We start from the raw sequence: 57,671 nt of genomic DNA on the forward strand, positions 1-57,671 counted from the left end.
GCCACCTCGGCGGGCGCCCACAACATCATCGCCCGCAGCGACAGCCTCAGGGAGACCGGATCGGTCTCGTACACGCCATCCGCGGCCCGCCCCATCGGCGGCGGCACGACGGCCGTGGTCGCGGACGCACGGCTCTCCAAGGCCTTCTACGGCGATCTGAGCACGGCCGGTACCTCCACGCTCGCGATCCAGCAGTTCCTGTCCCAGTCGCTGGCGCTCACCCAGCAGGCGCCTGACGCCCAGCGGAGCATCGTGGTCGCACCCCAGCGGATGCCGACGGCAAGCCAGGCACAGACGATGGCCAAGGCACTGCAGGGGCTGGCGGGCCAGCGCTGGACCCAGCCACTGGACCTGATCGGGGCCGCGGAGGCCAAGCCCGACCCGGACGCCACGACCCGGGTGCCGGCTGTCTCCCAGTACCCCAAGAACCTCAGGGTCCGCGAGCTTCCCGTTCAGACCTTCCAGGACATCAAGGGCACGCAGGAGACCCTGGACAGCTTCAAGGTCATCCTCACGTCCCCCGACCGGGTCGTGACGCCGTTCGGCAACGCGATCAACCGCGAGATGTCGACGTCCTGGCGCGGCAAGGCAGGTGTGGCGGCCCAGTACCGCAATGGCGTGCAGACCTATCTGGAGGACCTCACCACCGAGGTGCGGCTGATCCAGAAGTCTGCCCTGACCCTGTCGGGACGCAGCGCCACCATTCCCGTGACGGTGCAGAACAAGCTGGTCCAGGGGGTCGACCACCTCGTCCTCCGGCTGAAGTCCTCCAATCCGACCCGGCTCAAGCTCGACGACGGCAGCGTCGTCGCCGAGCAGCCCATCAAGATCAACGGTGGCCACAGCCAGTCGGTGAAGTTCGCCGCGGCCGCCAATGCCAACGGTCCGGTTCAGGTCACGGCTCAGCTGTACACCGAGGACGGCAAGCTGTACGGCGGGCCGATGACCTTCACGGTCAAGGCTTCCGAGATCACTCCGACCGTGATGCTTGTCATTGCCGGCGGAGTGCTGCTGCTTGTCCTCGCAGGCGTCAGGATGTACACCCAGCGCAAGCGGGCGGCGGCCCGGGAGGCTGCCACCGCGGGCGAAGCGGCTGATGGGACCCGCGAGAGTGCGGTCGCCGACACCCCGGAGCAGCCGAGTGACCCGACACCGGACACCGCACCGGAAAGCACCGACCCGTCGGGTGCGGGTGAGAAGGTGGACCGTTGAGCGATGTCGTGGCCGGCGGGCCGGACGATGAGGTGGGGTAACCATGAACGCGCCGTACGACGGTGACCGCGGGCAGGGCGCGGACGGCACCGCGCCCTCCTCGGGCACTCCGTACCCCTCGCACGGCCCTCAGCAGGCGGAGCGGCCGTCGACGGGCCAGGTGCCGCCGCAGGCCGGCGAGGCAGCCGACGACCCGTACATCCAGGATGCCTACGACCACGATCCGTACCGGTCCCGGGACCTCACGGCCCAGGACCCCGTGTCGGAGGCCCTCTACGACCGCGCCGCGCATCCCCCGCCGCCGCCGGGCAGCTTTCAGCAGCCCCAGTCGCTGTACCAGCAGCCTCCCGCCCAGCAGCATGCTCCGGATCCCCGGATCTGGGCCCAGACGCCACCGCCCGAGCCGGACGGACCGTCGCGTCATCTGCCCTACGGGGACGATGCCCGGACCGTGCAGTTCACCGGCGTCGACGACCTGGTGACCAGGGCGGGCGAGGACACGTCGGAGCCTGACGCGTTCGCCCACCTCTACCGGGACCAGCAGGCCACCGGCCGTCCGGCAGTACCGGCCGAGCCGGAGCCGGAGCCGGCGCCTGCTCCCGCCCCCAAGAAGGGCGGCGGGGGTCGCGCCTCGAGCCTGCTGAAGTCCAGCGCCGTCATGGCCGCCGGAACCCTGGTGTCCCGTCTCACCGGATTCGTCCGCAGCCTGGTGATCACCGCCGCGCTCGGTGCCGCACTGCTCGGTGACGCCTACACGATCGCCCTGACCCTGCCGACGATGATCTACATCCTCACGGTGGGTGGCGGACTGAACTCGGTGTTCGTGCCGCAGCTGGTCCGCGCCATGAAGAACGACGAGGACGGCGGCGAGGCGTACGCCAACCGGCTGCTGACCCTCGTCATGGTCGCGCTCGGCGTGATCGTCCTCGTCGCCGTGTTCGCGGCCCCACTGCTGATCAAGGCCCTGTCACCGACGATCGCGGCTGAACCCCCTGCGAACAGCGTCGCCGTGACGTTCGCCCGCTTCTGTCTGCCCACGATCTTCTTCATGGGCGTGCACGTGGTCATGGGTCAGATCCTCAATGCCCGCGGCAGGTTCGGCGCGATGATGTGGACGCCGGTCCTCAACAACATCGTCATCATCTTCACCTTCGGACTCTTCATCTGGGTCTACGGCAGCTTCGCCGAGTCCCAGATGAGCGTGCGGACGATCCCGCCGGAGGGCGTGCGGCTGCTGGCCATCGGCACGCTGCTGGGTCTGGTCGTCCAGGCGCTCGCGATGATCCCGTATCTCCGCGAGACGGGCTTTCGTTTCCGCCCCCGCTTCGACTGGAAGGGGCAGGGCCTCGGGAAGACCATCAAGCTCGCCAAGTGGACCGTGCTCTTCGTCCTCGCCAACCAGGCCGGCGTGCTCGTGGTCACCCAGCTCTCCACGGCCGCCGGCGCGGCCTCCGGCAAGGACGGAGCGGGTTTCCTCGCCTACTCGAACGCCCAGCTGATCTGGGGCATGCCCCAGGCGATCATCACCGTGTCGGTGATGGCCGCTCTGCTGCCGAGGATCTCCCGGGCCGCCCACGACGACGACCCGGGCGCGGTCCGGGACGACATCTCCCAGGGCCTGCGGAACTCGGCCGTCGCGATCGTGCCGGTCGCGTTCTCCTTCCTGGCGCTGGGTGTCCCGATGTGCACGCTGCTGTACGCGTCCGCGGGCAACGAGGCGGCCCGGTCCATGGGCTTCATCCTGATGGCGTTCGGCCTCGGCCTGATCCCCTACTCGGTGCAGTACGTCGTCCTCCGCGGTTTCTACGCCTACGAGGACACCCGCACACCCTTCTACAACACCGTCATCGTCGCCGCGGTGAATGCGGCCGCCTCCGCCGCCTGCTACTTCCTCCTGCCGGCCCGATGGGCCGTGGTCGGGATGGCCGGCTCCTACGGCCTCGCGTACGCGGTCGGTGTAGGGGTCGCGTGGCGCCGGCTCCGGAACAGGCTGGGCGGCGACCTCGACGGCACCCAGGTGGTGCGCACCTACGCCCGGCTGTGCCTGGCTTCGCTGCCTGCTGCCGCGGCGGGCGGTGCCGTGGCCTACTTCGTGCTGAAGGCTCTCGGCGAGGGTGCGCTGGGGTCGCTCGTCGCACTCGTCGCGGGTGGTGCGATCCTGCTCGGGGTCTTCTTCGTCGCCGCGAGAAGGATGAGGATCCAGGAACTCAACACCCTGGTCGGCATGGTGCGCGGCCGACTCGGTCGCTAGGGACCGCCGTCCCCGCACAACCATCGTCCGCCACCGTGTGTCGTGCATAGCAGCGGACTGTGGGCACAATTGGCATGGCTGTTGGATATGGCGCAACGGATGGGGAGGCAGGGAACGACGGTGGCGGAACGTAGCACGGCTGCCGTCGACGTGGCCGACAACAGCGGTGACGAACCGCTGGCCGCCCAGGCGGACAAGGCCGCGACCGACGGGGAGGCGCACGCCGACGAGGCGGCGGAGCAGGGCGCTCAGGACACGGGCGGCGAACGGAAGACCCGTGAGCAGAGCGCCATCGACACGCCCGAACTGCACAGTGGCCACAAACTCGCCAGACGCTATCGCCTCGAGGAGTGCGTCACCCGTCTGGACGGATTCAGCAGTTGGCGTGCTGTCGACGAGAAACTGCGCCGCGCCGTCGGCGTGCACATCCTGCCCGCGGAGCATCCCCGTGCGCGGTCCGTACTGGCCGCGGCCCGCTCGGCGGCGCTGCTGGGCGACCCCAGATTCGTGCAGGTGCTGGACGCAGTCGAGGAGAACGACCTCGTCTACGTCGTCCACGAGTGGCTGCCGGACGCCACCGAGCTCACCGCGCTGCTCGCTGCGGGGCCGATGGAAGCGCATGACGCCTACCAGCTGGTGAGCCAGCTGTCCCAGGCCATGGCAGCGGCACACCGGGAGGGCCTCGCTCATCTCAGGCTCACTCCGGGCGCCGTGCTGCGCAGCTCCACGGGGCAGTACCGGATCCGCGGCCTCGCCGTGAACGCCGCGCTGCGGGGCATCAGCGCCGAACGTCCCCAGCGCACGGACACCGAGGCCATCGGCGCCCTGCTGTACGCCGCGCTGACCCAGCGCTGGCCCTACGAGAGCGACGCGTACGGCCTCTCGGGGCTCCCCAAGGGCGTCGGGCTGATCGCCCCGGACCAGGTGCGCGCAGGCGTCCACCGTGGGCTGTCCGAGCTGGCCATGCGTGCCCTGGTCAATGACGGTGCCACCGCATCCCGCCAGGAGCCGCCCTGCACGACTCCGGACGAGTTGGCCAAGGCCGTCGCGGCGATGCCGCGTATCCGCCCGCCGGAGCCGCTCTTCACCGCGCCCCCCGAGTACCAGCGCACCACGTACCAGCAGGGCACGTACGGACGTAAGGCGAACCAGGCCGGGCATCCGGCCCCCCAACCCGTCGTGCTCCCGCCCGCCCCTTTGGAGAGCCGCACCGGAAAGGCTCTCAAGTGGGCCGTGGCCGCGTTGCTGATCGCCGCCCTGGGCCTCGGTAGCTGGCAGGTCGCCGACAAGCTCCTGGACAATCGGAACCCCTCGGGGGGCGACCCCAAGAGCCCGACCCAGACCGAGGGCGGCAACGGCAAGGACGACAAGGGGCCCATCTCTCCGGGGAAGCCGCTGAAGATCAGCGCGGCGGCGGAGTTCAAGCCCGGCGGCTCCGGGATCCAGGAGGATCAGGTACCGCTGGCAGTGGACGGCAAGACGGACACCGCCTGGATCACACCCGAGTACCTGGGCTATCCGAATTTCGGAAACCTGCCTCAGCGCAAGGACGGCAGCGGCATAGTCGTTGACCTGGGATCCGTGCAAACCGTCACGGGGTTCGACATTGCCATGACCACCGGCGGACAGACGATAGAGGTGCTCGCTGCGGACGAGAACGCATCGAGTCCTACGTCCCTCGGCGACTTCCCGCAGCGGCTCAGCCAGTCCGAGAAGGTCGGTGAGCAGGTGAAGAAGACGCTGGAGCGCCCGGTGCACACCCGGTACGTGCTGATCCATCTGACCGAGCTGCCCGCGGCAGGCTCGGACAGTTACAGGGGCGGCATCTCGGAGATCAACGTCCTGAGCTGACGCCTGCAGGGGGCCAGCGCACGTCGCCGGTCGTGTCCGCGGTGGCTGGAGAGGGAAGGCGGCGATGGAGGACCACACGCTCGGCAACGTCAGTGACCGGGATTTGCTGGCTCGGCACGTTGCTGGTGATCCGGACGCCTTCGGCGAGCTCGTACGGCGCCACCGCGATCGCCTCTGGGCGGTGGCTCTGCGCACGCTGGGGGACCGGGAGGAAGCCGCGGACGCCGTGCAGGACGCCTTCGTCTCCGCCTTCCGGGCCGCGCACACGTTCCGGGGACAGTCCGCTGTGACGACCTGGCTCCACCGCATCACCGTCAACGCGTGTCTCGACCGGGCCCGCAAGGCTGCGTCCCGCAAGACATCGCCGGTGGACGACACCGAACGGCTGGAGCAGCTTCTCGAGCCGCATGAGTCGGCCGAGGTCCCCGCGGAGCGCCAGGACCTGCACCGCGAGCTCCTGGCCGCCCTCGCCACACTACCCGTCGACCAGAGGGCCGCGCTGGTGCTGGTCGATATGCAGGGCTACCCGGTCGCGGAGGCGGCCCGGGTGCTCGACGTCCCGACGGGCACCGTGAAGAGCAGGTGCTCACGCGGCCGTGCCCGCCTGGTTCCTCTGCTGACACATCTACGCGGTGATGCGAGGGATAACGGTGACTCCGGAGGGGGAAGGAACCGGACGCCTGGGACATCCGTCCCACCGGCGACCGAAGAAAGGGATGCAGGGCCTCATGGTCCTGCTGCTGTGAAGGGCGGAGGTGGACGCACGTGACCTCCTCGACCGGCACGGCTCAGCACCCGGATGTGTCCGAGATCGCCGATCTCGCTGAGGGGCTTCTCCCACCGACCCGCCAGGCGGCCGTGAGGAGGCATCTCGAGGGCTGCGAGCTGTGTGCCGATGTTCGTGCCTCGCTGGAGGAGATCCGCGGCCTGCTCGGTACCCTGCCCGGCCCGCAGCGCATGCCCGCCGACATCGCCGGCCGTATCGACGCGGCCTTGGCGGCCGAAGCGCTGCTGAACGCCACCGCTCCGGACGGGGAGCCGACCGACGTTTCACGTGAAACAGCGCTGACACCGCAGAAGCCCGAGACCTTGGTCTCCGATCGGCCCGCAGGGCACGCCCAGGCGGCCACCGGACCAGGCCGGAGGCCCTCGGGTCGCCGACGGAGGCGCGTCGCCGCTCTCACTGCCGCGTTCAGCGCTGCCGCTGTCGGCCTGAGTGCTTTGCTCCTTCAGTCTCTTGGGGGCACGAGCAGCGACACGTCCGAGAAGAAGGCGGACACCGCGGCGAGCGCTGCGTCAGGCGGTCGCGACTTCACGGCAGCCACTCTGCAGACGCGGGTGAACTCGCTTCTGTCCTCCGAGGGGACGCCGAAGGATGCGGAGCGCTGGACGGCGACCAGCCCGCGCGTGGAGAAGGACGCCTCCGTCGGCGCTGAAGCCACGCCCCTGCGCTCGCCGGCCGTGACGGTGCCCCCCTGCGTCCAGAAGGGCACGGGCCGCACCGACACCGCGATCGCGGTCGACCAGGGCGTGTTCGAGGGAACGCCTGCCTTTCTGGTCGTCCTGCCGCACCCCGAGGACACCTCCCGGGTTCAGGCATACGTGGTGGCAGCGACATGCGTGGAAACAGCTCCCGCAGGCAAGGGAGAGCTGCTCGTCACGCATGCCTATCCTCGCCCCTGAAACAGCCTCCGTGCCGCTCGGTCACCGCGGGAATGCACGCCCCGTAGGATCCGTTGGGTGGGGTGAGAGTCGTTGACCGGCCCCAGTAGGCAGTAGGCAGTCTGCAGAGACGAGGAAGAAACCCGTGAGCGACGTCCGTAACGTGATCATCATCGGCTCCGGGCCGGCCGGCTACACGGCCGCGCTGTACACCGCGCGTGCGTCGCTGAACCCGCTGGTGTTCGAGGGCGCCGTCACTGCCGGTGGCGCGCTGATGAACACCACCGATGTGGAGAACTTCCCCGGCTTCCGCGACGGGATCATGGGCCCGGACCTGATGGACAACATGCGGGCGCAGGCGGAGCGCTTCGGCGCCGAGCTCGTCCCGGACGATGTCGTCGCCGTCGATCTGACCAGTGAGATCAAGACGGTCACGGACACCGCCGGTACGGTGCACCGCGCCAAGGCCGTCATCGTCACCACCGGCTCGCAGCACCGCAAGCTCGGTCTGCCGAACGAGGACGCCCTGTCGGGGCGCGGTGTCTCGTGGTGCGCCACCTGCGACGGGTTCTTCTTCAAGGACCAGGACATCGCCGTCATCGGCGGCGGCGACACTGCCATGGAGGAAGCGACCTTCCTCTCCCGCTTCGCCAAGTCCGTCACCATCGTCCACCGCCGTGACAGCCTCCGTGCCTCCAAGGCCATGCAGGAGCGCGCCTTCGCGGACCCCAAGATCAAGTTCGCCTGGGACAGCGAGGTCGCCGAGATCCACGGCGATCAGAAGCTCACGGGCCTGACCCTGCGCAACACGAAGACCTGCGAGACCAGCGAGCTGCCCGTCACGGGATTGTTCATCGCCGTGGGGCACGACCCGCGCACCGAGCTCTTCAAGGGTCAGCTGGATCTGGACGAAGAGGGCTACCTGAAGGTGGACGCCCCGTCGACGCGCACGAACCTCACCGGTGTCTTCGGCGCCGGCGACGTGGTGGACCACACCTACCGGCAGGCCATCACCGCTGCAGGCACCGGCTGCTCCGCAGCCCTGGACGCCGAGCGCTTCCTCGCCGCCCTCGCGGACGAGGAGAAGTCCGCAGCGGCAGCCGTCTGACCTCATCTCGACCCACACCCCACACCCGCAAGTGAAGGAGTCCACAGTGGCCCTCAAGACCGTGACCGATGCGACCTTCGAAGAGGAAGTCCTCAAGAGCGACAAGCCTGTGCTCGTCGACTTCTGGGCCGAGTGGTGCGGGCCGTGCCGCCAGATCGCCCCTTCCCTGGAGGCCATCGCTGCCGAGCACGGCGAGAAGCTTGAGGTCGTCAAGCTCAACATCGATGAGAACCCGGCCACGGCCGCCAAGTACGGCGTCATGTCCATCCCGACGCTGAACGTCTACCAGAACGGCGAGGTGGCCCAGACCATCGTCGGCGCCAAGCCGAAGGCCATGCTCGTCCGTGAGCTCGACGCCTTCATCGGCGATGAGGCCAAGGCCTGACGCTCTTCGTTTCACGTGAAACACGAATGGGCCAACCCCGCGGGTTGGCCCATTCGGCGTCTCTGTGCGTCTCGCTCGTCGGAACCCCTACAGCGGTCGGAGAGCGGGCTCCTTCTGTACCGCGCCCAGTAGCCGGTCGAGAGCCAGCTCCACATCTTCCTTCCAGGAAAGCGTTGTGCGCAGCTCCAGCCGCAGCCTGGGATGGGTCGGATGCGGGCGGACCGTCTTGAACCCCACCGCCAGGAGGTGATCGGCCGGCAGCACGCAGGCCGGCTCGGTCCAGCGGGCGTCCCCGAAAGCCTCGATCGCCTTGAAGCCTCGGCGGAGCAGGTCCTTGGCCACGGTCTGCACCATCACTCGCCCCAGTCCCTGCCCCTGGTAGCCGGGGGTGATCCAGGCAGTCATCAGCTGCACGGCATCGGGGGAGACCGGGCTCGTGGGGAAGGCGGTGGAACGAGGAACATACGCGGGCGGCGCGTAGAGCACGAAACCGACGGGAACGTCGTCTACGTAGACGACCCGGCCGCACGATCCCCACTCGAGCAGGACGGCGGAGATCCAGGCCTCCTTCTCGAGCTCCGGTCTGCCTGCCTTTACTGCTGCTTCTCCGCTGACTGGATCAAGCTCCCAGAAGACACAGGCTCGGCAGCGCTTGGGGAGGTCTGAAAGGTTGTCCAGCGTGAGCGGTACGAGCCGACGGCCCATGAAGGCTGTTCCTCACTTCCTTCGACTGCCGCGCCCAGAGCAGCGGACAGCGCGCTCCGCTCCCGGAGCAGGCTGCCGATGAATCCGCCGACCGCGCCAATGCCCAGTCCGGCTGTCAGTAGGTGGCCGCGGCTCACCGATCGCATGGCTCGCCTTCCTCTGAGATAGGTCAAGGTGGATGCGCCATACCAGAACGCATCGTATCCACCCAGCGAGGACACGCCTACTGTGAGACGGCAAAGGGCGGATCGTGTCCTCTGACATCGGACACGATCCGCCCTGAACGACTGGAGCGGGTTCTCAGGCCTGCTCGTCCTCGGCCTCCTCGGAGAGCCCCTTCTCCATGACCCGCCCCTCGCCCGGGGCGAGCGTGCCGAGGATACGGTCGAGATCCTCTATCGAGGCGAACTCAACGACGATCTTGCCCTTCTTCTGACCGAGGTCGACCTTCACCCGGGTCTCGAAACGGTCCGAGAGGCGAGAGGCAAGATCGGTGAGCGCGGGGGACAGCCGCGCGCCGGCCCGAGGACCCTTGGACTTCGGGGCGCTCTTCGGGCGCGAGCCCATCAGGGTCACGATCTCTTCCACAGCCCGGACCGAGAGGCCCTCGGCCACGATCCGGTGAGCCAGCCTGTCCTGCTCCTCCGAGTCCTCCACCGAGAGCAGGGCCCTGGCGTGACCGGCGGACAACACTCCGGCAGCCACGCGGCGCTGCACCGGCGGGGACAGACGCAGCAGACGCAGGGTGTTGGAGACCTGAGGCCGTGAACGTCCGATGCGATCGGCCAGCTGGTCGTGCGTGCAGTTGAAGTCCTTGAGCAACTGGTCGTAGGCAGCGGCCTCTTCCAGCGGGTTCAGCTGTGCCCGGTGGAGGTTCTCCAGGAGGGCGTCCAGCAGGAGCTTCTCGTCGTCGGTAGCCCGCACGATGGCCGGGATACGCTCAAGGCCCGCCTCCCGGCAGGCCCGCCAGCGGCGCTCTCCCATGATGAGCTCGTACCGCTCCGGACCCAACCGCCGCACGACGACCGGCTGAAGAAGCCCCACCTCCTGGATGGAGGTCACCAGCTCAGCGAGAGCATCCTCATCGAACACCTCACGCGGCTGCCGAGGGTTCGGCGTGATGGCGTCGAGCGGCAGCTCAGCGAAGTGCGCACCGGCAGGGGCCGCCAGCTCGGACAGGGCCTCTGACTCGGGCTCTGCCACACGCTGCTCAGGCGGCAGGGGGCCGGAGGAAAGCGCGGTGACCCTTGCCGCGGCCACACCGCGCTCCGTCGTCAGGACCGGGGATCCCGATGCCGCATCCGAAGGCCCCGGCGTTTCCTGTGGAGCTGCCGGGATCAGTGCACCGAGCCCACGCCCCAGACCTCTACGTCGCTCGCTCACTGGATCCCCTCCGACACACTCTGCTGGCTGTTCTGGCTGAGCGCATGCGCGGGTTGGGCTTCATAGTGAATCCCCACACCGCGCAGCGCGATCTCACGGGCAGCCTCAAGATACGACAGGGAGCCGCTGGAGCCCGGGTCGTAGGTGAGGACGGTCTGCCCATAGCTGGGCGCCTCGGAGATACGGACCGACCGCGGGATGCTCGTGCGCAGTACCTCGTCACCGAAGTGGCTGCGTACCTCCTCGGCGACCTGGGAGGCGAGCCGGGTGCGACCGTCGTACATGGTCAGCAGGATCGTCGAGACATGGAGCGCGGGGTTGAGGTGTCCACGCACCAGGTCGACGTTCCTGAGGAGCTGCCCCAGCCCTTCCAGTGCGTAGTACTCGCACTGAATCGGGATCAGCACCTCCGCACCCGCCACGAGCGCGTTGACGGTCAGCAGACCGAGCGACGGCGGACAGTCGATGAGGATGTAGTCCAGCGGCTGTTCATACGCCTGGATCGCTCGCTGCAGCCTGCTCTCCCGTGCCACCAGAGACACCAGCTCGATCTCCGCACCGGCGAGATCGATGGTGGCTGGGGCACAGAAGAGTCCTTCGACGTCCGGGACCGGCTGGACCACATCGGAGAGCGGCTTGCTCTCAACGAGGACGTCATAGATCGAGGGCACTTCGGCGTGGTGGTCGATGCCGAGGGCGGTGGAGGCATTGCCCTGGGGGTCGAGGTCGATCACCAGGACGCGTGCGCCGTGCAGCGCCAGCGAAGCAGCAAGGTTGACGGTTGTCGTCGTCTTGCCCACTCCGCCCTTCTGGTTGGCGACGACCATGACGCGCGTCTGCTCAGGTCGGGGAAGACCCTCACCGGCACGGCCCAGAGCCTCCACCGCCAGTTGGGCAGCACGACCAATGGGGGTGTCGTCCATCGGCGGCGGTGTTTCACGTGAAACATCCTCCCCCGCCGACTCGGTACGGGGACCAGGGACCGGATCGGTCATCGGTCCCGCGATGTTGGCGTCGGACCGCAAGGATTCACTCTCCTCGACTTCAGGCTCGCAATGAACAGAGCCTGCCATGGTTTCGGGGTCCCGAACCAGCGAGGTCGGCGGTTCTGTGGAGAATTCCACCTCTGTGGACAAGTCCGTAACCCTCGCGAGCGGCTTGCGGTCGCGCGGCGCGGCGGCCGCACGGCCACGGCTGATGATTCCCTGCAGCAGTGAGCGACGTTTCACGTGAAACACGATGCACACGTCACGAGGTCAGATCGTTACGACACTCCGAAATGCGTACGTACCGGGGACGCCGGGCCGCAATCGGACAGCAGTGACAGCACAGCTTAACGGCGACGGCGGACGCGGCCGGCCCGGGCGGCCTTGGCCCTCTTGGCAGCGAACCGTACCCCGCCAGGGCTCTCCCCGACCTCGACACGGACCACGGTGGACAAGGGATCGACGATTCCCTGTCCGACCTGGACCACGGAGGTCTCCACGACGCCGAGCTTGCTCAGCGCCGCCCGGGCCCCGTCGAGCTCGTCCTGCGCGGTGTCGCCCTTGAGAGCCAGCATCTCCCCGTAGGGCCGCAACAGCGGTACACCCCAACCGGCCAGCCGGTCCAGGGGAGCCACGGCGCGTGCGGTGACCACATGCACGGGGGGCAGCTTGCCGAGCATCTCCTCGGCCCGGCCGCGCACCACCGTGACATGGTCCAGACCCAGCAGCTCCACGACTTCCTGCAGGAAGTTCGTGCGACGGAGCAGCGGCTCCAGAAGCGTGATCTTGAGATCGGGCCGGACAAGAGCCAGCGGAATGCCCGGCAGCCCCGCGCCGGACCCCACGTCGCACACCGTGACCCCCTCCGGGACGACCTCGGAGAGCACCGCACAGTTCAGCAGGTGCCGCTCCCACAGCCGCGGCACCTCACGGGGGCCGATCAGACCGCGCTTGACTCCCGCATCCGCGAGCAGTTCCGCGTACCTGACGGCCTCGGGGAAGAACTCACCGAACACCGTCCGCGCCTCTTCTGGCGCTTGGGGAAGCTCTGCTGCCTCCGTCACCGGAACCGTCCTTCCGTACCGCACTGCGCTGTGGTGGCTGAATTATCAGGCTGACAAAATTCGGCCCCGCCTGCGAACAGACGGGGCCGACAGAACGCTGCGGTCAGGCAGGGAGGACGACGACGAAGCGCTGCGGCTCCTCGCCCTCGGACTCGCTGCGCAGACCGGCGGCCGCGACCGCGTCGTGAACGACCTTCCGCTCGAACGGGGTCATCGGCTTCAGCTTCACGGGCTCACCCGTGTTCTTGACCTCAGCCGCAGCCTTGGCACCGAGCTCCGCGAGCTCGGCGCGCTTCTTGGCGCGGTAGCCGGCGATGTCCAGCATCAGCCGGCTGCGGTCCCCGGTCTCCCGGTGCACGGCGAGCCGGGTCAGCTCCTGAAGCGCCTCCAGCACCTCGCCGTCGCGGCCCACGAGCTTCTGAAGGTCACGGCCGCCCGAGTCGCTGATGATCGATACCGAGGCCCGGTCCGCCTCGACGTCCATGTCGATGTCGCCGTCGAGATCGGCGATGTCGAGCAGGCCCTCGAGGTAGTCAGCGGCGATCTCACCCTCCTGCTCCAGGCGGGTCAGGGTGTCGCCACCCTCGGCGGCGGCGGAGGTGGTGCCTTCCGTCACGGATGGACTCCTTCTTACTTCTTGGACGACGGGTGCTTGGGCCGCTGCGAGCCCTTGCGCTGTCCGGACTTGGCTTGGCGAGGGGTGCCAGGGGCGGTCTTGCCCGCCGGCTTCGGCTTGGCGTCCTGCGGCTGGTCCCGCTTCTCCAGCGACGGCCTGTCCTCACCGCTCTGCTGGACACCGCCCGACTGGCGCTGGGCCTTGCTCTGGCGCTTGGGCTGCTGGCGCCGGGCCGTGGCAGCGCCCTCGGCCTCCGCCGTGACCGTGTCGCTCTTGATCACGGTGCCGTCGGCCTGGGCCGCGAAGCCCGCCTTGGCCAGGCCGGCGAAGAACTTGCGCTCGTTGTCGTTGCGGTCGGCGCCCTTGGCGACGATGGCCTGGACGACCGCACGCCTGCGACGACCGCGGACCTCACCGCTGGAGATGACGCTCTTCAGCAGACGCTGCAGGTAGTTGTCCTGCGCCTTGGAGCCGGGCGTCGGGTTCTGGTTGATCACGTACATCTGCTGGCCCATGGTCCACACGTTGGTGGTCAGCCAGTAGACGAGGACACCGACCGGGAAGTTGATGCCCGTGACGGCGAAGATCACCGGGAAGATGTACATCAGCATCTTCTGCTGCTGCATGTACGGCGTCTTCACCGTGAGGTCCACGTTCTTCTGCATCAGCTGGCGCTGCGTGTAGAACTGCGACGCGGACATCAGGACGATCATGATCGCGGTGACGACCCGGACGTCCGTCAGCGAGGCGTTGAGCGCCGCGACCTTCTCCTCGGAGTCCATGAACTTCGCGGCGATCGGGGCACCGAAGATGTGGGCCTCACGGGCGCTGTTCACCAGCTCCTGGTTGAGGACGCCGATGGTGTCGCCCGAGGCGATCTTGCTCAGCACGTGGTAGAGGGCGAAGAAGAACGGCGACTGCGCGAGGATGGGCAGGCACGAGGACAGCGGGTTGGTACCCGTGTCCTTGTACAGCTTCATCATCTCTTCGGACTGACGCTGTCGGTCGTTCTTGTAGCGCTCCTGGATCGCCTTCATCTTGGGCTGGAGCGCCTGCATGTTCCGCATCGACTTGATCTGCTTGACGAAAAGCGGGATCAGACAGATACGGATGACCACCACCAGGGACACGATGGACAGTCCCCATGCCCAGCCCGTGTCCGGGCCGAAGAGCGCCCCGTACAAGCTGTGGAACTGGACGATGATCCAGGAGACGGGTGTGGTGATAAAGCTGAAGAGACTGGCAATCGTGTCCACTAATCAGGCTCCTTGAGCATTGGGCGAGGTCTCTGCGGCCGGGCTGGTCTCAGGGGGTTGCCCGCCCTTGCCACCGCGCACGGAGTCGCGCAGCAGCTCGTGCCAACGAGGTCGTTTACGGGGAGGGACATGGTCCACACCGCCCGGCGACCACGGATTGCACCGCAGGATGCGCCAGGCAGTCAGTGCCGTGCCTTTCACCGCGCCATGCCGGTCGATGGCGGTGTACCCGTAGTGGGAGCACGACGGGTAGTACCGGCAGACGGGGCCCAGCAGTGGGCTGATCGTCCACTGGTACAGCTTGATCAGAGCCAGCAGCGGGTACTTCATCGCGCGCCCCCTCCCTGCAACCGCTGGAGAGCGGCGTCCAGGTCTCGGGCCAGCTGTGCATGATCGGCGTCACCCGCTCCGGGCAGCGCCCGTACGACCACCAGGCTACCGGGGGGGAGCTCGGACAGTCGTTCGCGCATCAGATGGCGAAGTCTCCGCTTCACCTGGTTCCGCACGACCGCACCACCTACCGCCTTGCTCACGACGAAACCCGCACGCGTCAGGGGAGCGCTCTCCCCAGGCGCGTGCGGGTCCGTTGAACCGCTGCGAAGATGGACGACGAGAAGCGGGCGTCCGGCCCGGCGTCCCCGGCGTACCGCGGTCGCGAAGTCCTCGCGCCGCCTCAGCCGATTTTCGGTAGGCAGCACGTCATGACCTGTGCTGCAGATCAGGCGGACAGACGGGCGCGACCCTTGCTACGGCGGGACGCGAGAATCGCGCGGCCGGCACGGGTGCGCATCCGCAGCCGGAAGCCGTGGGTCTTCGCGCGACGACGGTTGTTCGGCTGGAAGGTGCGCTTGCTCACTCGGGGGCTCCAGTAATGATTCGTGGGTGGCGGGGCATCGCCTGGCTGTCACCGTGCGCCCACGAGTAGCTCGCAATACGCCCGAGTGCACCGCTTCACAATCACCGATCGTGATCTACTGATCGTGATGTTTGCCCATCGGAGGCAGGCGGCAGCAGCCATCGACAACTCGACCTGGTTACGGTACGCGCGGCTACGCCATCCGGTCAAACCAGGGTCACCGCGACGCCGGCTGTACACAGGCTGTGGACAACAACTTGAACCGCACGGGTCGCCCTGACTACCGTGACTGGACTCGAATTCCTTTCCTACCCGCCTGCCGGGCCTGACCGACCCGTCCCGAGAACCACACATTCGTGGGACCTGTGAGAGAGCGTGCCTTGTGGCTGACGTACCTGCCGATCTTGCCGCAGTGTGGCCACGAGTGCTGGAACAGCTTCTCGGAGAGGGCCAGCAGGGCATCGAGCCCAAGGACAAGCAGTGGATCGAGCGCTGCCAGCCGCTGGCGCTGGTGGCCGACACCGCTCTCCTCGCCGTCCCCAACGAATGGGGCAAGCGCGTCCTCGAGGGCCGGCTGGCCCCGCTGATCAGCGACACCCTCAGCCGCGAGTGCGGCCGTCCGATCCGGATCGCGATCACCGTCGACGACTCCGTCGCCGAGCCCGTCGCCCCGCCGGCACCGCCCGTGCACCAGCCTCCCCGCTACCAGGGCCCGCAGCACGACGAGTCGCGCCACAGCGACGCCTACGACGGATACGGCCATCGGTCAGGGGAGGACGACGGACTGCCGAGCGTCCGCCCCGCCTACCCCGAGTACCAGCAGCAGCGCCCGGAGCCCGGCGCCTGGCCGCGCACCCAGGAGGACCTGTCCTGGCAGCAGCCGCGGCTCGGCGGCTTCCAGGAGCGCGACCCCTACGCCACGGCCCGCCCTCAACAGCCGCAGCACGACTACCGCTCGCCGATGCCCGACCGCGGGCAGTACGACCACCAGCGCCCCGACCGGCAGGATCTGCCGGAGCCCGGGGCACCGCGGCGCGGCGGTCCGGGGAGCGGACCCGCCGGAGGCCCGGTTCCGGGTGCGCCCGGCAGCGGCGCCCCCGGGCCCCTCGGCGCGCAGCCCGCGCCGGCTCCGGGGCCCGGTGAGCCGCACGCCCGGCTGAACCCCAAGTACCTCTTCGACACCTTCGTCATCGGCGCGTCCAACCGGTTCGCCCACGCGGCCGCCGTCGCGGTGGCCGAGGCGCCGGCGAAGGCCTACAACCCCCTCTTCATCTACGGGGAGTCGGGCCTCGGCAAGACCCATCTGCTCCATGCCATCGGGCACTACGCGCGCAGCCTCTATCCCGGCACCCGGGTCCGGTACGTGAGCTCGGAGGAGTTCACCAACGAGTTCATCAACTCGATCCGCGACGGCAAGGGCGACACCTTCCGCAAGCGCTACCGCGATGTGGACATCCTGCTGGTCGACGACATCCAGTTCCTCGCGAGCAAGGAGTCGACGCAGGAGGAGTTCTTCCACACCTTCAACACGCTCCACAACGCAAACAAGCAGATCGTGCTGTCCTCCGACCGGCCGCCGAAGCAGCTGATGACCCTGGAGGACCGGCTGCGGAACCGCTTCGAGTGGGGACTCACCACCGATGTGCAGCCGCCGGAGCTGGAGACGCGCATCGCGATCCTGCGCAAGAAGGCGGTGCAGGAGCAGCTGAACGCCCCGCCGGAGGTGCTGGAGTTCATCGCCTCGCGGATCTCCCGGAACATCCGCGAGCTGGAGGGCGCGCTGATCCGGGTCACGGCCTTCGCGAGCCTGAACCGGCAGCCGGTGGACCTCGGCCTCACCGAGATCGTCCTCAAGGACCTGATCCCGGGCGGGGAGGACACCGCCCCGGAGATCACCGCGAGCGCGATCATGGCGGCGACCGCCGACTACTTCGGCCTGACGGTGGAGGACCTCTGCGGATCCTCGCGCAGCCGTGTCCTCGTGACCGCGCGTCAGATCGCCATGTACCTGTGCCGGGAGCTCACGGATCTGTCGCTGCCGAAAATCGGTGCGCATTTCGGCGGGCGGGACCACACGACGGTGATGCACGCCGATCGCAAGATCCGCGCGCTGATGGCCGAGCGGCGCTCCATCTACAACCAGGTCACCGAGCTCACCAACCGCATCAAGAACGGCTGAGCCCGGGCGGTCCCGCCCCGCAGCCGGGAGCCCGGCCGTGTGAGCGCTCAGGGACGGCCGCGGGCCGCTCAGCGTCCCCAGGACCGGTCCGCGGTGGCCGCAGCTCCCTCCGTGCACGCGGCTCTCTCCGCACCCGTCGCTCGCTCTGCACCCGGCCCGTCTCCCCACGGGCGCTCGGGACCGCCTGCGCGTGGCGCATGCGGCGGTGCGCGGCTCCGACTCCGCGCGGCCGTCGGACACCTCTCTTCGAAGGGCGTCCCGGGCTTCTTCCCGGGGCGTCCTCGGCGTATCCGGCCCTCTCCACCGTGCCCATCGCCGGCCCGATGCCGGCCCGAGGGCCACCGCGCTGTTCGAATAGGTTCCGCGACGAGGCCGTTCTCCACAGAAGTGGGGAGGACTTTCCGTCCACAGCCTGGGGACCTGTGAGTTGTCCAGACTGCGTCCACAGGTGGCACCGCCGGGACTTGATCTTGGCTGGTCAGCAGGGTGTGGATTTGTGTCCAACCGTGCTCCACAGACTGTGGACGCGCGAGCCGTCCACAGGGTGGGATCCGTGTTGTCCCCACCCGGCCCACAGGCACGGCGGCGTTGCCCACAGCTTCTCCACACGCCTGTCCACTGTTCGGCAACGAAACACCCGAGCTCACTGGAGCGAGTGAAAGGCGTCACACCGAGGCGCCGGGTTGGGCTGTGGGGAACGTGGGTAAAGCTGGGGACGGCACTGGGGAGAAGTCCCCGTGACCTGTGCATCGGGTGTGCAGAACTTTCCGGCGTCCACAGCGAGCCCCGGTTGTCCACCGGTCCCACCCACAGGGCCAGTGGACAAAAATCAGTGCCTGACCTGCGCGGATGCCGTTATCCACGGTTTCCACAGGCCCTACTACTACTCCCACTCAGAGATACCGGGGAATTCGCTTCGAAGCGGGGCCTGTGCACAACTCGCCGCCGGACCCCCGGCCGCCTCTTGTCTCGACTTGACCCCGAGCCGCACCGAGTGTCGGCGCGGTGCGTCAGACTGGTCTCCGGCATCGGACCCCACCACCGGTCGGGGTACCGGGTGCCGACGAAGGCCGGCAGGGCGAGCGAGCAACAGCAGGAGGCGGTTCCGGTGAAGATCCGGGTGGAGCGCGACGTACTCGCGGAGGCGGTGGCGTGGGTGGCCCGGAGCCTCCCGGCACGTCCGCCGGCGCCCGTTCTCGCGGGCCTTCTTCTGAAGGCGGAGGACGGCGCTCTCAGCTTCTCCAGCTTCGACTACGAGGTCTCCGCACGGGTCTCGGTCGAGGCGGAGGTCGAGGAGGACGGGACGGTGCTCGTCTCCGGCCGCCTCCTCGCCGACATCTGCCGCGCCCTCCCCAACCGCCCGGTGGAGATCTCCACAGACGGTGTACGGGCGACGGTGGTCTGCGGCTCCTCGCGCTTCACGCTCCACACCCTCCCTGTGGAGGAGTACCCGGCGCTGCCGCAGATGCCCACCGCGACCGGCACCGTCCCCGGCGAGGTCTTCGCCTCCGCCGCCGCCCAGGTCGCCATCGCCGCCGGCCGCGACGACACGCTGCCCGTCCTCACCGGTGTGCGGATCGAGATCGAGGGCGACACCGTCACCCTGGCCTCCACCGACCGCTACCGCTTCGCGGTCCGCGAGTTCCTGTGGAAGCCGGAGTCCCCGGAGGCCTCCGCGGTCGCCCTGGTGCCTGCCAAGACCCTGCTCGACACCGCGAAGGCCCTGACCAGCGGCGACACCGTCACCCTGGCGCTGTCCGGCTCGGGTGCCGGTGAGGGCCTGATCGGTTTCGAGGGCGCGGGCCGGCGGACGACCACGCGTCTGCTCGAGGGCGACCTGCCGAAGTACCGGACGCTCTTCCCCACCGAGTTCAACTCGGTCGCCGTGATCGAGACCGCCCCGTTCGTCGAGGCTGTCAAGCGCGTCGCCCTCGTCGCCGAGCGAAACACCCCCGTGCGGCTCAGCTTCGAGCAGGGCGTGCTGATCCTGGAGGCGGGTTCCAGCGACGACGCACAGGCTGTGGAGCGTGTGGACGCCCAGCTGGAGGGCGACGACATCTCCATCGCCTTCAACCCGACGTTCCTGCTGGACGGCCTCAGCGCCATCGACGCCCCGGTCGCGCAGCTCTCCTTCACCACCTCCACCAAGCCGGCGCTGCTCAGCGGCAAGCCGGCCGTGGACGCGGAGGCGGACGAGGCCTACAAGTACCTGATCATGCCGGTGCGCCTCAGCGGCTGAGGCCGGGTCCGGCCCGTCGGCCGGACCTCTTCGGCCCTTGTCCGGCCTGTACTTATGAGCGGCCGACCCCACAGGTGTGTGCCCGTGTCCCGGCGTAGGCTCGGACGCGGGTACGAAACACCACACCGTAAGGATTCTTTCTGATGGAGCTCGGTCTCGTCGGCCTCGGCAAGATGGGCGGCAACATGCGCGAGCGCATCCGCCGCGCAGGCCACACCGTCATCGGTTACGACCGCAACCCGGACCTCTCCGACGTCCCCAGCCTCGAGGCGCTTGTGGACAGGCTCGAGGGCCCGCGGGTGGTGTGGGTGATGGTTCCCGCCGGTGCCGCGACCCAGGCCACGATCGACGAGCTGGCCGGACTGCTGTCGCCCGGAGACGTGGTCGTCGACGGCGGCAACTCCCGGTGGACGGACGACGAGAAGCACGCCGTCGAGCTGGGCATCAAGGGCATCGGTTTCGTCGACTGCGGTGTGTCGGGCGGTGTCTGGGGCCTGGAGAACGGCTACGCGCTCATGTACGGCGGCGCGCCTGAGAACGTCGCCAAGGTGCAGCCGGTCTTCGACGCGCTCAAGCCCGAGGGCGAGTACGGCGCGGTGCACGCGGGCAAGGTCGGCGCCGGCCATTTCGCGAAGATGGTCCACAACGGCATCGAGTACGCCATGATGCAGGCCTACGCCGAGGGCTGGGAGCTGCTGGAGAAGGTCGACTCCGTCACCGATGTGCGCGAGGTCTTCCGCTCCTGGCAGGAGGGCACGGTCATCCGTTCCTGGCTGCTCGACCTCGCCGTCAACGCGCTGGACGACGACGAGCACCTGGAGAAGATCCGCGGTTACGCACAGGACTCCGGCGAGGGCCGGTGGACCGTGGAGGCCGCGATCGACAACGCGGTGCCGCTGCCGGCGATCACCGCGTCCCTGTTCGCGCGGTTCGCGTCCCGGCAGGACGACTCCCCGCAGATGAAGATGATCGCGGCCCTGCGGAACCAGTTCGGCGGGCACGCGGTCGAGACCAACTGACAATCCACAGACCGTGGCAAACGGTCTGTCCGCGGAGCGGTGAAACGGTAGGCCGGGGGAGGTCGGCGTCCATATGCATGTCACGCATCTGTCGCTGGCCGACTTCCGCTCGTACGCCCGGGTCGAGGTCCCGCTCGAGCCGGGCGTCACCGCTTTCGTGGGGGCCAACGGGCAGGGCAAGACCAATCTGGTGGAAGCCGTCGGCTATCTGGCGACGCTCGGCAGCCACCGGGTCGCCTCGGACGCCCCGCTGGTGCGGATGGGTGCGGAACGGGCGGTCATCAGGGCCGCGGTCACCCAGGGCGAGCGGTCCCAGCTGGTCGAGCTGGAGCTCAATCCGGGAAAGGCGAACCGGGCGAGGATCAACAGATCCTCGCAGGTCAAACCCAGGGACGTACTGGGGATCATCAGGACCGTGCTGTTCGCGCCGGAGGACCTTGCCCTGGTGAAGGGCGACCCCGGCGAGCGCAGGCGCTTCCTGGACGAGCTGATCACGGCGCGCTCCCCCCGGATGGCCGGGGTGCGGTCGGACTACGAGCGCGTGCTCAAGCAGCGCAACACCCTGCTGAAGTCGGCGGCGATGGCACGCCGGCACGGCGGCCGCTCGATGGACCTGTCGACCCTGGACGTCTGGGACCAGCACCTGGCCGGCGCCGGGGCGGAGCTGCTGGCACGGCGGCTGGATCTGATCGCCACCCTGCAGCCGCTGACCGACAAGGCGTACGAGCAGCTGGCGCCGGGGGGCGGCCCGGTCACGCTGGAGTACCGCGGGTCCGCGGGCGGCAGCCCGGCGGATTCGCGCGAGGAACTGTACGAGCGGCTCGTCGCCGCGCTGGGCGAGACGCGCAAGCAGGAGATCGAGCGCGGGGTCACGCTCGTCGGGCCGCACCGCGACGAGCTGCTGCTCAAACTGGGCGAGATGCCGGCGAAGGGCTATGCCAGCCATGGCGAGTCCTGGTCCTACGCGCTGGCCTTGCGGCTGGCCTCGTACGACCTGCTGCGGGCCGAGGGCAACGAGCCGGTGCTGGTGCTCGACGACGTGTTCGCCGAGCTCGACGCCCGGCGGCGGGAGCGCCTTGCGGAGCTGGTGGCCCCGGGAGAACAGGTGCTGGTGACGGCGGCCGTGGACGACGACGTTCCGGGGGTGCTGGCGGGGGCGCGGTACCGGGTCGCGGACGGAGCGGTGGAGCGCGTATGAGCGAGCACGAGATCCGGCGGGCGTCCGGGACGGCGCCGCTGTCCCCCTCCCCGCTCTCCCCGCCGTCCCTGTCCCCGTCCGCGCCGTCGTCGAACGCGGCGCCCGAACCCTCGGGTGTCGATCTCGCACGCGTGGCGTTGCGGGCGGCCAAGGAGCAGGCCAGGGCCCGGGGAGCGGCCGCGCAGGAGAAGCGCCAGGCCAGGCGCGGGGGCGGGCTGAGGTCCGGGGCGCGTGCGGACGGCCGGGACCCCTTGCCGCTGGGTGCGGCGATCAACCGGCTGATCACCGAGCGCGGCTGGGAGACACCCGCGGCGGTCGGCGGCGTGATGGGCCGCTGGCCGCAGATCGTGGGCGAGGACCTGGCCAAGCACTGCGTTCCGCTGCGCTACGACGAGGATCCGGACGAGCGCGTGCTCACGGTCCAGTGCGACTCGACGGTGTGGGCGACCCAACTGCGGCTGCTCGCGCCGCGGCTCGTCGCCCGGCTGAACGAGGACCTCGGCCAGGGCACGGTCCGCATGATCAAGGTTCTGGGCCCCGGGGGGCCGGCCCGCCGCTTCGGTCCTCTGCGCGCTCCCGGCAGCACGGGCCCCGGCGACACCTACGGCTGACGGCCCCGCGTACGGCGGCTCCGGGCGCAGCCGGTCCCGTCGACCGCTCGCGGTTCCCGACCCCGCCTCGGAGTGGTCCGCGTCACACATGTGGGCGGCTCTCGAACGCGCCCGCACCGTGCCGGGGCCGGACCTCTCCCGGACCGGGCGCAATCCCCAGCCTGTGGACAACTGATCCGGATGCCTGCCGTCGCTGCGCGGCCCCCGGTTTCCCCAGGGCCGGACGGGACGCACGCGACGGCACACGGCGCTCATCCGCCGAGGCGTTCCGCGTGCGGCCGCATGCAAGCCGGTTCGACGACGATCGTCGTCGCAGGTCAGAGGGTATTTCCAGGCTTCGGCCCGCCGTGACCCCGCCCGTGTCCGGCGTGCTCTCGCGGGCGGTGGGACTCGTGGGGCGCACGAGGCGTCCCTCACCGTAGCCGGAGGTTGACAGGCCGAAGCGCTCAAAGCCCGTGTGAGCCTCCTGGGGGCCCTTCCCGAATATGGGGAGTCGGCAGCCGCCCGTTGAGGGCGGCACATGCGGACTCAGGTACCGGCAAACCCCCATTCGTGTCAGAGGTACCGGTAGACTGGTAGAGAATCCCGCCACCGTGCGGGACACGTCGATTACAGCCGAACGACGCAACCGGTCCCGCTTGCCCGGAGAACGGTTTGTGCTGTGCCAGAAAGGGCGCTTCGTGGCCGATTCCGGCAACCCCAACGAGAACATTCCTTCCACTGCCGCCGGCGCGACCGGCGAGGGCCTGGGGCCCTCGTCGTACGACGCCAGCGCGATCACCGTCCTCGAGGGTCTGGACGCGGTCCGCAAGCGCCCCGGCATGTACATCGGGTCGACCGGTGAGCGTGGTCTTCATCACCTTGTCCAGGAGGTCGTCGACAACTCCGTCGACGAGGCCCTGGCCGGGCACGCGGACACGATCGACGTGACGATCCTGGCCGACGGCGGCGTCAGGGTCGTGGACAACGGCCGTGGCATCCCGGTGGACATCCACCCCGTGGAGAAGAAGCCGGCCGTCGAGGTCGTCCTCACCGTCCTGCACGCGGGCGGCAAGTTCGGAGGCGGCGGCTACGCCGTGTCCGGCGGTCTGCACGGCGTCGGCGTCAGCGTCGTCAACGCGCTCTCGACCAGGGTGTCGGTGGAGATCAAGCGCGACGGCCACCGCTGGACCCAGGACTACAAGATGGGCGTCCCGACGGCCCCGCTGGCGAAGCACGAGCCGGTCGAGGACTCGGGCACCACGGTCACGTTCTGGGCCGACCCCGACATCTTCGAGACGACGGAGTACTCCTTCGAGACGCTCTCGCGCCGCTTCCAGGAGATGGCCTTCCTCAACAAGGGCCTGACCCTGACGCTGACGGACGAGCGCGAGTCCGCGAAGGCGACGGTAGGCGCCGACGACCCGGACGCGGAGGCGGCGGCAGAGCCCCAGGCGCGCACGGTCACGTACCACTACGAGGGCGGCATCGTCGACTTCGTGACCTACTTGAACTCGCGCAAGGGCGAGCTGATCCACCCCACGGTCATCGACATCGAGGCCGAGGACAAGGAGCGGCTGCTCTCGGTCGAGGTCGCGATGCAGTGGAACTCGCAGTACAGCGAGGGTGTGTACTCCTTCGCGAACACGATCCACACGCACGAGGGCGGTACCCACGAGGAGGGCTTCCGCGCCGCGCTCACCGGCCTGGTCAACCGCTACGCGCGGGACAGGAAGCTGCTGCGGGAGAAGGACGACAACCTCACCGGTGAGGACATCCGCGAGGGTCTGACCGCGATCATCTCGGTCAAGCTGGGCGAGCCCCAGTTCGAGGGCCAGACGAAGACCAAGCTGGGCAACACGGAGGCGAAGACCTTCGTCCAGAAGGTCGTCAACGAGCACCTCACCGACTGGTTCGACCGCAACCCGAACGAGGCCGCGGACATCGTCCGCAAGGGCATCCAGGCCGCCACGGCCCGTGTCGCCGCTCGCAAGGCCCGCGACCTCACGCGCCGCAAGGGCCTGCTGGAGAGCGCCTCGCTGCCGGGCAAGCTGTCCGACTGCCAGTCGAACGACCCGACCAAGTGCGAGATCTTCATCGTCGAGGGTGACTCCGCAGGCGGCTCGGCCAAGTCCGGCCGCAACCCGATGTACCAGGCGATCCTGCCGATCCGAGGCAAGATCCTGAACGTCGAGAAGGCACGGGTCGACAAGATCCTCCAGAACACCGAGGTCCAGGCGCTGATCTCGGCCTTCGGTACCGGTATCCACGAAGACTTCGACATCGAGAAGCTCCGCTATCACAAGATCATTCTGATGGCGGACGCCGACGTCGACGGCCAGCACATCAACACCCTGCTGCTGACCTTCCTCTTCCGCTTCATGCGGCCGCTGGTCGAGGCGGGCCACGTGTTCCTCTCCCGCCCCCCGCTCTACAAGATCAAGTGGGGCCGCGACGACTTCGAGTACGCGTACTCGGACCGTGAGCGCGACGCCCTCGTGGAGCTCGGCAAGCAGCAGGGCAAGCGGATCAAGGAGGACTCGATCCAGCGCTTCAAGGGTCTGGGCGAGATGAACGCCGAGGAACTGCGCGTCACCACGATGGACATCGAGCACCGCGTCCTCGGCCAGGTCACGCTGGACGACGCCGCGCAGGCGGACGACCTGTTCTCGGTGCTGATGGGCGAGGACGTCGAGGCACGGCGCTCCTTCATCCAGCGCAACGCCAAGGACGTCCGCTTCCTCGACATCTGAGTCGGTCTCAGCTGACCGCTCGAAAGGACTGAAGACCAGCAATGGCCGACGAGACCCCTGTCCCCAACGGCGACACCCCCGCTCCCGTCACCACCGGAACCGAAGAGGAAGGACCGCAGCTGCGGATCGAGCCCGTCGGGCTCGAGACGGAGATGCAGCGCTCCTACCTCGACTACGCGATGTCCGTCATCGTGTCGCGTGCGCTGCCCGACGTGCGGGACGGCCTGAAGCCCGTCCACCGCCGTGTGCTGTACGCGATGTACGACGGCGGCTACCGGCCCGAGAAGGGCTTCTACAAGTGCGCCCGTGTCGTGGGTGACGTCATGGGTACGTACCACCCCCACGGCGACTCCTCGATCTACGACGCCCTGGTCCGCCTCGCGCAGCCGTGGTCGATGCGGATGCCGCTGGTCGACTCGAACGGAAACTTCGGCTCCCCGGGCAACGACCCCGCGGCCGCCATGCGCTACACCGAGTGCAAGATGGCGCCGCTGTCCATGGAGATGCTCCGGGACATCGACGAGGACACCGTCGACTTCCAGGACAACTACGACGGCCGCAACCAGGAGCCGACGGTCCTGCCGTCGCGCTTCCCGAACCTGCTGGTCAACGGCAGCGCCGGTATCGCCGTCGGTATGGCCACGAACATCCCGCCGCACAATCTGCGCGAGGTCGCGGCCGGCGCCCAGTGGGCGCTGGAGCACCCGGAGGCCACCCACGAGGAGCTCCTCGACGCGCTGATCGAGCGGATCAAGGGCCCGGACTTCCCGACCGGTGCGCTGGTCGTGGGCCGCAAGGGCATCGAGGAGGCGTACCGCACCGGCCGCGGCTCCATCACGATGCGCGCGGTCGTCGAGGTCGAGGAGATCCAGAACCGCCAGTGCCTGGTGGTCACGGAGCTTCCGTACCAGGTCAACCCGGACAACCTCGCGCAGAAGATCGCCGACCTGGTGAAGGACGGCAAGGTCGGCGGCATCGCCGACGTCCGCGACGAGACCTCGTCCCGCACGGGTCAGCGCCTCGTCATCGTGCTGAAGCGCGACGCCGTCGCCAAGGTCGTCCTCAACAACCTGTACAAGCACACCGACCTGCAGACGAACTTCGGCGCCAACATGCTGGCCCTGGTCGACGGGGTGCCGCGCACGCTGTCGCTCGACGCGTTCATCCGCCACTGGGTGACGCACCAGATCGAGGTCATCGTCCGCCGGACGAAGTTCCGGCTGCGCAAGGCCGAGGAGCGCGCCCACATCCTGCGCGGTCTGCTCAAGGCGCTCGACGCGATCGACGAGGTCATCGCGCTGATCCGGCGCAGTGACACGGTCGAGGTCGCGCGCGAGGGCCTGATGGGCCTGCTGGAGATCGACGAGATCCAGGCCAACGCGATCCTCGAGATGCAGCTGCGACGGCTGGCCGCCCTGGAGCGCCGGAAGATCGTGCAGGAGCACGACGAGCTGCAGGCGAAGATCAACGAGTACAACCAGATCCTGGCCTCCCCCGAGAAGCAGCGCGGCATCGTCAGCGAGGAGCTGGCCGCCCTCGTCGAGAAGTTCGGCGACGACCGGCGTTCCAAGCTCGTCCCCTTCGACGGCGACATGTCCATCGAGGACCTGATCGCCGAGGAGGACATCGTCGTCACCATCACGCGTGGCGGCTACATCAAGCGCACCAAGACCGAGGACTACCGCTCGCAGAAGCGAGGCGGCAAGGGCGTGCGCGGCACGAAGCTGAAGCAGGACGACATCGTCGACCACTTCTTCGTGTCGACCACGCACCACTGGCTGCTGTTCTTCACGAACAAGGGCCGGGTCTACCGCGCGAAGGCGTACGAGCTGCCGGACGCCGGCCGGGACGCCCGCGGCCAGCACGTCGCCAACCTGCTGGCCTTCCAGCCGGACGAGCAGATCGCCGAGATCCTCGCGATCCGCGACTACGAGGCCGTGCCCTACCTGGTCCTCGCCACCAAGGCGGGCCTGGTGAAGAAGACCCCGCTGAAGGACTACGACTCCCCGCGCTCCGGCGGTGTCATCGCGATCAACCTCCGTGAGACGGAGGACGGCCGCGACGACGAGCTGATCGGTGCCGAGCTGGTGTCGGCCGAGGACGATCTGCTGCTGATCAGCAGGAAGGCCCAGTCGATCCGTTTCACCGCGACGGACGAAGCGCTCCGCCCGATGGGGCGTGCCACTTCGGGTGTGAAGGGCATGAGTTTCCGCGAGGGCGACGAACTCCTCTCGATGAATGTGGTGCGGCCCGGTACTTTCGTGTTCACTGCCACGGACGGCGGGTACGCCAAGCGGACCGCCGTCGACGAGTACCGCGTCCAGGGTCGCGGCGGCCTCGGCATCAAGGCCGCCAAGATCGTCGAGGACCGTGGTTCCCTGGTCGGCGCGCTGGTGGTCGAGGAGACCGACGAGATCCTCGCCATCACGTTGTCCGGTGGTGTGATTCGTACGCGAGTCAATGAAGTCAGGGAGACGGGCCGTGACACCATGGGCGTCCAACTGATCAACCTCGGCAAGCGGGATGCCGTCGTCGGTATCGCGCGGAACGCCGAGGCCGGTCGCGAGGCCGAGGAGGTCGACGGGACCGAGGACGCCGAAGGGGGCGCCGAGGCCGGGACCTCCGAGGTCACCGAGGCCGCCGAGGCCGCAGAGAACGGCCGGGGCGCGGAGCCCTCGGCCGGAGAGCACGACGAGGAGTAGAGCGTGAGTGGAGCCACCGGCGCCGGACCGGCCGATGCCGGCGACGCTTCTGGAGCGGATGGCGCCAGTGGCTCCGCCTCGTACTCCCAGGCTGGGGGCGCCCCCGCCGACCGCAGGGGGATGACCGTGACCGACACCCGGGGGCCGCAGCCCCCGCACGAAACCTATGGTGGGGAGCAAGCGGTGCAGCAGGGAACCCAGCCGTACCACCCGCCCCAGGCGTACCCCTCCCCTCCTGGGGGGACGCAGGGCGGCCAGCAGCATCCTGGACAGCAGACTGCCGCGGGTGCGGCCGTCCGCCGGCCGCGTACCGGCGCGACCACACAGCCCCGGACAAGGAAGGCGCGCCTGCGGGTGGCCAAGGCCGACCCGTGGTCGGTGATGAAGGTCAGCTTCCTGCTCTCGATCGCCCTGGGCATCTGCACGATCGTCGCTGCGGCGGTGCTGTGGATGGTCATGGACGCCATGGGCGTCTTCTCGACGGTCGGCGGGACGATCAGCGAGGCCACGGGTTCGAACGAGAGCAACGGCTTCGACCTCCAGTCCTTCCTCTCGCTCCCCCGTGTGCTCCTCTTCACGTCGGTGATCGCGGTCATCGACGTGGTGCTGGCCACGGCGCTGGCGACCCTGGGCGCCTTCATCTACAACCTCTCCGCCGGGTTCGTGGGCGGAGTCGAGCTGACGCTGGCCGAGGACGAATAGTCCGAGGTCCCGGGGGGCGGAGAACCGATTTTGGGACTGCCCCCCACGTGCGCTAACCTTCAGGGGTCAGCGCGCAGCGCGGCGGGGCTATAGCTCAGTTGGTTAGAGCGCATCCCTGATAAGGATGAGGCCACAGGTTCAAATCCTGTTAGCCCCACCAGCACGAAGACCCCCGGTCGAACACGACTGGGGGTCTTCGGCATTTCCACGGTCGACACAGGACGTGATCCGTGGACGGGGCCTGTCACCAGCACGTCCGTCGACCAAGGCCCGGGCCGAAGCGCCCTGCGGTTTCGTCCGCCATGAATTCGCTCGTGTACGACATACGACTCGCGCGGAGCGGACCGAGGCGTGGGGCTTCCTGCTGCTCGTCGCGTACGACTCCGACGGCCGCGCGTGCGAGTCGCGGCTGTTCACGGACGGTCCCACAGCCAACGCGGGACCGATTCTCCGCCAGCCGGGGCCCGGTCGGCGTGACTGGCCCGAACTGCTCGGCATTCTCGGGCTGTCGGTGCCCGGGTCCGTCGCGGGACCGGTACTCCACGTCAGCGGCAAGGGCGGCATCGGGATGAGCGAGCTCGCGGACGAGATCGCGCGTCTGAACAAGGCGGTGGACCAGGGGGGCCGCCTGGTGGTCCGGTGACGGGCCTTCTCGCCCTCGCCGAGGAATCGCGGACGGAGGCCCGCCCGTGGCCCCGCCCCACGCGCGGGCGGTACGCGGGCCCGAGGAGCCGTCTCCTGCGCCGTGCTGCGTCCCGCGGGCCCATGGCGGCTCCGGGCGGCCCGGAGGGCGGGAGAGAGGCGCCGGGGCACGGCCACCGGTTCACATCCTGTGATCCCGCGAGGCCGGGGAACGCGCCGTCCTCACGAGGGCGATCCCTGGTCGCGGGAGGGGGAGTTGGCCGCTCGGGGGTCTCGGGCCGGGGCCTACGCAGGTCACCGATCGGTATCGATCGGTGTGTATAGTCGGGCGCCAGAAGTCCCCTACGTCAAGGAAAGACGAGGTCGCGCGGTGAAGAAGCTTCTCCTGGTCGCACTGGCCGCCATCGGCGGGCTCCTCGTGTACCGCCAGATCCAGGCGGATCGCGCCGAGCAGGATCTGTGGACGGAGGCGACCGACTCCGTGCCCGCAGGTTCGGGTGTGTGAGACGCAGACAGTCCGAGAGTGACGGAGCCCTGGCCGCCGAGCGGCCGGGGCTCTGTGCTGTTCAGGCCGCTGCGCGGACACGACACCAGGGCCACCGAGTTCGCTTGAGCAAATGAATTGCTTGCATGAGTGAAGGTGGTGTGCTGGGCGGTACCTCTGCGGGCCGCGGGCGACGACGGCGGTGTTTCGCTGCCCGTGCCGAGACAGTGGCCCGGACGGCGGGGCAGGATGGACCGGCACCAAGACCGCCCCGGCGGCAGGCGGTCCGGCCCTGCGGGCCGCGACCTGGATCCGTGAGCGCCGGAAGGGCCGTACGGGCTCGCCGTCGTCCCCGGGGACGACGGCGGAGACGACAAGGGGAAGCGCGGGGATGAGGCAGCGCAGCAGGGGACGGACGGCGCCGGTCGTGGCGGCGGTGGTGTGCGCGGCGGCGGCGCTGACCAGCGTCCCGGCCCGGGCGGCCGATCAGCCGGACCCCTATGTCTTCGGCGCGGGCGCGCAGCGGATCGAGGGCGCGGAGAGCAGCGCCGACGCCGAGGCCCTGAGGGCGGGCACGACCTACCGCTCCTCGATCGGACCGGGCGAGAAGCTCAACTTCCGTGTCGATCTGGACGCCGCGCGGAACGCCTATGTCTCGGTCGTCGCCGTCCCCCGGCCGGGAACCGGACTCGCGTACAACGACGGCATCGAGGTCACCCTCCAGGACGGCCAGGGAACCAGCTGCGGCAGCGCCGACGACAAGGTGGGCCCGGGCAGGTTCGCCAGGCCGCTGGCCGCCGCCGCGCACCGCACGATCGGGAAAGGCGGCCCCGCCTGCCAGGAGGCCGGTGCCTTCAACGTGCTCGTGGAGCGGCTCGGATCCGCGGCCTCCACCTCGGCCGGCGCCCCCGACCCCCGGGACTGGGAGTTGGAGATCCGCCATGTCACCGAGCCCGGGCTGAAGCAGACGGGACCGACCGAGGCCCCCACGGAGTGGCCCTCCGCCTCACCCGGCCTGCCCGCGGGCGGGAAGAAGGAAGCCGCGGGCGGAACGGGCTTCAACGACGCGGCCGAGATCTCCGAGGGCGAGTGGAACAGCCGGATGGAGGCGGGTCGCACGTACTTCTACCGGGTGCGGGTCGACTGGGGGCAGCGGATCTTCGCGACGGCCTCCCTGGGGAGCATTGACACCAAGCGCTTCACCTTCGTCGGCGAGGCCCTGACCATGCGGCTGTACAACCCGGTGCGCGGACTGGTCGAGGACGGCGGGACGGGGCCGTACGACGGCCGGCAGAAGCAGGCCGCGCTGGACCCGCTGCCGGAGGTCGCCTACGAGAACCGCTTCGGCAGCGGCGACAAGGTGACGGGCATGCGGCTCAAGGGCGACTACTACCTCGCCGTCAGCCTGAATCCGCAGCTCGCGGAGAAATTCGCCAGGCAGCGCTTCGGCGTGACGCTCCGGGTCAACGTCGAGGGCGACGCCCAGGCCGCGCCGCCCTACGCGGAACCGGTCGGCGACCTCGGTGTCTCCGAGGGCGAGAAGGCCGATGGAAGCGGCACGATGCGGCTCGTGGGCGTGGCCGGCGTGGGCACGGGGACGGTGCTGGTCCTGGGGCTCGGCGCCTGGACACTGCTGGCACGCCGGCGCGCTGCCGCAGTGCCGCAGGGCGGGCCTTCCGACAGCGCCGGGCCGGGGCACGGCACCCCTCAGGCGCCGACGGGCGCTGCGGCCCCCGCCCCCGGCCTTCCGCCCGGTCCCGGTGCCCCGCACGGTCCGGGTGCCGGCTCTCCGCACGGCCAGGGTGCAGGTTCTCCGTACGGCCAGGGGTACGGGTACGGCCCCGCCGGCGGGGCCGGGCACCCCAGGGGCGCGGGGCAGGCCGACAGCACGGCACGGACGGAGTACGGCCCGCCTCCCGCCTGGTGAGACCGTCCGCCGAGCGCGCGACGCGCTCAGGCCTGGACGAGGGCCCAGATCCCGACCGCGAAGCAGATCAGCGCGACGACGAGCACCGGGACCGCCACCTTCGGGGGCGGTCCCGGTCGTTTCCGTGCGGCGGGCGGAGGCGCGGCCGCAGGGGCGTAGGACGGCGCGTACGGCACCGGCTGCGCCTGACCCGGAACCTGCGGGCCCTGGGCGGTGTACTGACGAGTGAGGGGTTGTTCGTACGGAACCGCGGCCGTCGGCGCCTGGGCGAAGTCCTGTGCCGGCCGCTGTTGCGGTTGACGGGGTCGATGGGGGGAGTCGGTGTGCGCGGGCACGGGCGTGGGGGACACCGGCTGTCCGGTGGCGGACTGCCGAGCGGGGGCGGACGGCGCGTCCCCGGTGAGCGGTGGCGCCGGCAGGTGGGGCGGCGGGGGCAGATGGAAGGAGCCGGTCTCCGAGGGCGACGGCAGGGGGGATCCCTGCGAGCCGGGGCTGCCGGGCATCCCCTGGGGGGCCCGCGTGGCCTGTCCGCTCCGTCCGGGCCGAGGATGTGGCTGCGGATCCGGCTGTTCCGCGCCGGCCGGGTGCGGCCAGGAGCCCGTGCCGTCCGGTGCGGCCTGCTGCGCCTGTCCGGTGTGGCCTGTGCGGCCGCCGGCCGGCTCCTCGTCCTCGGACGGTACGGCGTCGGCCCGCGGCCCGCCCGGACCGCGCCCCGCGGGGCCGTCGGGCCCGAAACCGGAGGGCAGCGGGCCCAGTTGGTCGAACACCTCGACCGGCTCGTCGTCGATGGTGGGTTCGGGCAGCAGCTCCACGGCCGAGGTGAGAGCCTTCCGCGCACCGGTCGCCGTGCGGAAGCGGGCCTGCGGATCCGGCTGGAGCAGCCCCGCGAGGACCTGCCACAACGGCTCGGGAATGCCCTGCGGCGCGCCCGGTGTGCCGTGCGCGGCGAAATGCTCGACCAGGGCGCGGGAGTCGGGCTTCTGGCCCTGGAGCAGATACAGGGCCACGAGCCCCACGGCGAACAGGTCGGCGGGGAAGTCCGGTTCCGCGCCGAGCATCTGCTCGGGCGCGAAGTAACCGGGCGTCCCCACCACGTAGTTCGTCTCGGTCAGCCGCGGTTCGCCCTTCCGCATGGAGATGCCGAAGTCGGACAGCCGAAGATGCGGCCGCCCGGTGCCGGTGGCCTCCAGCAGGATGTTCGCGGGCTTGATGTCGCGGTGCACGACCCCCTCCGCGTGCACCGCGGCGAGCCCCGACAGCAACTGGTCCAGCAGGGTGCAGACGAACCGCGGCGGCAGCGGGCCGTAGTCGCCGATGACGTGCGCCAGCGACCCGCCGCTCACCAGGTCCATGGTGAACAGCACCTTGTCGTCGTCCGCGGCCCAGCTGGCCGGGGCGAGGACATGCGGGTGATCGATGCGGAGGGCCTGCTCACGGACGAACCGCAGCAGCGAGTGGGCGTCGCTCTGCTGCAGGACCTTGGCGGCGACATAGCGCCGCCGCCGGTGGTCCCAGGCACGCCATACGGCGCCGACCCCACCGCGACCGATCGGGTCGATCAGCTCATACCGTCCGGCGAAGACCTCACCCATGCGCTGCGCCCGCTCCCGGTTCCCTGGTCCGGCGTCCTGCTTCGTCCGGTGTGCTTCCCTGCCCCGGCCGCCCGCCGCCCGCGCCTGCCTCGATCAGTTCTGGTGCGACTCGTAGTGGGCGACCGCCTCCGCGGTCCGCCCGGCGCCGTACACCCGGAGGAACTCTGCCAGTTCCGGATGGGTGGGGGCGAGCGTGTCCGCCGCGTCGATGATGTCGCCGGCCGCCGCCACCGAGCGGAGCAGCGACTGGATCTCCCGTACCACCCGGCGCACCGTCGGCGCGCCCGAGCTGGTCGTGGACTGCCCGGTGCCGGTGAGCACGGAGCCGCCCTGGGACTTCTTGATCTCGTCCATGCGGTCCGTCGCCTCGGCCGCGCTGGCGCTGCCGTCGGCGACCTGACTGGCCAGCTCCTGGAGGGCCTGGACGCGCTGGACGACCGCCGGGTTGCCGATCTTGGCACGCTGGCCGCTCATCAGCTGGGAGAGCATCGGAGCCGACAGCCCGAGCACCGCAGCAAGACGGGCCTGGTTGAGGCCCAGGTCGTCGATGAGCCGGCGGAAGAGCGCCCCCAGTGGCTCCCCGTACCAGCTGCGCTGGAGCTCTCTGGCTCTCGCCGTCGCGTCCTGCTGTGCTGCATCCATGTTGCGTCTCCCCATCGCTACCCCTGGCGTGGCTTCGCTGGTGCGAACCCGACGAGCATCTTACGGAGCGTGGTCGGATACCGGGAGCCCCAATCCTTTTGGAAGATCCCGGGGGTTACCCGGTACTCTGGTCTCCGTTCCGGGGCCTTAGCTCAGTTGGTAGAGCGCTGTCTTTGCATGGCAGATGTCAGGGGTTCGACTCCCCTAGGCTCCACCCGGTGAATGCCCTCTGACCTGCGAAAGTGCAGGTTCAGGGGGCTTTTCCGTGCCCGCCGTCCCGGGCGCCGGAGCGGGGGCCGCCGGCCGGTACCGGTGCCCCCGGCAGCCCGCGGACGGGCACCCGCCGGCCCGCTCTGGCCGCCGGCAGACGACTCGTCCTTGTCGTGGACGCGGAACCCCGCACGTCGATCCCGTCGGCCGGGCTGCCGGCTTCCCCGCCGTGGCTCCGCTCCGATGCCCGTCCGGAGCAGCGGGCGGTTTCCCTTCCGGGTTGCGCGATGCGTGCCGCCGTGTCAGTGCCGTCCGCGGTCGGTGGCGCGGCCTGTTTCCGCAGGCGGGAGGGGCGGTGACACGGCCGTTCCCGCATGACGGTGGCTCAGGGCGCCTGGGCCGCACGGGTGGTGTTCATCGGAAGATCCGCCGACCCGACGCCGAGGTCCCACGATTTTCGAGATGCGTCCACATCATGAGGAACGTATGTAAAACGCCCAATCGGAAAGCGAGGAGCCATGGCCGCCGTCAAGGTCACCTCTGTGTGGACCGCCTTCGTCGCCCTGATCGTCACCCTGCTCACCTCCCTGGGGTTCGCCCCCTCCGCCAAGGCCGCCGAGCAGTCGGCCGGTCCCCTTCAGCCGGAGGGCCCCGCGGAGCCGAAGCCCACCGTCCCCGGTGCGCGGAGCGCGGGGAGCAGAGCGGGAGCCCATGACCATCCCACCGGACCCCGCCCGGCGCCCGCCCCTGCCGCGAGTACGTACGGAAGCCTGGCCATGCACGGCTTCTGGTACGAGGTGGTGCGCCAGAGGACGCCTCGCGACCGCGCTCTGCCGCCGACCATCAAGCAGCGGATCCGCGCCGAGGCCCACGGTGCCTCCCCCGCCGTGCGCAAGGTGCCCAGCCTCAACGACGCGGGCGATTCTCAGCGGGAGCCCTCGTCCGTCGAGGACGAGGAGCGCGTTCCGGCGGCAGCATGAGGCGCCGGGAAGCTTTCGGCCCGCCCGGCGCCGGTTGTCCGGTATCACGCGTCGTCAGCGATGTCGTGCGTGGTCGGGACGGAGACTGGTGGTCGGAACCCCCGCAGCCCAGCCCGATCGGTGAAGGACGGCCGGCAGTGTCCGGACCGGTGACGTCGCAGGAAGCGCGCCCGAGGCCCCCCGAGGCCGGCCGGCGGGGATCCTCCGACAACCGCCGGCGACGGCACTCGGGGAACGGTCGGCGACGAGCTCCGAAGGCCGGTCAGCCACCGTCCTCCGGGAATGCTCGGCACGGTTCCACGAGCCCGGTCACCGACGGCCCGTCCGGGGACGGCCGATGACAGACTTCCCGAGCACGATGTGCCGGCGGCCCTGCGCGGCCACGTACCGACGGTCCTCAGGGGACACGGACGTGCGGTCCTCCCGGGCCACCCACCGACGGTCCTCCGGGCAACGGTCTTCCCAGGCCACCCACCGGCGGCCCTCCGAGGCCATCCGGCAGCGGCCCTCCGGGGACACCGGGCGACGGTCCTGCGAGACCGTCCGGCCCTTCGGAACCACGCACCAGCGGTACGGCAAGGCCATCACCAGCGGCCCCTCAGGGACAGCCGGTGACAGCCACAGCCCTCCCAGGGAGTACGCCATGACGGGCGTCCACCCAGAACCGGCAGGTCCGGAGTGTCAGCGACGGTCCTCACGGTCCGTGTCGGCCTCGCTCTCGGTCTGCTTGGCCTGGACATCCGGGTCCAGCAACGACTGATCGCTCCCGTCGACCGACGACAGCGTGCGGTCCGGGACCTCGGTCGCGGCCGGAGGCTCCACCAGCCAGTCCGGGTTGGCCTGCTTGTCCCACCACTTCCACACGGCGAACAGCCCAGCGGCGACGGCGCCGACGACCACAGCACCCTTCGCGGCGCGACCGCACTTCGCACGCCGCTCGTTCTTCTTCGCGAGCTTCTTGATGTCCTCGGCGGTGACCGAGCCGCGCAGCGCGGCCAGCGCGGCGGCGGACCGCGTGACGGCCTCCTGCCCCACGGGCTGGGCCACCGCGACGGCGTGCTCGAGGCGCGGAGCCGTGTAGTCCGCCGCCTGACGTGCGGCATTCCGGGTCATGACGGCGGCCCGGTGAGCCGCGTCGTCCACCTGCGGCGGAACATGCGGTGCGACATGGCACTTGTACTGGACGCGGGCCTGATGACGCGCCTGGCGTGCGGCCTTCTTCACCTTCGGCTCGAGAGCGACACGAGCCTGGTGGGCGTAGAGCGCGGCCTGGTCCTTGGCCGTGCCGGCGTATGGCGCCACCACGTCCGCGGCGTGGAGCACGCCCTCCTTGGCCGTGTCCGTCGCGGCGCGCACGCTGTCCATGCGGGTCACGGGATCCTCCTCCTCGGTGGCGTTCGCGGGCGTCTGGGGCGTTTGTCGACCCAGCAAAGGCACCATCCGCCTTTCCACCCTTTTCGAAATCATGCCCGTTGAGGGCTGCCTCGGCATGCGGGACGGGCATCCGGGTCATTTTCCGTGTCCACGGTCGTCCCGTGGGAGGATCTGGGACGTCACAGAGGACTTACGGAAGGCAGACCGTGGCCGAGCAGCTCCACGCCACCCTGAAGACCAACCACGGCGACATCGACATCCGGCTTCTGCCGAACCACGCGCCGAAGACGGTGAAGAACTTCGTCGAGCTCGCCACGGGTGAGCGGGAGTGGACCAATCCGGCTACCGGGAAGAAGTCGACGGACAGGCTGTACGACGGCACGGTCTTCCACCGGGTGATCAGCGGCTTCATGATCCAGGGCGGCGACCCGCTGGGCAACGGCACCGGCGGCCCGGGCTACGAGTTCGCCGACGAGTTCCACCCGGACCTGGCCTTCGACCGCCCGTACCTGCTGGCCATGGCCAATGCCGGCCCGGGCACCAACGGCTCGCAGTTCTTCATCACCGTCGCCCCCACCGGCTGGCTGACCCGCAAGCACACGATCTTCGGCGAGGTCACCGACGAGGCCGGCCGGAAGGTCGTGGACGCGATCGCCGGCGCGCCGACCAACCCGCGCACCGACCGCCCGCTGAACGACGTGGTGATCGAGTCCGTCGTGATCGAGACCCGCCAGGGCTGATCCCGCGGGGAGCCGCAGGGCGATCCTCCTGCGGAGGCCGGGTTCCGTACGGGAACCTTTACGCCCCGCTCGTCCGTAAGACGAGCGGGGCGAAGCATTGCGCGGAGCCCGCGCGGAAGACGAGGGGACCTCATGGATCAGGCGCCAGGAAGCCCGGACCGGCCCCAGGCGGCGCACGGGCTGCCGGGCTGCTACCGGCACCCCGGCCGGGAGACCGGCATCAGCTGCACCCGCTGCGAGCGGCCGATCTGTCCCGAGTGCATGGTCAGCGCGTCGGTCGGCTTCCAGTGCCCGGAGTGCGTGCGCACGGGGTCGGGCACCGGGCACGCCCCGTCCGCGAACCGTCCCCGGACGATCGCCGGAGCCGAACTCACCTCGGGTGACCCGCGGCTCGTCACCAAGATCCTTCTCGGCGTCAACGTCGCGGTGTTCCTCGCCGTGCTCGCCGACCGGACGATCGCGGACCAGCTCGATCTGATCGGGCTCGCGTTCAACCCCCGGATCCAGGAGGTCGTGGGAGTCGCCGACGGCGAGTGGTACCGCCTGGTGACCTCGATGTTCCTGCACCAGGAGATCTGGCACATCGCCTTCAACATGCTGGGGCTCTGGTGGCTCGGCGGCCCGCTCGAGGCGGCGCTCGGCCGGGTGCGCTATCTCGCGCTCTACCTGCTCTCCGGACTTGCGGGAAGCGCGCTGGTCTATCTGCTGGCGGCGCCGAACCAGGGTGCCCTCGGTGCCTCCGGGGCGATCTGGGGTCTGCTCGGCGCCACCGCCGTGCTCCTGCGCCGGCTCGACTACGACCTGCGTCCGGTGATCGCGCTCCTGGCGCTGAACCTGCTCATCACCTTCACCATGAGCGGCATCTCCTGGGAGGCCCACGTCGGCGGTCTGGTCGGCGGCACGGTGATCGCGTTCGGCATGGTGCACGCGCCCCGTGAGCGGCGGACCCTGGTGCAGGTCGGGGTCTGTGCCCTCGTCCTGGTCGTCTCGGTCGTGGCCATCGTTCTGAGGACGCAGTCGCTGCTCACCTGAGCAGAGCTTTCCCCAAAGTTGTCCACAGCGTGTGGCGGATCTTGTGCGCCTTGTGGGGAACAGCTGTGCCCCTTGTCCCTGACCTGGGTTTTCCCAGGAGGGACAAGGGGCGTAAGGGGAAGCTCGCTGTCGCTGGAACGGCCCCAGTGGTCACATCGGCGTCAACAGCCGGAGGGTTATCCACAGATCGTCAGACCTTTTCCTCATCTGTGGACGACGCTGTGGATAACTTAGGGGCAGGGCTTGACAGCGACCGGTTCGCCCGCTTCGTCGGTAGCCGCTACTTCCACTGTGTGGAGACGGCGAAGCCCCCGGCGATGAAGCCGAAGCCGACCACGATGTTCCAGTTCCCGAGCGACTTCACGGGAAGCGAGCCGTCGGTGACGTAGAAGACGACGATCCACGCCAGTCCGATCAGGAACAGCGCCAGCATCACGGGAGCGACCCAGCTGCGGTTCGTCAGCTTGATGCTGGTCGCCTGCTTCGAGGACGGCGGGGGCGTGAAGTCGGCCTTCTTGCGGATACGTGACTTCGGCACGAGGGACTCTCCTGTCGATGCGCTGCGTGACCGCGCAGGGGAAACAAACTGTGGCTGGCGCCGGCGGGGGGTGAGGGGGACCTGGTCCTCCCCCGGGCGTCCGTTAGCGTAGTCCTTCCGCGGCGCCTGAAGGGTAAGGGTACGTTGAGCAATTCCGCCGACTCCCCCGGTGGGCCGGTCCGTCGCTTCTCGTGGCGACCGATCCGGCTGCTGACGGCTGCCGTCTTCGCGCTCGCCGGGCTGATCTTCGTCACCAGCTTCAACACGGCCAAGGGCACCAACCTCCGCACCGACGACTCGCTGCTGAAGCTCTCCGACCTGATCCAGCAGCGCAGCCACAAGAACGCCGAACTGGACGAGTCCACCTCGGCGGTGCGCCAGGACGTCGACGCCCTGGCCCGGCGCGACGACGGCTCCACCAAGGCCGAGGACGAGAAGCTGAGGGCGCTCGAAACCGCCGCGGGGACCGAGGAGCTCAGCGGTCAGGCCGTCTCCGTCACCCTCAATGATGCTCCCCCCAACGCCCAGGCGGCACCCGGCTACCCGGAGCCCCAGGCCAACGACCTGGTCATCCACCAGCAGGATCTGCAGGCGGTGGTCAACGCCCTCTGGCAGGGCGGCGCCCGCGGCATCCAGGTCATGGACCAGCGGCTGATCTCCACCAGCGCCGTGCGCTGCGTGGGCAACACGCTGATCCTGCAGGGCAGGGTGTACTCGCCGCCGTACAAGGTCACCGCAGTCGGCGACCCGGACAGGCTCAAGAAGGCGCTGACCGCCTCGCCCGCGATCCAGAACTACCAGCTGTACGTGAAGGCGTACGGGCTGGGCTGGAAGGTCGACGAGCGCGAGGCGGTGACTCTCCCCGGCTACTCGGGCACAGTGGATCTCCACTACGCGAAGCCCGTGCAGTAACCCCGGGAGGCCGGCCCGTGTCGGTGCGACTGATCGTCCGGACGTTCAGTGAGATATGCATCACCATCGGCGCCGCGATCGTCCTGTTCGTGGCGTACCTGCTGTTCTGGACCGGTGTGAAGGCCGGCGACGCGACGGACGCCGAGATCGTCCGGCTCCAGGAGGAGTGGGCCCGGCAGCCGGTCGTCCCGCCGCCGACGCCGGAGGCGACCGGGCCCGCCGTCCCACCCCCGCCCGCCCCGCAGGCGAAGCCGTACGAGAGCGGCAGGCCCTTCGCGGTCATGTACGTCCCGCGGTTCGGCGCCGGCTGGGACTGGCCGGTGCTGGAGGGCACGGAGGCCGGAACGCTCAAGAAGGGACTCGGGCACTATGCGGGAAGCGCCCGGCTCGGTGCGACGGGCAACTTCTCGGTGGCCGGCCACCGCCGCACGTACGGGGACCCGTTCAAGGACTTCCCGCGGCTGCGCCCCGGTGACGCGGTCGTCCTCAACGACGGGACGACATGGTTCACCTACCGGATACGGAACAAGCCCCACCGGACCGTGCCCGGCGATGTGGGCGTCGTCGACGCCGTCCCGGTGAAGTCCGGATTCGACGGGCCGGGCCGCTATCTGACCCTCACCACCTGCGATCCCGAGTGGGGCAGCAGCCACCGGCTGGTCGTCTGGGCGCACCTCGACGCCACACAGCCTGTGACCGACGGCAAGCCGGAAGCTTTCCACAGCTGACCCACAGGCCCCCCGCGCCCTTTAATCTGGTCCCGTACCGAAAGGAAAGGGACGGCATGTACGGCTGGATCTGGCGGCATCTGCCGGGCAACGCATGGGTGCGGGCGTTCATCTCGCTCGTGCTGGTCCTCGCGGTCGTGTACGTGCTCTTCCAGTACGTGTTCCCCTGGGCGGAGCCTCTGCTTCCGTTCAACGACGTGACGGTGGACGGCCAATGAGCGCACGGATTCTCGTCGTCGACAACTACGACAGCTTCGTCTTCAACCTCGTCCAGTACCTCTACCAGCTGGGCGCGGAGTGCGAGGTCGTGCGCAACGACCAGGTGTCCACGGCCCATGCGCAGGACGGCTTCGACGGCGTGCTGCTGTCCCCCGGGCCGGGCGCGCCCGAACAGGCCGGTGTCTGCATCGAGATGGTCCGTCACTGCGCCGACACCGACGTCCCCGTCTTCGGCGTCTGCCTCGGCATGCAGTCGATGGCCGTGGCCTACGGCGGCGTCGTCGACCGGGCGCCCGAGCTGCTCCACGGCAAGACCTCGCTCGTACGGCACGAGGGCACGGGCGTGTTCGCCGGGCTGCCGTCGCCCTTCACGGCGACCCGCTACCACTCTCTGGCGGCGGAGCCGGCGACCGTCCCGGACGAGCTCGAGGTCACGGCGCGCACGGAGGACGGGATCATCATGGGACTGCGCCATCGGCGGAAGCGGGTCGAGGGTGTGCAGTTCCACCCCGAGTCGGTGCTCACGGAGCACGGCCATCTGATGCTGGCCAACTGGCTGGTGGAATGCGGTGACACGGGCGCGGTGGGCCGGTCGGCAGGGCTCGCGCCGGTGGTGGGCAAGGCCCTGGCGTGAACGGCGAGGGGGGATCGCCGTGGTACCGCGCTCCGGACGTTCCCGGACAGCGCGGACCGCAGCAGTCCCCGTCGCAGGAGTGGGCAGACCACGGCCAGTACCCCCCGGCGGCGTACCAGGACGACTGGTACGGGCAGCAGGCGTATCCCCAGGCGCAGGAACGGTCCCAGGGCCGGGCCGGGCACCGGACCGAGTCCCTGACGGAGCCCGGGTACCCGCCGCGGCACTCACCGGGAGCCGACCACCCGACCGCTGCGCTGCCGTCGCCGTTCTTCCCGCCCGAGGACGGGACCGCGGGGGTGCGGACGCCGGGGACCGGCCCGTCGGAGGCCGAGCGGCCCACCGGGGGCCGTGCGGAGCGCCGCAAGGCGGCCAAGGCCCGGGGCCGGGGCCGCAGACGCCGGGCACCGACGGCCCCGCCCGCGGCACCGAAACCCTCGGAGGCGGGCGCCCCGCTCTCGCGCGTCGAGGCGCGCCGGGCGGCCAGGGCCGCCAAGGACAGCCCGGCCGTCATCGCCAGCCGGGCCTTCGGCGAGCTGTTCATCACCATCGGCGTCCTGATGCTGCTGTTCGTCACGTACCAGCTCTGGTGGACGAACATCCTGGCCGGCCAGCAGGCCAACGCCGCGGCGAGCAAGATCCAGGACGAGTGGGCGAAGGGCCGTGCCCCGGGCGCTTTCGAGCCGGGCCAGGGGTTCGCCATCATGCACATCCCCAAGCTCGATGTCGTCGTGCCGATCGCCGAGGGCATCGACAAGCAGGCGGTGCTGGACCGCGGCATGGTCGGCCACTACGCCGAGGGCAGGCTCAAGACGGCGATGCCCGAGGACAAGCAGGGGAACTTCGCGGTGGCCGGGCACCGCAACACCCACGGCGAGCCGTTCCGGTACATCAACCAACTCACCCAGGGCGACCCGATCGTCGTCGAGACGCAGGACACGTACTACACGTACGAGATGCGGAGCATCCTGCCGCAGACGTCGCCGTCGAACGTCGCGGTGATCGCGCCGGTGCCGGCCGGCTCCGGATTCACCGGGCCGGGCCGCTACATCACGCTGACGACGTGCACGCCCGAGTTCACGAGTACGTACCGCATGATCGTGTGGGGCAAGATGGTCGATGAACGCCCGCGCAGCAAGGGCAAGCCGGACGCGCTCGTCGGCTGACGGACGGGCGCCGCGCCGGACGACAGAACAACAGGGACTGGGACAGGGACAGGTGCAGTGGCACGTGCGCGCAGCCGGATCGCCGGCGTCATCAGTGTCTTCGGCGAGCTGCTGATCACCGCGGGGCTGGTGCTGGCCCTCTTCGTCGTCTACTCACTGTGGTGGACGAACGTTCTCGCCGACCGCGAGGCGGCGGCACAGAGCGAGCGTGTCCGCGACCGCTGGGCCGGGGGCCCCGGTGCGCTGGACACCAAGGACGGCATCGGCTTCCTGCACGTGCCCGCCATGAGCGACGGCGAGGTCCTGGTCAAGAAGGGCACCGATCCCAAGACGCTCAACAACGGTGTGGCGGGCTACTACGTCGACCCCATCGCGTCGGCGCTTCCGTCCGACCGGCAGGGCAACTTCACGCTGGCCGCCCACCGGGACGGCCACGGAGCGAAGTTCCACAACATCCACAAGATCAAGTCGGGTGACTCGATCGTCTTCGAGACCGTGGACACCTGGTACATCTACAAGGTCTTCAAGGACCTCAAGGAGACGTCCAAGTACAACGTGGACGTGCTCCAGCCCGTGCCGAAGGAGTCGGGCAGGACGAAGCCCGGCCGGTACATCACGCTGACGACCTGCACGCCCGTCTACACCTCGGACTACCGCTACATCGTGTGGGGCGAACTCGAGCGCACGGAGAAGGTCGACCGGGACCGCACGCCGCCCGCGGAGCTGCGGCAGTCGTGACGCGTCACGGCGCAGTGTCGGGCGCGGGACCACGACCCGTGCCACCCGGTCCACGGCTCCGGGCCGCGCGGGCCTGAGCCGGGCACCGTACTCCTCCCGACCGTGCGCGGCACCGGGCCCACGCAGCCACGGCGGCGGAGGCGGCCCGGACACGAGGCCCCGACGGCCCGGGCACATCCGGACGCCGGACACGGAAAGGCCCCGGCACCTGATGGGTGCCGGGGCCTTCACCGTTGCGGGGCTGTCACCGTGCGGTGGGCGGGAGGCTAGTCGCCGCCCCCGCCGATGAAGCCGCCTCCGCCGTTGTTGCCTCCGCCGTTGTTGCCGTCACCACCGGGGAGGGTGAACAGCACCACCTGGGTCTGCGCGGGGTCTCCCTGGGTTCCGGGCTGCGGGGTCTGCTGGATCACCCGGGCGTTGTCGTTCTGGTCGCCCTGCACCTGGATGTTGGTGAATCCGGCCTGCTGCAGCATGGCCCTGGCCTCGCCCAGGGTGCGGTTCCGCACCTCCGGCACCTGGGCCTGCGGCGTCTGCGGACCCTTGGAGACCTTCAGGGTGATGGTGATGCCCTTGGCCTCCTTGGAGCCCGCCGTCGGGTCCTGCGCGATGATCTGGCCCGCCGGCTCGGCCCCGTCGACGTCCTGCCGCACGACCGTGTACCCGAGGGTCGTCAGCTGCTGGTTGGCCTGGTCGAACTGCTGACCGACCACGTCCGGTACGGGCTTCGTCTCCTGCTTGGCGATCTTCAGGGTGACGGTCTCACCCTTCTCCACCCGGGTGCCGCCCGCGGGGTCCTGCTCGACGACCGTGCCGCGCTCCTGGTCGGACTCGACCGACTCGGTCTCGACCTCGAAGCCCTTGTCCTTCAGCTCCTTGACGGCGTCCTCTTCGGAGTCCTTCGTGACGTCCGGCACCTTCACCAGCGGCGCACCCTCGGAAACGACCACCTGGACGGTGTCGCCCTGGTTCATCTGGCCGCTGTTCGGGTTCTGGCTGCAGACGCTGCCCTTGGGCTGGTCGCAGCGGTCCGTGCCGGACTCGGCGACCTTGACCTTGGCGTTCTCGCCGAGCTCCTTGGCCTCAGCGAGCGGCTTGCCGACCAGCTGGGGCACGTCGACCTTGCCCCCGCCCTCGCCCGGGCCGAAGACCGACTTGCCGATCAGGATGGCGCCGACGAGCACGAGGATGCCGGCGACCACGAGCAGGATCGTGGACGTGTTCGACTTCTTCTGCCGCCGGCGGTCCGGGCGGTCGTCGTACCCGCCGAAACCGCCGTCGTCCGGGTTCATGGGCGGCAGCATCGACGTCTGGCCGCCCGGGTCCGCCTGCCGCAGCGCGGTCGTCGGCTGGTCGCCGCGCCCCTGCTGGGAGCCGTACGCGCCGCCGTAGCCGACGGCGCCCATCGCCGCGGTGGCGGCGACCGGCTGGCCGTCGAGGCACGCCTCGATGTCGGCCCGCATCTCGTCGGCGGACTGGTAGCGGTAGTCCGGGTCCTTGACCAGTGCCTTCAGGACGATCGCGTCCATCTCGGGCGTGATCTCGGGGTCGAAGACGCTCGGCGCCTGCGGCTCCTCGCGGACGTGCTGGTACGCGACCGCGACCGGCGAGTCCCCGACGAACGGCGGCCGCACCGTCAGCAGCTCGTAGAGCAGGCAGCCGGTGGAGTAGAGGTCGGACCGGGCGTCGACCTGCTCGCCCTTGGCCTGCTCCGGGGAGAGGTACTGTGCGGTACCGATCACGGCCGCGGTCTGGGTCATCGTCATGCCCGCGTCGCCCATGGCGCGCGCGATGCCGAAGTCCATCACCTTGACCTGGCCGGTGCGCGTCAGCATGACGTTCGCCGGCTTGATGTCGCGGTGCACGATGCCGTTGCGGTGCGAGTACTCGAGGGCCTGGAGGATGCCGATGGTCATCTCGAGCGTGCGCTCGGGCAGCAGCTTCCGCCCCGAGTGGAGCAGCTCTCTGAGCGTGGAGCCGTCCACGTACTCCATCACGATGTACGGGATGGAGACGCCGTCCACGTAGTCCTCGCCGGTGTCGTACACGGCGACGATCGCAGGATGATTCAGCGAGGCGGCCGACTGGGCCTCACGGCGGAACCGGGCCTGGAAGGACGGGTCACGGGCGAGATCCGCCCGCAGCGTCTTCACGGCAACGGTGCGACCGAGCCTGGTGTCGTGGGCGAGGTAGACCTCGGCCATGCCACCACGGCCGAGCACCGAGCCCAGCTCGTACCGGCCGCCGAGGCGACGCGGCTCTTCCATAACTGTTCCAGCCCTCTCCGTCAGTCCCGACCGCACCCGTGTGTGTGCTCCGGCGGTGTGCTGTTCGCGCATACGCTACCGGCCACGGGGCTCCTCATCCGCCCATGGCCGGGACCTGATACGCGACCGGTATCGCATTGTGCGGGTATGAGGCGGGAAGAGGCCAGGGCAGTGACATCCGTCACTCCTTGCTGTCGAGCACCGCCTTCATCACGTCACGCGCGATCGGAGCGGCGAGTCCGCCACCGCTGATGTCGTCGCGCGCGGTGCCGCTGGAGTCCTCCACGACCACGGCGACCGCGACCGGCGAACCGTTGTCGGTCTTGGCGTACGAGATGAACCAGGCGTACGGGCGCTTGCTGTTGCCGACACCGTGCTGGGCGGTGCCGGTCTTGCCGCCGACGGTGACGTCGTTGATCTGCGCCTTGGTGCCGGTGCCCTTCTCGACGACGTTCTCCATCATCTGCTGGAGGAGCTGGGCGTTCTCCTGCGAGACCGGCCGGCTCATCTCCTCGGGCTCGAAGGTCTGGATGACGTCCAGGTTCGGCGCCCGCAGCTGGTCGATCATGTACGGCTTCATCAGCTTGCCGTCGTTGGCGATCGCCGCGGTGACCATGGCCATCTGCAGCGGCGTGGCGGCGGTGTCGAACTGGCCGATCGAGGAGAGCGCGTTGCCACCGCGGTCCATGGTCGTGTTGTAGACGGAGGACGAGGCACGGACGGGGGTGTCGATCTCGGCGTTGTTGAAGCCGAACTTCTGGGCCATCTCCACCATCTTGTCCCGGGACACCTTGTCACCGAGGTTGGCGAAGACGGAGTTGCAGGACACCTCCATGGCCGCGTTGAGGCTCGCCTTCTCGCAGCCGCCGTGCGAGTTCTTCATCGGCGTCCGCGAGAGCGGGATCAAGTACGGCTCGGGCGTGTCCGTGGGCGCTTCGATGTCCTCGACCACGCCGTTCTCCAGCGCGGCGGCCGCGGTGACGACCTTGAACGTGGAGCCGGGCGGGTAGGTCTCGCGCAGCGCGCGGTTCACCATCGGCTTGTCTTTGTCGTTGAGCAGCTTCTGGCGGTTCTCGGAGTCCTTGATGGAGTTGCCCGCGAAGACCGAAGGGTCGTACGACGGGGTCGACGCCAGCGCCAGGATCTTCCCGGTCTGCGGGTCGATCGCCGCGACGGCGCCCTTCTTGTCGCCGAGGCCCTTGAACGCGGCCTCCTGGGCCTTGCCGTTCAGGGTGGTGACGACGTCGCCGCCCTTCTTCTTCTCGCCCGTGAACATGGCCATCGTGCGGTCGAAGAACAGCCGGTCGTCGTTGCCGGTCAGTATCCCGTCCTCGAGCTTCTCGATCTGGTTGGCGTCGAACGCCTGCGAGGCGAAGCCGGTGACGGGCGCCCACATGGGGCCGTTCACGTACGTGCGCTTGTACTTGAAGTCGCTGCCCTTCGTCGCGACCGAGCCCGTGATGGGCTTGCCGTCGACGATGATGTTGCCGCGCTCGTGGGCGTAGCGCTCGATCTGGACCCGGCGGTTGAGCTTGTGCGTGTTGAGCTCGTCCGCGCGGACGTACTGGAGCCAGTTGTCCCGGATGAGGAGGGCGAGGACCAGGAGGCCGCAGAAGATCGCGATGCGGCGCAGAGGCTTGTTCACGGTCGGACCACCTGGGTCATCTCGGCATCGGGGGACGGGGCGGGAGCCGGCGCCGGACGGCGCGCGGTGTCGCTGATACGGATGAGGATGCCGATCAGGGCCCAGTTGGCGATGACGGATGAGCCACCGGCCGCGAGGAACGGCATGGTCATACCGGTCAGCGGGATGAGCCCCATCACACCGCCGGCCACGACGAACACCTGGAGCGCGAAGGCGCCGGACAGACCGACCGCGAACAGCTTGCCGAACGGGTCCCGGGCGGCCAGGGCCGTACGGATGCCGCGCTCGATGATCAGGCCGTACAGCAGCAGGAACGCCATGACGCCGGTCAGGCCGAGCTCCTCGCCGACGGTGGCGAAGATGAAGTCCGAGTTGGCGGCGAAGCTGATGAGGTCGGAGTCGCCCTGACCGAGCCCGGTACCGAGGGTCCCCCCGGCGCCGAACGACATCAGCACCTGGGTCATCTGGTCACAGGCGTTGATCATGTTGGAGCCCTCGGGCGCGGTCTCCAGGCACCCGAAGGGGTCGAGCCAGGCGGCGACACGGGACTGGACGTGGCTCGCGAACTGCGCGACGACCACGGCGCCGCCCGCCGACATGAGCAGACCCATGACGATCCAGCTCGTCCGCTCGGTGGCCACGTACAGCATCACCACGAACATGCCGAAGAACAGCAGCGAGGTGCCGAGGTCGTTCTCGAAGACCAGGATGAGCAGGCTCATCGCCCAGATCGTGAGGATCGGGCCGAGGTCGCGGCCGCGCGGCAGGTACAGGCCCATGAACCTGCGGCTGGCCAGTGCGAGCGCGTCCCGTTTCACCATCAGGTAGCCGGAGAAGAAGACCGCGATCACGATCTTCGCGAACTCACCCGGCTGGATGGAGAACCCGCCCACCCTGATCCAGATCTTCGCGCCGAAGACGTCCGCGCCGAGGCCCGGCACGATCGGCAGGATCAGCAGGACCAGCGCCGCCGCCATCGAGATGTACGTGAAGCGCTGGAGGACGCGGTGGTCCTTCAGGATCATCAGCACCCCGACGAACAGCGCGATGCCGAGGGCCGAGTACATCAGCTGGTTCGTCGCCTGCGGGGCGAAGTCGGGGCGGGCGTTCAGCCGCGGCGACTGGTCCAGCCGCCAGATCAGCACCAGCCCGAGCCCGTTGAGCAGCGTCGCCAGCGGCAGCAGCAGCGGGTCCGCGTACTTGGCGAACTTCCGCACGACGATGTGGGCGACGGCCGCCATCAGTCCGAGGCCGAGCCCGTAGCCGAGCATGCCGGACGGCACCTCGCCGTTGAGCGCGAGGCCCACGTTGAGATACGCGAACACCGGGATCGCGACGGCGAACGCGAGCAGCACGAGCTCGGTGTTGCGGCGGCTCGGCGCGTCGATCGCGCCGATGGTGGTCGTGTTGGTGACAACGCTCATGGTGGAGAAAGGCCCCCCTACGGGTGCTTACTGCTTGCCGCAGTTCGAGGCCAGCTTCTGCTCCTCCTCCGAGAGGGTGGGGCCCGGAGAGGGAGACGCTGCGGTCGGCTTGGTCTGGGCGGACTGGGTCGAGGGCTTCGTGCCGGTCGTTCCGCCGGCCTGGCCCTCGCCCGGCGGCGTGCCGGCGGCACGGTCCGCGGCGGCGCGGCGCTGCTCGTCCTTCTTGCAGACGGCTGCCTGCGCGCCGAGCTCCTGGATCTTGTCGCGGGCATCGCCGAGGCTTCCCTCGGTGATGGTCTCCTTGACCTGCTTCTGCTGGTAGGCCGGCAGGTACTTGAGTTCGATCTCGGGGTGGTCCTTCTCGACCTTCGAGAGCGAGACCCAGGCCAGGTCCTGGCTGATGCCCCGGTACAGCGCGACGTGGTTCTCGTTCGCGCCGACGTAGTACTGGGTCTGCGTCCAGCGGTAACCGCCGTAGAGACCACCGCCGACGACCCCCAGCGCGAGCGCGATGAAGAAGGATCTCTTCAGCCACTTCCGGCCGCGGCGCGGCTTGACGAAGTCGTCGTCGGTGTAGGTGCCGTAGCTGCCCTCCGGCGGCATCCCGTCGTAGCCGACGTCATCGCCGCTTCCGGGGGGACCGAAGCTGCCTCCCGGGGGTGGCGGGGTGGGCCGTCCGAGGCCGGACGCGCGGCCGGCGGGGGTCTGCATCGCCCCGCCGTCGCCCAGCTGCATCTGGTTCTCGGCGACCGCGCCGACGACGACCGGGGTGTCGCTGAGCGCGCCGGCGAGGGTGTCGCCGGAGTCCGTGTCGAGCACGTCGGCGACGATGCAGGTGATGTTGTCGGGGCCGCCGCCGCGCAGGGCGAGCTGGATCAGCTCCTGCACCGTCTCCTGCGGGCCCTGGTAGCTGGCGAGGGCGTCCTCCAGCGTCTGGTGGGAGACGACGCCGGACAGTCCGTCGGAGCAGATGAGGTAGCGGTCGCCGGCCCGGACCTCGCGGATGGAGAGATCGGGCTCGACGTGGTCACCACTGCCCAGCGCGCGCATCAGCAGGGCGCGCTGCGGGTGGGTGGTGGCCTCCTCCTCGGTGATCCGGCCCTCGTCGACGAGCCGCTGCACCCAGGTGTGGTCCTGCGTGATCTGGGTCAGGACCCCGTCGCGGAGCAGGTACGCACGGGAGTCGCCGACGTGGACGAGTCCGAGTCGCTGACCGGTCCACAGGAGCGCGGTCAGGGTGGTGCCCATGCCCTCGAGCTGGGGGTCCTCCTCGACCATCATGCGCAGCTGCTCGTTGGCCCGCTGTACCGCGGTGCCGAGCGAGGTGAGGATGTCCGAGCCCGGAATGTCGTCGTCGAGCTGGACGAGCGTGGAGATGACCTCCGACGAGGCGACCTCGCCGGCGGCCTGGCCCCCCATGCCGTCGGCGATCGCGAGAAGACGCGGGCCGGCGTAGCCGGAGTCCTCGTTGCCCTCCCGGATCATGCCTTTGTGCGATCCGGCTGCGAAGCGCAGTGACAGACTCATGCGCACCTGCCCTGTCGACGCTGCCTCGGGGTACAGCCGGTCTCGAGCCACACTGCCCACCCTCCGGTCGGGAGCCTGCCCCGGTCCGTCGCCGGGACCGCTGCGGGGTCCTCCGTGCGGACCGCCGCGGCTCGCTCGCTCCGCTCGCTCATTGTCGTACTACTTCCGCAGCTCGATGACGGTCTTGCCGATACGGATCGGCGCGCCCGGCGGAATCGGTGTCGGGGTGGTGAGCCGGGTCCGGTCGAGATAGGTGCCGTTGGTGGACCCGAGATCCTCGACGATCCACTGGCCGTCACGGTCCGGGTAGATCCTGGCATGCCGGCTGGAGGCGTAGTCGTCGTCCAGCACGATCGTGGAATCGTGCGCACGGCCCAGGGTGATCGTCTGCCCCTGCAGCGCGACCGTGGTGCCGGTGAGGGAGCCCTCGGTGACGACCAGCTTCGTGGGCGCCCCCCGGCGCTGGCGCGTCGCCTGCTGGCGCTGCTGCGGAGGCGCCGCCGGCTGGCGGGCGGCCTGCTGCGGACGTGTCTCCGCGTTGCGGCGCGAGCCGCGCTGCGTGACACGGGTGCCGAACAGGTCACTACGGATGACCTGGACGGCCACGATGACGAACAGCCACAGAACGGCCAGGAAACCCAGCCGCATGACCGTCAGGGTCAGCTCTGACATTGCCCCCGCTTCACCCTTCGGCTTGCCGGTAAACGATGGTGGTGCTGCCCACGACGATCCGCGAGCCGTCGCGGAGCGTAGCGCGGGTGGTGTGCTGCCCGTCCACCACGATGCCGTTGGTGGACCCGAGATCCTGGATCGTCGAGGGCGTTCCGGTCCGGATCTCGCAGTGCCGGCGGGAGACGCCGGGGTCGTCGATCCGCACGTCGGCGTCGGTGCTGCGGCCCAGCACCATCGTCGGGCGGGAGATCTGGTGGCGTGTGCCGTTGATCTCGATCCAGCGGCGTACCTGGGCGCCCGGCATCGGACCGGGTGCCGGCGGACGCCCGCCGGGGGCCGCTCCCGGGCCGGGCCTGCCACCGCCGGGAGGCGGGGCGGACGGCATGGGAGGTGCACTGACAGGAGGGTAGCCGTAGCCGCCGCGCTGGGCCCCCTGCGGGGCGCCCGCGTGACCCGCTCCCGGGCCGGCGGGAGCGCGGTCGGGCGTCTGTGACGTACTCGACGCGAGGGTGCGGCTGCGCACCCGGTACAGACCGGTGTCGAGGTCGTCGGCCTTCTCCAGATGGACCTTGATCGGTCCCATGAAGGTGTAGCGCTGCTGCTTGGCGTAGTCCCGGACCAGGCCGGAGAGCTCGTCGCCGAGCTGGCCGGAGTAGGGGCTGAGGCGCTCGTAGTCGGGCGCGCTCAGCTCCACGATGAAGTCGTTGGGGACGACCGTGCGGTCCCGGTTCCAGATGGTCGCGTTGTTGTCGCACTCGCGCTGGAGGGCGCCCGCGATCTCGACCGGCTGGACCTCGGACTTGAAGACCTTGGCGAAGGTGCCGTTGACCAGACCTTCGAGCCGCTGCTCGAAACGCTTCAGAACTCCCATGGGGCACCTCCTCCGTCGGTGTCGTCCTGGTACTGCTTACTGATCGTATCCACGCGTCGGGAAATCGGCTGGTTCCCCTTGTCTGGCCCGTCGATGAGTGTCACCTCTCACACGGATCGTAGAGGCGGCCTCCTGACAGTGTCCCGCACCCGGGGTGCACCCCGGGGGAGCGGGGGGAGGTGCACCCGGGAGGAGTGCCGGCGGCCGCGCTGCGTTCCTTCGCCTGTCCCTCTCCGGTTGTCCGTGTCTTCCTCTTCCAGCCCTGTCTCTTCTCCGTCCCGGGGTTCGCGGCTCCCGGTGCTCCCGGGTTCCGCTTCCGTGGCCGGGCCCTCCGGCCGCCGCTGTTCCCTACAACGTCGCGGAGGGCCGCGGGGGTGCCCGCCGCCCGGTTACCGGAGGTCCCCTGTCCCGGTCCCTGTCCCGGTCCCCGTCACGAGGCCGGGGCCGCGACGGGGGTGCCGGGTGCCCGGTCGCGATCACGGTGCGAAGCGCGTCCCGGCAGGCCTCTGCTGTGTTCTCCGCCGCCGGGAGCCGCCCGAAACAACGGATGTGAATCCACCCTCGGCAGCGTGCTAATCTTCTGCATGTCGCCAGGGGCTCGCACCGAACAGGTGAGGGACGAGGCGGCAGCACCCAAATGCGCGGGTGGCGGAATAGGCAGACGCGCTGGATTCAGGTTCCAGTGCCCGCAAGGGCGTGGGGGTTCAACTCCCCCCTCGCGCACCAGGAGAAATCCGTTGAAACGGGTCTCCGCCAGAGACGAAAGTCCTGGTGGGGGCCCGTTTCTCGTGGTCGGGGTAGCTCGGTCGCTGTGTGGATGTGTGTGTGACACCACTGTGGTCTGTTTTACGTGAAAGAGCCCACACCGTGGCTCTTGTCACGATGCGAGCCCTGTTCTTCTGTTGATCTTCAGCTGGTGCGGCTCGCGACGGTCGCTGGCCGGCCGGTGCGAGGTAGCCGGGGGCCACCTGCCCAGCGGCTTGGTCCTGCGCAGGTGGTGGGTGCGCTTGCGCGGCGCTGCCCGCCCAGGGTGAGGTCTCCCCCCATTCCTTGATCTTCCGGCGGTTGGGCGTTCACACGCTGACTGTGCAGCACGCACCGCGGGAACCGGCCTCCTGGCCGCACCAGGTCGGTCTGATTCCGTCCGAGGCACGGTCCTTCCAGCACCGCGGGAGGCAGACCGGCTGCGTGCGGCGGTCGAGGGCGGGGTACCGCCGTGCTGTCCCAGGTGCTGACCGGGATGGGCGGGGTCGGCAAGACCCGGCTCGCCGTCGACTACGCCCGCGCCGCCGGGGACGACGGCGGTCTGGACGTCCTGGTCTGGGTCACCGCGAGTGCCCGGTCGCCCGTGATGAGCGGATACGCGCAGGCCGGGGCGCTGAACGCCCAAGGCCGCAACGAGCCCCCGACGAGCCCGCCGCCGACCTCGGGCACCTGCCCCTGGCTCAGGCCGCCGCCCATCTCATCGACTCCGTTGAGACCGCAGCCACCTACCGCAACCTGTTGGCCGAGCGCGCCACGAAACTCACCGACCTGGCCCGCGACGCCCTGCCCGACGAGCAGGCCACCGCCCCCGCCGCCGCCTGGTCCCTGTCCATCGACCGCGCCGACACCCTGCGCCCCGCCGGCCTGGCCCGGCCCATGCTCCACCTGGCCGCCCTGCTCGACGCCAACGGCATCCCCCAGTCCGTCCTGACGGGCGAGACCGCCGGCGCTCACCTTGCCGCACACCGCACCGCAATTGGCCCCACCCCCGGGATCTGCCCGATCCCGGCGACCTGGTCGTTGACGGCGTTGGGCCAGGTGATGCCGCGCTTGAACCCGAAGTACTTCGGCGACGGTGCCGCGCTGATGGTCCGTACCGGGACGACGAACCGCAGCCCGTCGACGGAGGCCAGCAGGCCGTCGCCCCAGTACGCCGGGATCGGCACCTGAGACTGGGCTTCGATCAGCATGGCGTTCGCCGCGGCGATGGTGTCGCCCCGGAGGTAGAACTGGTCGACGTGGACCGGACGGGAGCGGGTGAGGCCCTCGTGGCCGGGGTTGGTGAACGGAGTCATGCCGATGTCGCACGCCTCGCTCACAAGGAGCGCGACGGCCGAGGTGGTGAGGTACTTCATGCGGGTGGTGCCGTCTCCGAGGTGGACGAAGGCGTCGAGGAACCCGGTCCAGGAACAACGGTGAAGCGCGGTGGCGGTCGCCAGGCCGGCGATGCCGGATCCGACGACGAGGACTTCAAGGCGGTTTGACATGCGGATCTTCTGCGTGGCCACCGGAGGTACGTCCCGCGATTACGACCTGTTCGGCGGCCGGTCTACGGCCGCGATTCGCCAGGGCCGGTCCCCTGCCCTCCGCGCTTGGCCGTAGTGACCCGCATCGTGGGAGGCGGTTCTCCCACCGAGTACCTCCGGGCCCGGAGCGTTGCGAAGGGTTTCGACACGAAGCCTTGAACGGGTTCGAAAACACCTTCCGCAGCTTGTGAAGGCGTTGTTAAGATCCGGGCGCGTGAGGCAGCGGGCCCTTCAATCCGGTCGTTCCGATTCTCGATCGGTGTGCTCCGTGCGGGAGTCCTTTCTCTGCCTCTTCCGAAGGGTCTCGGGGAGGGGATCTCTTGGCCGGATTCGGCCGTATTCGTGCTGCCGTGGGAATCCGTGGCGCATGTGTGGTTGCGTCGGTGGCCCTCGTGGGCGGGCTGACCCCGGCCACCGCTGCGCCGGTGGAAGTCGCCAACTCTGTCGACGTCACCATCCCTGCCACCATGAGGAAGTCGCCGGGGGCCGGCGAGCTCCTCAGCGTTGGCCCATCCGGTTACGCTCACTGGGGTACTACTGGTCTCCCCAGCGGACTGGACTGGACGTCGTACGACGGCACGACGCAACGGGTGCCAGGTGGGGACGGCGCGGCCCCTTCATCCCCGATCGAGACGCACGGCGCAGGCTCGGACATCGTGGCTCTGCCCCCTCGGAACGGGTCTGGCGACGTACAGATGCGGAACATGGCCACGGGCGAGTCCTGGGTGGTTTTGGTTCCGGCCGGTCAGATCTACGCCCAGACCTTCGGCGACACGGTCGTCACCCGGAGCGGGATGCGCACGGGGTCTGGGTGGACGGGAATGCATTTGCTCCGGGCGGAGAACGGAAGCACCGTCGACAGGCCCGTGACCGGGATGCCCGACGGCTTCGTACATCAATTCCTCGGCCGGGGAGGTCAGCACGGGAGCCTGATCTTCGGCTCAGTTCCGGATGACACGTCTTTGAAGAGTGCCTGGCTCGATTTCCGCACGGCAACGGCCACCATGATCCCCAGCACCGTGGTCGGCACCAACTCAACCGTCACCGCTCACCATGTGGTGACTCCTTCGGGTGCCAGCGGTGTCCGTATCTACGAGCAGGGTGAGTTCGACGCTCCGGTACGCGAGCTCGAGGTCGATCTCACCGACGCCAAGGTCGTGGGGGTGGTCGGTGACTCCCTCATCATCGGTCGCCACGACCCGGCTCTCGGCTCCTTGGCCTACGGGTCGTCCACGTACCGTGTCATCGCCGTGCCCTTCGACGGCTCGCCCGAACGGCTTCTGCTGGCACGGGCCAGCGTGCTACGCATCGCACACCGTCCCGACGGTGGTCTACTGATCGTGGGCGGGGCCTCCGCCTTGGACTACGGCTTCAACATCATTGCCGTCCAGGAGGACGGAACGCCGGGCGTCGAGCCGCTGCGCCGCATTGCACCGGTTCCCATGAAGCACCTCGGGCTGGTCGTTGACCAGGTAACAGTCACCTCAATCGAAGACGGCGACGGCCGCACAGCGGTCTACGAGCGGGTGCTCAGCGACACAGCTCCGGGATACGGAGACCGAGTCCGGCGCGGCAGCCTGCCGTTTCCGTACGACAGATGCGTCATGTCCGAGCGCGAATGCCCGCAACTGCACCCCACCGGTGATGGCCGCGTCGTCTACACGGCCGAGGTCGCGCCCGAGGGAGGCGACACGAGGCAGGAAAGGCTCTTCGTCGCCGATAAGGTCGGGGGCTTTCCGGGGACTTCCTGGGACACCGGATTGGACCCTAAGAGCAGCGACCTAGACGTTCAGGTACTGGGTGCATCGGGCAGCCTTGCTCTCGTGAAGGGGCGCTCGCCGCTCGATGACTTCGAGCTCCGCGTCCTGGACATCAACAGCGGCAGGGTGCTCCGCAAGGAGCCCGGTCTCGTGGGGGCCCTTTGGGGAACCACCTTCTGGACGGCGGTGCCGGCCGGTGACGGCACCTTCACGGCGACTGCCAAGGAAGCGCGGACGGGGGCACGACTGACTTCGGTGCGGGTGGGATCCAACTGCCGGAACCTGTTGGAGCTGCAGGCGGTTGGACAGTGGCTGTACTGGCGCTGCGAGACGGCCGGCACGCCCTCCCGCGCGGCAGGCGTGTACGACCTCGCGAACCGCAGGAACGTCCCGCTCGGCGACACCAGGACGGCCCGGCTGGGTAACGGCATCGTCGTGACCGGCGGGGACGGAAAGTCGCTGGACGTCCACGACGTCCGCGGTGCAACCGCTCTCCTGGAGAACGTGGCGACCGCTCACGGCCTGTTCAGTCTCGATGTCCGCACCGGCGACCTCGCCTACACGCGGGGCAAGGGCGATGTCCGCGTGCTGCGCCGGGGGCTGTCGGCGGTGCCGCTGAACTCCCCCTACAGCGTGGTCGGCACGACAGTTGAGACAGACGCCACCCCCGTCGTCTGGCGAGGGCAATGGTGGCTAAACGAACCGGCCGCCGACTGGACCGTCACCATAAGGCACCCCTTGACCGGGCGCGTCGTCTCCACCCAGACGGGCGGCCGCGCCGAGTACTCCATCGCCGCTTCGTGGAACGGACGAGCGACGGACGGCACCTACCCTTTGAACGGTCGCTACACCTGGACTCTGACCGCGCGCCCTGCGGACGGACAGGGGGCCGGCCTGGTCACATCGGGGTCGGTCACACTGATCGGCGGTGCACCTGTGCTCCGTGACCATGGGGGCGACGGCATCGGTGACCTTGTGTCGCTGAGTTCCTCCGGCGCCCTGGCCTTCCGGTACGGGAACGGGGCGGGTGGCTTCTCGGGGGCGACGACGGGTTCTGGCTGGTCGACGTCGGTTGTCGCGGTGCCGTTCGGGGACCTGAACGGCGATCGGTGCAATGACGTACTGGTGCGCTTGGGCTCTGAGCTGCGCGCGTACAACCCGAAGTGCGGTGCCGCGCTGACTCCGTCGACTCCGTATACCTCGCTGGGTACGGTGTGGGCTCAGTTCAACGTGCTGACGTCGCCGGGTGACATAACGGGTGACGGCCGTGCGGATCTGGTGGCGCGGCAGGCGTCCACGGGGGACATGTACCTGTACGCGGACGACGGTGCGGGGAAGCTGAAGGCCCGCGGGAAGATCGGTACGAACTGGAAGCTGTACCGGGCGGTCTTCGGTGCGGGTGATCTGAATGGTGACGGCATCGGTGAGCTGCTGGCGGTGGACGGCGCGAACTCGCTGTGGCGGTACGACGGCACGTCAGCGGGGACGCTGAAGCCGCGCGGGCTGGTGTTCGGCAATAAGTGGGGTACCGGCCGCAACGTCTTCGTCGGTGTGGGCGATCTGAACCGGGACGGCAAGGCCGATCTCGTGTCCCGGAACGCGGCCGGGGATCTGCTGCGTAACAGCGGCACCGGCGCCGGTTCCTTCGGCTCGACCGTGAAGGTCGGGACGGGCTGGCAGGGCTACAAGGGCCTCTTCTGAGCTTGCTCAGCGGCCGTCGTCGATCGCCAACCGGTGTCTACGGCGCTGGCCGGGCGCCGCTATCTGGGCGCGCTACCGGAAGGCACGTTCGTCGTCCGTTGACGCGCCGGCGGCCGGCGGGGAAAGAGCTGGGAAAGAAGGGAAGGCCGGTGCCCGTGCCAGGCGGCTGGGCCACGCTCGCGACGTGCACCACGGCGCGTACCGGGGTGGCGTCGGCCGCCAGGCGCGCACGATGCGTGAG

The 57,671-nt window shown here is 69.5% G+C and carries 47 protein-coding genes, 3 tRNA genes and 1 pseudogene (1 of these 51 cut by a window edge); 31 read left to right on the top strand and 20 right to left on the bottom strand.

Features of this window, described 5'->3' with window-relative positions:
* The 7 genes from QRN89_RS17605 to trxA form a co-directional block, all read left to right on the top strand.
* Positions 1-1,212: the 3' portion of a DUF6049 family protein gene (locus QRN89_RS17605; RefSeq protein ID WP_290350382.1), read on the top strand. It extends 1,113 nt beyond the left edge of the window; 1,212 of the gene's 2,325 nt are visible here — the last part of the coding sequence; the start codon falls outside the window, past its left edge; the stop codon is at positions 1,210-1,212.
* A 43-nt stretch (positions 1,213-1,255) separates the two neighbouring features.
* Entirely contained in the window at positions 1,256-3,463 is a 2,208-nt protein-coding gene (gene murJ, locus QRN89_RS17610) for a murein biosynthesis integral membrane protein MurJ (RefSeq protein ID WP_290350383.1), read from the top strand.
* A 120-nt stretch (positions 3,464-3,583) separates the two neighbouring features.
* A complete protein-coding gene (locus tag QRN89_RS17615) occupies positions 3,584-5,314 on the top strand; it encodes a protein kinase family protein (RefSeq protein ID WP_290350384.1) in 1,731 nt (576 codons plus the stop codon).
* A 64-nt stretch (positions 5,315-5,378) separates the two neighbouring features.
* Entirely contained in the window at positions 5,379-6,083 is a 705-nt protein-coding gene (gene sigM, locus QRN89_RS17620) for an RNA polymerase sigma factor SigM (RefSeq protein ID WP_290350385.1), read from the top strand.
* Positions 6,080-6,997, top strand: coding sequence for an anti-sigma factor family protein (locus QRN89_RS17625; protein WP_290350386.1), 918 nt, complete (start codon positions 6,080-6,082; stop codon positions 6,995-6,997). The genes sigM and QRN89_RS17625 overlap by 4 nt, the downstream gene beginning before the upstream one ends.
* Positions 6,998-7,121: 124 nt before the next feature.
* Entirely contained in the window at positions 7,122-8,084 is a 963-nt protein-coding gene (gene trxB, locus QRN89_RS17630) for a thioredoxin-disulfide reductase (protein ID WP_290350387.1), read from the top strand.
* A gap of 46 nt (positions 8,085-8,130) precedes the next feature.
* A complete protein-coding gene (gene trxA / locus QRN89_RS17635) occupies positions 8,131-8,469 on the top strand; it encodes a thioredoxin (protein WP_290350388.1) in 339 nt (112 codons plus the stop codon).
* Between the two features lie 87 nt (positions 8,470-8,556).
* On the opposite strand, the gene QRN89_RS17640 is transcribed toward trxA, so the two are convergent.
* From QRN89_RS17640 to rpmH, 9 genes are all read right to left on the bottom strand, one after another.
* Complete coding sequence (locus QRN89_RS17640; protein ID WP_138054205.1) at positions 8,557-9,174, bottom strand: GNAT family N-acetyltransferase; 618 nt, start codon at positions 9,172-9,174, stop codon at positions 8,557-8,559.
* A gap of 300 nt (positions 9,175-9,474) precedes the next feature.
* A complete protein-coding gene (locus QRN89_RS17645) occupies positions 9,475-10,557 on the bottom strand; it encodes a ParB/RepB/Spo0J family partition protein (RefSeq protein WP_290350389.1) in 1,083 nt (360 codons plus the stop codon).
* On the bottom strand, positions 10,554-11,630 hold the full coding sequence (locus QRN89_RS17650; RefSeq protein ID WP_290353749.1) for a ParA family protein: 1,077 nt from the start codon (positions 11,628-11,630) through the stop codon (positions 10,554-10,556). The genes QRN89_RS17645 and QRN89_RS17650 overlap by 4 nt, the downstream gene beginning before the upstream one ends.
* Positions 11,631-11,890: 260 nt before the next feature.
* Positions 11,891-12,607 carry a 16S rRNA (guanine(527)-N(7))-methyltransferase RsmG gene (gene rsmG / locus QRN89_RS17655; RefSeq protein WP_290350390.1) on the bottom strand — a complete coding sequence of 239 codons (717 nt, stop codon included), beginning with the start codon at positions 12,605-12,607 and terminating at the stop codon, positions 11,891-11,893.
* A 103-nt stretch (positions 12,608-12,710) separates the two neighbouring features.
* Entirely contained in the window at positions 12,711-13,223 is a 513-nt protein-coding gene (locus QRN89_RS17660; RefSeq protein WP_290350391.1) for a Jag family protein, read from the bottom strand.
* 14 nt (positions 13,224-13,237) lie between these two features.
* The gene (yidC, locus tag QRN89_RS17665; RefSeq protein ID WP_290350392.1) at positions 13,238-14,479 is read right to left on the bottom strand and encodes a membrane protein insertase YidC; all 1,242 of its coding nucleotides are present in this window, start codon (positions 14,477-14,479) and stop codon (positions 13,238-13,240) included.
* Positions 14,480-14,482: 3 nt separating this feature from the next.
* Complete coding sequence (yidD, locus tag QRN89_RS17670) at positions 14,483-14,809, bottom strand: membrane protein insertion efficiency factor YidD (RefSeq protein ID WP_290350393.1); 327 nt, start codon at positions 14,807-14,809, stop codon at positions 14,483-14,485.
* On the bottom strand, positions 14,806-15,177 hold the full coding sequence (rnpA, locus tag QRN89_RS17675) for a ribonuclease P protein component (RefSeq protein WP_290350394.1): 372 nt from the start codon (positions 15,175-15,177) through the stop codon (positions 14,806-14,808). The genes yidD and rnpA overlap by 4 nt, the downstream gene beginning before the upstream one ends.
* Before the next feature lie 20 nt (positions 15,178-15,197).
* Complete coding sequence (gene rpmH, locus QRN89_RS17680) at positions 15,198-15,335, bottom strand: 50S ribosomal protein L34 (RefSeq protein WP_003956500.1); 138 nt, start codon at positions 15,333-15,335, stop codon at positions 15,198-15,200.
* Between the two features lie 382 nt (positions 15,336-15,717).
* Here rpmH and dnaA point away from each other — a divergent pair, with 382 nt between their 5' ends.
* The 12 genes from dnaA (at position 15,718) to QRN89_RS17740 (ending at position 31,770) form a co-directional block, all read left to right on the top strand.
* Positions 15,718-17,514: a chromosomal replication initiator protein DnaA gene (gene dnaA / locus QRN89_RS17685; protein WP_290350395.1), complete on the top strand. Its 1,797-nt coding sequence runs from the start codon at positions 15,718-15,720 to the stop codon at positions 17,512-17,514.
* 1,108 nt (positions 17,515-18,622) lie between these two features.
* Positions 18,623-19,753: a DNA polymerase III subunit beta gene (dnaN, locus tag QRN89_RS17690; protein WP_290353750.1), complete on the top strand. Its 1,131-nt coding sequence runs from the start codon at positions 18,623-18,625 to the stop codon at positions 19,751-19,753.
* A gap of 143 nt (positions 19,754-19,896) precedes the next feature.
* Positions 19,897-20,772, top strand: coding sequence for a phosphogluconate dehydrogenase (NAD(+)-dependent, decarboxylating) (gene gnd, locus QRN89_RS17695; RefSeq protein WP_290350396.1), 876 nt, complete (start codon positions 19,897-19,899; stop codon positions 20,770-20,772).
* A gap of 73 nt (positions 20,773-20,845) precedes the next feature.
* Positions 20,846-21,970 (top strand): DNA replication/repair protein RecF, encoded by a 1,125-nt coding sequence (gene recF, locus QRN89_RS17700; RefSeq protein ID WP_290350397.1) that lies wholly within the window; start codon positions 20,846-20,848, stop codon positions 21,968-21,970.
* Positions 21,967-22,581: a DciA family protein gene (locus QRN89_RS17705; RefSeq protein WP_290350398.1), complete on the top strand. Its 615-nt coding sequence runs from the start codon at positions 21,967-21,969 to the stop codon at positions 22,579-22,581. Before recF ends, QRN89_RS17705 begins: the two co-directional genes overlap by 4 nt.
* A gap of 656 nt (positions 22,582-23,237) precedes the next feature.
* Positions 23,238-25,313, top strand: coding sequence for a DNA topoisomerase (ATP-hydrolyzing) subunit B (gyrB, locus tag QRN89_RS17710; protein ID WP_290350399.1), 2,076 nt, complete (start codon positions 23,238-23,240; stop codon positions 25,311-25,313).
* Between the two features lie 41 nt (positions 25,314-25,354).
* The gene (gyrA, locus tag QRN89_RS17715) at positions 25,355-28,015 is read left to right on the top strand and encodes a DNA gyrase subunit A (RefSeq protein ID WP_290350400.1); all 2,661 of its coding nucleotides are present in this window, start codon (positions 25,355-25,357) and stop codon (positions 28,013-28,015) included.
* 126 nt (positions 28,016-28,141) lie between these two features.
* On the top strand, positions 28,142-28,717 hold the full coding sequence (locus QRN89_RS17720) for a DUF3566 domain-containing protein (protein ID WP_290350401.1): 576 nt from the start codon (positions 28,142-28,144) through the stop codon (positions 28,715-28,717).
* A gap of 83 nt (positions 28,718-28,800) precedes the next feature.
* Positions 28,801-28,877: transfer RNA gene (locus QRN89_RS17725), tRNA-Ile, on the top strand.
* Between the two features lie 63 nt (positions 28,878-28,940).
* Positions 28,941-29,360, top strand: coding sequence for a hypothetical protein (locus QRN89_RS17730; RefSeq protein ID WP_290350402.1), 420 nt, complete (start codon positions 28,941-28,943; stop codon positions 29,358-29,360).
* A gap of 369 nt (positions 29,361-29,729) precedes the next feature.
* Positions 29,730-29,864, top strand: coding sequence for a DLW-39 family protein (locus QRN89_RS17735; RefSeq protein ID WP_003958712.1), 135 nt, complete (start codon positions 29,730-29,732; stop codon positions 29,862-29,864).
* Positions 29,865-30,234: 370 nt separating this feature from the next.
* Positions 30,235-31,770 carry a hypothetical protein gene (locus tag QRN89_RS17740; protein WP_290350403.1) on the top strand — a complete coding sequence of 512 codons (1,536 nt, stop codon included), beginning with the start codon at positions 30,235-30,237 and terminating at the stop codon, positions 31,768-31,770.
* Between the two features lie 26 nt (positions 31,771-31,796).
* Here QRN89_RS17740 and QRN89_RS17745 read toward each other — a convergent pair whose 3' ends face one another.
* Together QRN89_RS17745 and QRN89_RS17750 are read right to left on the bottom strand one after the other, a co-directional pair.
* Positions 31,797-33,362 (bottom strand): serine/threonine-protein kinase, encoded by a 1,566-nt coding sequence (locus QRN89_RS17745; RefSeq protein ID WP_290350404.1) that lies wholly within the window; start codon positions 33,360-33,362, stop codon positions 31,797-31,799.
* A 93-nt stretch (positions 33,363-33,455) separates the two neighbouring features.
* Positions 33,456-34,004 (bottom strand): helix-turn-helix domain-containing protein, encoded by a 549-nt coding sequence (locus tag QRN89_RS17750; protein WP_290350405.1) that lies wholly within the window; start codon positions 34,002-34,004, stop codon positions 33,456-33,458.
* A gap of 141 nt (positions 34,005-34,145) precedes the next feature.
* Here QRN89_RS17750 and QRN89_RS17755 point away from each other — a divergent pair.
* Positions 34,146-34,218, top strand: a tRNA-Ala gene (locus tag QRN89_RS17755).
* A 514-nt stretch (positions 34,219-34,732) separates the two neighbouring features.
* Entirely contained in the window at positions 34,733-35,194 is a 462-nt protein-coding gene (locus QRN89_RS17760) for a DUF6344 domain-containing protein (protein ID WP_290350406.1), read from the top strand.
* Between the two features lie 681 nt (positions 35,195-35,875).
* Here QRN89_RS17760 and QRN89_RS17765 read toward each other — a convergent pair.
* A complete protein-coding gene (locus QRN89_RS17765; protein ID WP_290350407.1) occupies positions 35,876-36,568 on the bottom strand; it encodes a DUF5324 family protein in 693 nt (230 codons plus the stop codon).
* Between the two features lie 206 nt (positions 36,569-36,774).
* Between QRN89_RS17765 and QRN89_RS17770 the strand changes: the two genes are divergently transcribed.
* Both QRN89_RS17770 and QRN89_RS17775 read left to right on the top strand, forming a co-directional pair.
* Positions 36,775-37,308 (top strand): peptidylprolyl isomerase, encoded by a 534-nt coding sequence (locus QRN89_RS17770; protein ID WP_290350408.1) that lies wholly within the window; start codon positions 36,775-36,777, stop codon positions 37,306-37,308.
* Between the two features lie 132 nt (positions 37,309-37,440).
* Entirely contained in the window at positions 37,441-38,340 is a 900-nt protein-coding gene (locus QRN89_RS17775; RefSeq protein WP_290350409.1) for a rhomboid family intramembrane serine protease, read from the top strand.
* Positions 38,341-38,620: 280 nt separating this feature from the next.
* Here the strand turns inward: QRN89_RS17775 and crgA are convergent, their stop codons facing one another.
* Positions 38,621-38,878 (bottom strand): cell division protein CrgA, encoded by a 258-nt coding sequence (gene crgA, locus QRN89_RS17780; protein WP_109295087.1) that lies wholly within the window; start codon positions 38,876-38,878, stop codon positions 38,621-38,623.
* A 144-nt stretch (positions 38,879-39,022) separates the two neighbouring features.
* On the opposite strand from crgA, the gene QRN89_RS17785 reads away from it, so the two are divergent.
* Genes QRN89_RS17785 through QRN89_RS17810 form a run of 6 tightly spaced genes read left to right on the top strand, consistent with a single transcriptional unit; the run spans position 39,023 to position 43,275 of the window.
* Positions 39,023-39,790: a DUF881 domain-containing protein gene (locus QRN89_RS17785; protein ID WP_290350410.1), complete on the top strand. Its 768-nt coding sequence runs from the start codon at positions 39,023-39,025 to the stop codon at positions 39,788-39,790.
* A 17-nt stretch (positions 39,791-39,807) separates the two neighbouring features.
* On the top strand, positions 39,808-40,518 hold the full coding sequence (locus QRN89_RS17790) for a class E sortase (RefSeq protein ID WP_290350411.1): 711 nt from the start codon (positions 39,808-39,810) through the stop codon (positions 40,516-40,518).
* Between the two features lie 56 nt (positions 40,519-40,574).
* Entirely contained in the window at positions 40,575-40,736 is a 162-nt protein-coding gene (locus QRN89_RS17795) for a hypothetical protein (RefSeq protein WP_093655650.1), read from the top strand.
* A complete protein-coding gene (locus QRN89_RS17800; RefSeq protein ID WP_290350412.1) occupies positions 40,733-41,371 on the top strand; it encodes an aminodeoxychorismate/anthranilate synthase component II in 639 nt (212 codons plus the stop codon). Before QRN89_RS17795 ends, QRN89_RS17800 begins: the two co-directional genes overlap by 4 nt.
* Positions 41,368-42,537: a class E sortase gene (locus tag QRN89_RS17805; RefSeq protein ID WP_290350413.1), complete on the top strand. Its 1,170-nt coding sequence runs from the start codon at positions 41,368-41,370 to the stop codon at positions 42,535-42,537. The genes QRN89_RS17800 and QRN89_RS17805 overlap by 4 nt, the downstream gene beginning before the upstream one ends.
* Positions 42,538-42,594: 57 nt before the next feature.
* Positions 42,595-43,275 (top strand): class E sortase, encoded by a 681-nt coding sequence (locus tag QRN89_RS17810; RefSeq protein WP_290350414.1) that lies wholly within the window; start codon positions 42,595-42,597, stop codon positions 43,273-43,275.
* A gap of 266 nt (positions 43,276-43,541) precedes the next feature.
* Here the strand turns inward: QRN89_RS17810 and pknB are convergent, their stop codons facing one another.
* From pknB to QRN89_RS17840, 6 genes are all read right to left on the bottom strand, one after another.
* Positions 43,542-45,539 carry a Stk1 family PASTA domain-containing Ser/Thr kinase gene (pknB, locus tag QRN89_RS17815; RefSeq protein WP_290350415.1) on the bottom strand — a complete coding sequence of 666 codons (1,998 nt, stop codon included), beginning with the start codon at positions 45,537-45,539 and terminating at the stop codon, positions 43,542-43,544.
* Between the two features lie 181 nt (positions 45,540-45,720).
* Positions 45,721-47,184, bottom strand: a complete 1,464-nt coding sequence (locus QRN89_RS17820; RefSeq protein WP_290350416.1) for a peptidoglycan D,D-transpeptidase FtsI family protein — start codon at positions 47,182-47,184, stop codon at positions 45,721-45,723.
* Entirely contained in the window at positions 47,181-48,608 is a 1,428-nt protein-coding gene (locus QRN89_RS17825) for an FtsW/RodA/SpoVE family cell cycle protein (RefSeq protein ID WP_290350417.1), read from the bottom strand. The genes QRN89_RS17820 and QRN89_RS17825 overlap by 4 nt, the downstream gene beginning before the upstream one ends.
* Before the next feature lie 27 nt (positions 48,609-48,635).
* Positions 48,636-50,135: a Stp1/IreP family PP2C-type Ser/Thr phosphatase gene (locus tag QRN89_RS17830; protein ID WP_290350418.1), complete on the bottom strand. Its 1,500-nt coding sequence runs from the start codon at positions 50,133-50,135 to the stop codon at positions 48,636-48,638.
* Positions 50,136-50,294: 159 nt separating this feature from the next.
* Positions 50,295-50,807: an FHA domain-containing protein FhaB/FipA gene (locus tag QRN89_RS17835; RefSeq protein WP_290350419.1), complete on the bottom strand. Its 513-nt coding sequence runs from the start codon at positions 50,805-50,807 to the stop codon at positions 50,295-50,297.
* Between the two features lie 10 nt (positions 50,808-50,817).
* A complete protein-coding gene (locus QRN89_RS17840; RefSeq protein WP_290350420.1) occupies positions 50,818-51,678 on the bottom strand; it encodes an FHA domain-containing protein in 861 nt (286 codons plus the stop codon).
* A gap of 639 nt (positions 51,679-52,317) precedes the next feature.
* On the opposite strand from QRN89_RS17840, the gene QRN89_RS17845 reads away from it, so the two are divergent.
* Positions 52,318-52,404: transfer RNA gene (locus QRN89_RS17845), tRNA-Leu, on the top strand.
* A gap of 1,013 nt (positions 52,405-53,417) precedes the next feature.
* On the opposite strand, the pseudogene QRN89_RS17850 reads toward QRN89_RS17845, so the two are convergent.
* Positions 53,418-53,852 (bottom strand): annotated as a pseudogene (locus QRN89_RS17850) (Tn3 family transposase); the annotation flags it as partial.
* Positions 53,853-54,673: 821 nt separating this feature from the next.
* Between QRN89_RS17850 and QRN89_RS17855 the strand changes: the two are divergent.
* On the top strand, positions 54,674-57,430 hold the full coding sequence (locus QRN89_RS17855) for an FG-GAP repeat domain-containing protein (RefSeq protein ID WP_290350421.1): 2,757 nt from the start codon (positions 54,674-54,676) through the stop codon (positions 57,428-57,430).
* Positions 57,431-57,671 lie beyond the last annotated feature (241 nt).

Origin of the sequence: Streptomyces sp. HUAS CB01 (assembly GCF_030406905.1) — a bacterium.
GTDB lineage: Bacteria > Actinomycetota > Actinomycetes > Streptomycetales > Streptomycetaceae > Streptomyces > Streptomyces chengbuensis.

Excerpts from the sequence above, each read along its gene's own strand:
- murJ (WP_290350383.1), top strand. The coding sequence starts at position 1,256 with ATGAACGCGCCGTACGACGGTGACCGCGGGCAGGGCGCGGACGGCACC.
- sigM (WP_290350385.1), top strand. The coding sequence starts at position 5,379 with ATGGAGGACCACACGCTCGGCAACGTCAGTGACCGGGATTTGCTGGCT.
- QRN89_RS17640 (WP_138054205.1), bottom strand. The coding sequence starts at position 9,174 with ATGGGCCGTCGGCTCGTACCGCTCACGCTGGACAACCTTTCAGACCTC.
- QRN89_RS17650 (WP_290353749.1), bottom strand. The coding sequence starts at position 11,630 with ATGGCAGGCTCTGTTCATTGCGAGCCTGAAGTCGAGGAGAGTGAATCC.
- yidD (WP_290350393.1), bottom strand. The coding sequence starts at position 14,809 with ATGAAGTACCCGCTGCTGGCTCTGATCAAGCTGTACCAGTGGACGATC.
- gnd (WP_290350396.1), top strand. The coding sequence starts at position 19,897 with ATGGAGCTCGGTCTCGTCGGCCTCGGCAAGATGGGCGGCAACATGCGC.
- recF (WP_290350397.1), top strand. The coding sequence starts at position 20,846 with ATGCATGTCACGCATCTGTCGCTGGCCGACTTCCGCTCGTACGCCCGG.
- QRN89_RS17705 (WP_290350398.1), top strand. The coding sequence starts at position 21,967 with ATGAGCGAGCACGAGATCCGGCGGGCGTCCGGGACGGCGCCGCTGTCC.
- gyrA (WP_290350400.1), top strand. The coding sequence starts at position 25,355 with ATGGCCGACGAGACCCCTGTCCCCAACGGCGACACCCCCGCTCCCGTC.
- QRN89_RS17740 (WP_290350403.1), top strand. The coding sequence starts at position 30,235 with ATGAGGCAGCGCAGCAGGGGACGGACGGCGCCGGTCGTGGCGGCGGTG.
- QRN89_RS17745 (WP_290350404.1), bottom strand. The coding sequence starts at position 33,362 with ATGGGTGAGGTCTTCGCCGGACGGTATGAGCTGATCGACCCGATCGGT.
- QRN89_RS17750 (WP_290350405.1), bottom strand. The coding sequence starts at position 34,004 with ATGGATGCAGCACAGCAGGACGCGACGGCGAGAGCCAGAGAGCTCCAG.
- QRN89_RS17760 (WP_290350406.1), top strand. The coding sequence starts at position 34,733 with ATGGCCGCCGTCAAGGTCACCTCTGTGTGGACCGCCTTCGTCGCCCTG.
- QRN89_RS17775 (WP_290350409.1), top strand. The coding sequence starts at position 37,441 with ATGGATCAGGCGCCAGGAAGCCCGGACCGGCCCCAGGCGGCGCACGGG.
- QRN89_RS17795 (WP_093655650.1), top strand. The coding sequence starts at position 40,575 with ATGTACGGCTGGATCTGGCGGCATCTGCCGGGCAACGCATGGGTGCGG.
- QRN89_RS17800 (WP_290350412.1), top strand. The coding sequence starts at position 40,733 with ATGAGCGCACGGATTCTCGTCGTCGACAACTACGACAGCTTCGTCTTC.
- pknB (WP_290350415.1), bottom strand. The coding sequence starts at position 45,539 with ATGGAAGAGCCGCGTCGCCTCGGCGGCCGGTACGAGCTGGGCTCGGTG.
- QRN89_RS17825 (WP_290350417.1), bottom strand. The coding sequence starts at position 48,608 with ATGAGCGTTGTCACCAACACGACCACCATCGGCGCGATCGACGCGCCG.
- QRN89_RS17830 (WP_290350418.1), bottom strand. The coding sequence starts at position 50,135 with ATGAGTCTGTCACTGCGCTTCGCAGCCGGATCGCACAAAGGCATGATC.
- QRN89_RS17835 (WP_290350419.1), bottom strand. The coding sequence starts at position 50,807 with ATGTCAGAGCTGACCCTGACGGTCATGCGGCTGGGTTTCCTGGCCGTT.
- QRN89_RS17840 (WP_290350420.1), bottom strand. The coding sequence starts at position 51,678 with ATGGGAGTTCTGAAGCGTTTCGAGCAGCGGCTCGAAGGTCTGGTCAAC.
- QRN89_RS17855 (WP_290350421.1), top strand. The coding sequence starts at position 54,674 with ATGGCCACGGGCGAGTCCTGGGTGGTTTTGGTTCCGGCCGGTCAGATC.